A 54,994-nucleotide genomic window follows, 5' to 3' on the forward strand; every position below is an offset into this window, starting at 1 on the left:
AACGGCGTGCAGGTTCTGCAGGCCGCCAACACCGGCATCACCTCGCTGCAGAAGCTCGTCGACAGCGCCAAGTCGATTGCCAACCAGGTGCTGCAGAGCTCGGTCGGCTACTCCACCAAGTCGAACGTGGCGTCTTCGGCGCTGACCGGCGCAACCGCCAGCGATCTGCTGGGCTCGAGCGCGAGCTCGGCGACCGGCACGGTCGTGAACAACGACAACACCTCGAGCGCCTCGGCGATCACCGGCTCGACCAAGCTGTCCGGCACGGCAGGCACCGCGTCGAACAACCTGGCCTCCAGCATCACCTCCGGTGAAACGCTGGTCGTCAACGGCACCACCTTCACCTTCGTCACCGGCACGACCTCGACCGGTACCAGCATCGGCATCGGCGACAGCGTCTCCAACCTGCTGTCGGCCATCTCGACGCAGGCCGGTGTCACCGCCTCGCTCAGCGCGGGCGCGATCACGCTGACGGCTCCGGCCGCAGGGTTGACCGTCTCGGGCAGCTCCGGCACCTTGGCGAAGCTCGGTCTGTCGACAATCGGCGACGGTCTGGCTGGCCAGACGTTGACGATCGCGGCAACCGGCGGAGGTACGGCAACGAACATCACGTTCGGGCTGGGGACAGGACAGGTCAAGTCGCTGAACGATCTGAACACCAAGCTTGCGGCCAACAACCTGCAGGCGGCGCTCGACTCGGCCACCGGCAAGATCACGATCTCGACCACCAACGATGCGGCGTCGTCGACGATCGCGACCCTCGGCGGCTCGGCCACGCAGACCGGCGGCATCTTCAACGGCGCCACCGTGGCGGCTCCCGTTGTCGACTCCACCGCGCAGTCCCAGCGTGCAAGCCTGGTCGCGCAGTACAACAACGTGCTCGCGCAGATCAACACCACCGCGGCTGACGCCTCGTTCAACGGCGTCAACCTGCTCAACGGCGATACGCTGAAGCTGACGTTCAACGAGAACGGCAAGTCGACGCTGTCGATCACCGGTGTCACGTTCAACACGACCGGTCTCGGTCTGTCGAACCTGACCGCGGGGACTGACTTCCTCGACAACAACTCGGCGAACAAGACGATCAACCTCCTGAACACGGCAAGCTCCACGCTGCGCTCGGAGGCGTCGACGCTGGGTTCGAACCTCTCGGTCGTGCAGATCCGTCAGGACTTCAACAAGAACCTGATCAACGTGCTGCAGACCGGCTCGTCGAACCTGACGCTCGCCGACACCAACGAGGAAGCGGCCAACAGCCAGGCGCTGTCGACCCGCCAGTCGATCGCGGTGTCCGCGCTGTCGCTCGCAAACCAGTCGCAGGCCAGCGTGCTGCAGCTTCTCCGCTAAGGTACGGCGTTCTCACACAAACATCGGAAGCGGCGGGGGAAACCCCGCCGCTTTTTTGCGCCTGATCCGGCCGCCCGAACCGTATCATTACGGCTCCTGGACACGGGATGAGGGCATAGGGAAGGGTGGCAACCAGTCGTTAAGCAAGAAATTTAAAGCGCCATTAACCATGTTTTAAAAGTACCTGTACTAAAACCGCCTGGTGAATAACTAGGAAGGTTTCACACACATGTCCGGTATTGTTCTCTCGGCTTCGGTTCGCCAAAACCTGCTGGCGCTGCAAAACACTGCATCGCTGCTGGCCACGACTCAAAACAACCTGGCCACGGGCAACAAGGTCAACACGGCGCTCGACAACCCCACCGAATTCTTCACCGCGCAATCGCTCAACAACCGTGCGAGCGACATTGCGAACCTGCTCGACAGCATTGGTAACGGTGTCCAGGTTCTCCAGGCCGCGAATACCGGTCTTACCTCGCTCCAGAAGCTGGTCGACAGCGCCAAGTCGATCGCGAGCCAGGTCCTCCAGGCCCCGACGGGCTACACCACCAAATCGAGCGTGACCTCCGCGGTCATTCCGGGCGCCACGGCCAACAACCTGCTCGGCAGCTCGTCGAACAAATTCGCGACGGGCACAGTCGTCAACAACGACAATCTCAGCACCGCCGTCGCCATCACCGGCACGACCCGGCTGTCGGGCACCGCGACCTCCACGTCGAACAATCTCGCAACCGGCATCACCACGGGCGACACGCTGACCGTCAACGGTGTGGTGTTCACCTTCGTCGCCGGTTCGGTCTCGGCCGGAACCAACATCGGCGTCGGCGATACGGTCAGCAACCTGCTGGCTGCGATCGACTCGGTGACCGGCGCCAGCGCAACGCCGTCCTCGGTGTCTGGCGGCGCCATAGCCATTGCCACAGGTACGGCGCAGGATCTGACACTCGGGGGCACGGCGCTGGCGAAGCTCGGATTGAATTCCGTCGGCAGCCCAGTTACTCGAAATCCACCGGCGCTGACAGGCCAGACGCTGACCATCGCCTCGACAGGAGGCGGCGTCGCGACGAACATCACATTCGGCACAGGCGCCTCGCAGATCTCGACCCTGGCCCAGCTGAACACCGCGCTCGCGGCCAACAACCTGCAGGCGAGCCTCAGCACCACGGGGCAGCTGACGATCCTGACCACCAACGAGGCGGCATCGTCGACGATCGGCGCGGTCGCCGGCTCCTCCACGACCGTGGGCGCGGCGTTCAACGGCGTCACCGCCTCGGGGCCGGTGGCCGACACCAACTCGCAGACCACCCGTGCAGGCCTGATCGCGCAGTACAACAACGTGCTGGCGCAGATCAACACCACCGCGCAGGACGCGTCCTTCAACGGCATCAACCTGCTCAACGGTGACACGCTGAAGCTCACGTTCAACGAGACCGGCCGGTCGACCTTGAACATCACCGGCGTGACGTTCAACAGCACCGGTCTCGGCCTGTCTTCGCTGGTAGTCGGAACCGACTTCCTCGACAGCAACTCAGCCAACCAGGTGCTGTCGACGTTGAACACCGCATCGACGGCGATCCGCTCCGAAGCCTCGTCGCTCGGTTCGAACCTCTCGATCGTGCAGATTCGTCAGGACTTCAACAAGAACCTGATCAACGTGCTGCAGACCGGTTCGTCGAACCTGACGCTGGCCGACACCAACGAGGAAGCGGCCAACAGCCAGGCGCTGTCGACCCGCCAGTCCATCGCGGTCTCCGCACTCGCGCTGGCCAACCAGTCGCAGGCCAGCGTGCTGCAGCTGCTGCGCTAAGCGATCAGCTTCATCAGGCGTCTCAAGGCGGCGGGCATGGCCCGCCGCTTTTCGTTTTCGATCTCGCTGGCGAGTTGTCCGCAAATCTTGCGCGGTGGTGGAGGAGCGGGTTGCGCGACGAGCTTGCGCCGCCGCATTTGCTGTTCGATATCGTGATGACCTCGTCGCGAATTGGTCCGGGAAACTTTGACGGTCCGCGTTCGTCACACGTTAAGACGTGCTGCAAGCACGGCTTTTTTGCGGTGTTCCGTGACGCGATGATGCCAATTCCGCTAACGCCCGCTAACCATATTTTAAAGGCACTCAACGTACAAAATCCGGGCAGTTTGGTCGTGTCCCCGCGTCAGTCCGGAGTAGTTGATGTCATATGCCGCTCAAGCTTATGCCCGTACGTCGCAGACGACGGCGTCACCACGGGAGATCGAAGCTCAGGCATTGTTGAAGGCCGCGCGGCAGCTGCAGGAAGTGCAAGCGAACTGGAACGGTCCCGACCGCAACATGTACAAGGCGCTGCTGTTCAATCGTCGTCTGTGGACGATTTTCATGAGCGCCATGGAGATGGACGACAATCCCAACCCGATGGACATTCGCCAGAACATCGCCAACATCGGCGTGTTCGTCATGAAGCAGACCATCGAGATGCAGATGGATCCGGATCCGGCGAAGCTGAAGTCGCTGATCGATATCAACTGCCACATCGCAGCCGGCCTGTCGGGCCGCAGCTGAGGCGATCCATCGCCGGGCAGGGCCGCTCGATTGAAGGCCCCTCCATCATGTAAGCCGAGCCGTGCTCGGCATTGCGAATGATCCGCTCGAGTGCGCCGCGGGCTCTCTCTCCGCTCGCACCAAGCCAGCGGAGCGACCGTTGCGCCGGCAAGCCGGCCCGATCCGCCGAGCTCGCAGTCCTCCCAATTGTGAAGAAAGCGCCGTTCCCGGCATTCGACATTCGGCCGCTCGACACGATGACGCCGCCCGGTGGGGGCGGCGTGCAAGCGCAGCGATCGATCTGGTGGACCGATAGGGACTCAGGCCGTGCGGTCGGTGGCCGTGACGCGCGGCACGTCGGCTTTCTGCAGATCCTTCTGCAGGTCGAGCGTGTTGAAGTAGGCCCGTCGCCGCAGCACGGCTTCGTCCGGATATTGAGTCACGACCTGGTCTGTCTTGCGGTTGACGACCTGGAACACCAGGGCGGCCGCAGCGCGATCGTAGTAGGCTTGGCGCGAGACGGACAGGTCGTTGGGGACATTCGTCGGAATGTCGTTTCGCACGGGCACGCCGGGCTCGGCCGCGGTGACGGTCTGGCTCGGAGGAAGGTCCGTTGGAACAGCGCTCACCACCGCCGGGCTCGACGGTTGGACTATCGGGACGGACGCAGGCGCCCCCACCGGTCTCACGCTGAAATCGGAACTCATGGCAGCCTCCTCATGGCCATCGAGTCAATTCCCTACCCATCCCGTTGGCAACTATGCCGATGACCAATCAACGTTATGTTAGGAAATAGGATGAACGGCGCGTTGTGATTCGGCCGGGGGTTTTAAGATTATTCGACCGTAAACGACGCGAGCCGCGCGGCCCGTTCGGGGCGGCGCGGCTCGGCCGGGGATCACCGGGCGCTTGGGAGGCTCAGAGCGTCCGGCTGACGGCGAGCGGGGTCAGATGGCGGGCGCCCGGCGTGGCGCGACGGCCGCCGGCCGTGTAGGTGCTCGGGACATTCCTGCGCTGAACCTCGGCATTGACGCCGCGCACCACCTTTTCCGAAATGGCATGCGCGGTCGCGAGCACCGTCAGGTTCACCTGCAGCATCGCGCGGAAGGTGTCGTGATGACGGTGCAGAGTGCCGAGCAGCTCCGGCGCCGTCTGCTTCATGAAGGCCTGGCTGGCCTTGAGGCGGCCCACCGTGGTGACGTAGTGCCGCGACAGTTCGGTCTTGCGCGGTCCGAACGCCATGCCTTCGCTCAGCTTGCCGGCGCGCACCAGCTCGGTCTCCTGCTCGATGACCGCGATCAGCTCGCTCATGACGCTGACCATCTCGTCGGCGAGCGCGCGTGCCTCCGCGGCGGTCGCGGCTGCGGTGTAGGTCGTCTTCTTCGCCTGGCCCTGTACGGTCATTCATAACTCCCTTTGGCGTGAGCCTTTCGCGGCCCACGCGCTTGTCACGCGAACATCTACGCTTTGCTGTTGCTGCCGGCGTTGCTGTTGCCGGCCTGTTGCAGGATGAGGGTGCGGAAGACATCGTTGGAAATGCCGACGCCGCCCGCCTTGGCGAAATTCTTCGAATATTGCTCGGTCAGCATCGAGCGCCACACGCCGGTGCCGGGCGTGTCGCCGAACGGACCTTCGCCCTTCACGCCGTTGGTCATCTGCGAGAACATGCTGTTGAGGAACATGGCCTCGAAGTCGGTCGCGGTCGCCTTGGCCTTGGCCTGGGCCTTGGGCGAGACCTTGGTCAGGGCTTCCGCGAGATCGAGATCGGTGCGCGGCGTCGTGATCGCCGCGGCCCGGGGCATCGTGAGCGCGACGCGGCCGTTGTAGGAGTCGACGAAGGAGGTGGCCATCACATCACCTCGATGTCGGCTTCGATCGCGCCGGCGGCCTTGATGGCCTGCAGGATGCTGATCAGGTCGCGCGGTCCGATGCCGAGGCCGTTGAGGCCGTCGACGAGCTGCTGCAGCGAGACGCCATCCTTCACCACCGCGAACTTCTTGCCTTCCTCGGTGACGCCGACGCTGGTCCGCGGCGTGACCACGGTGCGGCCGCGCGACAGCGGGTTGGGCTGGCTGACCTGCGGGCTCTCGGAGATCGTCACGGTGAGGTTGCCCTGCGCCACGGCGACGGTGGCGACGCGGACGTCGCGGCCCATCACGATGATGCCGGAGCGCTCGTCGATGACGATCTTGGCGGCAAGATCCGGATCGACCTGCAACTGTTCGATCTCGGTCAGGAAGGCGACGACGTTGCCCTTGAACTCCGGCGGAACGCTCAATTGCACCGTCGAGGGGTCGATCGGCTCGGCGGTCTTGACGCCGAGGAAATCGTTGATGGCCGCCGCGATGCGCTTGGCAGTGGTGAAATCGGCGTTGCGCAGCGCCAGGCGGACGTTGGGCAGCCGGTTCAGCGCGAACTCGATCTCGCGCTCGATGATGGCGCCGTTGGCGATGCGGCCGACCGTCGGCACGCCGCGCACGATCTTGGCCGCTTCGCCCTCGGCCTGGAAGCCGGAGATCGCGAGCGAGCCTTGCGCGACCGCGTAGACGTTGCCGTCGGCGCCGAGCAGGGGGGTGACGAGCAGGGTGCCGCCCTGCAGGTTCTTGGCGTCGCCGAGTGCGGACACCGTCACGTCCATGCGCGTACCCTGGGTGGCGAAGGGCGGCAGGTTGCCGGTCACCATGACGGCCGCGACGTTGCCGGTGCGGATGGTGGCGCCGCGAATGTTGACGCCCATCCGCTCGAGCATCGCCTGGAGCGACTGCTTGGTGAACGGGATGTTGTTCAGCGTATCGCCGGTGCCGTTGAGGCCGACCACGAGGCCGTAGCCGATCAACTGGTTCTGGCGCACGCCTTCGATATTGGCGAGATCCTTGATCCGCGACGTCGCATGCGCGGACATGACGGTAGAGGCCAGCGCCAGCATGGCGGCGCAAGCGGCCTGAAACAGGCGCGTAGATCGGACGCGTCGCATCCTATGCTCCCCTCGAACTCTGCAGGTGATCACGTGGCCACTCCCATGACCGCATGATCGGCGTTAACTATGCGAGGGCCGTGCCAGCGCGATGCTCCGGGCTAACTCATTGATAGATTGTGAAATCGATCGCGCGCCTTGTCACGATCCCGGGCTATTCCGGAGGAACGAAGCTGCCGCCCCGGCAGAATTTGCCGGGCCATTTACGCACCGTTAACCACGACGCGGCCAATCTCCGCACCGACACGCAGAGCTTGCGGGGAGAGACCGATGCGCATCTATGGACCGAACGGCACGACGCTGAATACGTCGACCAGCTCCACGCGTAAGACGTCCTCCGGCGGCTTCAAGCTGCCAGACATCGGCACCACGCAGGACACGCGCGCGACACTCGCGCCGAAGCAGACCGCCAATATCGACGCGCTGCTGGCGTTGCAGGGCATCGAGGAGGATCCGGCCGAGCGGCGCAAGCGCTCGGTCCAGCGCGGCAAACGCGCGCTCGACGTGCTCGACGATCTCAAACTGTCGCTATTGTCCGGCAAGCTCGACACCACGATGGCGCTGCGGCTGCGCGATGCGGCGGCCGAACTGAAGCAGACCTCCGGCGACACGCGGCTCGATGCGATCCTCTCGGAGATCGAACTCCGCGTCGAGGTCGAGCTCGCCAAGGCGGGACAGGGCTGACGCGACTAAGCGGCCTTCGACGACGCTTGCGCGTCGTAGCGCCGCTGTGCGGCCATGACGTCTTTCAGATGCTGCTCGGCCCAGTCGCGCAGGGGATCGACCGCGGCAGCCAGGGTCAGTCCAAGCGACGTGATCGAATATTCAACCGTCACTGGAACGGTTGCGATCGCGCGCCGTCGCACCAGGCCGTCGCGCTCCAGGCTCTTCAACACTTGCGAGAGCATCTTCTGCGAGATGCCTTCAATGGCCCGGCGCAACTGATTGAAGCGCAACGGTTCGTTGCGCAGCAGGATCAGGATCAGCACCGCCCATTTGTCGCCGACGCGATCGAGGATCTGACGGGTGGGGCAGTCGGCCGAATAGACGTTCGCGGCTCTCATCGGTTACTCCGGCGTGACCAGGTGATCTTGAAGTGCTCTCTTAACACCAGCATTCATTCCGCTATCTAGTCACTATCGGATACTGGGACGCCTCGTCCAGAGCCTCGGGTCCGGATCGTGAATCTCGAACAGAGGAGTTTCGAATGAAGATCGCCGTCGCCGGCGCGTCCGGCCGTGCCGGATCCCGCATCACCGCCGAGCTGGCCAGCCGCGGCCATCAGGTCACCGGCATCGCCCGGAACCCGGACAAGATCGAAAAGCACGCCAACGTCACCGCCGTGAAGGGCGACGCCAACGATCGGGCCGAACTGGCGCGGATCTGGAAGGGCCATGACGTGGCGATCAGCTCCATCCATTTCTCCGCCAGCGATGTCGAGACCCTGATCGGGGCGGCCAGGGATTCCGGCGTATCTCGTTACCTCGTGGTCGGCGGCGCCGGCTCGCTGGAGGTCGCACCCGGCGTGCGGCTGGTGACCACGCCGGGCTTCCCGGCCATCTACAAGGCCGAGGCGGAGAAGGGGGCGGCGTTCCTGGATCGGCTTCGCCAGGAGACCGAACTCGACTGGACCTTCCTGTCGCCGTCCGCAATGATCGATTTCGGCGCCCGGACAGGCAAGTTCCGGCTCGGAACGGACCAGTTGCTGGTCGATGCCGAAGGCAAGAGCTTCATCACCTTCGAGGACTTCGCGGTCGCAATGGCCGACGAAATCGAGCGTCCGGCGCACCGGAGGGCCCGTTTCACGGTCGGCTATTAGCCTCCCCGGAGCCGTCCCGCCGGGCAGGGCCGAATTTGCCTGTGCAACCGGCCGACCGGCGGGCGGTCCGTGCCGATGGAAATATTGTCTGTCACATGAGGCCGCTATATAACGCGGCCGCGAACGGGCGTATTCCGTCCGCCGGTGCCGAGACCGGCGCCAGCACGTACAGATGGGCTGACCTTGGAAAAGTTGAAGAACTACAAACCTTCCGAAAAAGAGCCTTTCATGAACGAACGCCAGCGCGAGTACTTTCGCGCCAAGCTGCTGGCATGGAAGGAGGAGATCCTGCGCGAATCGAAGCTCACCCTGCAGGCTCTGCAGGAGGAGAACGTGAACCATCCCGACCTCGCCGATCGCGCGTCGTCGGAGACCGACCGGGCGATCGAGCTTCGCGCCCGCGACCGCCAGCGCAAGCTGATCTCCAAGATCGACGCCGCGCTCCAGCGCATCGAAGACAACACCTACGGCTATTGCGAGGAGACCGGCGAGCCGATTTCGCTGAAGCGGCTCGAAGCCCGTCCGATCGCCACGCTGTCGGTGGAGGCGCAGGAACGCCACGAAAAGCGTGAAAAGGTCTATCGCGACGAGTAGTCGCGGCGCTGACCTGACCGAGCCTGGACTGCGGCCGCCCGCCGGGAGCGGCCGCATCTTCGAGCATTGGCTGGAGTGCCGAGGACGCGCCAGCGGCTTTGGCCGCTGAGGGCCGCACCCACACTTGACGCGACTCGGTCGCGGGGGCCGGACACCGTCCTCCCGCAGATCATCCCGTCCTTTCAGGAACTTTTCGCGCTTTGCGGAATTGTTGGCCGTTCCGATCAGGAACTCTCCGCGGGGGATCATGCGCGAGCTGGACAGACCGGGGACCTTGCTTGGCGGCGTGCTCGTCACGGCGCAGCGTTGCTATGGGGCCCTGACCATCAAAGGCCGCCTGCTGTTGCTGGCCGGCATTCTGTTCCTGCCCTGCGTCGGGCTGATCGCCTATGTCATCGCCTCCATGCAGCAGTCGGCGGACGGCTCGATCCGGCGCGGTCTGTCCTATGCGGCACAGACCATCTCCGGAGCCGTCGACGCCGAGCTGCGGCGCTATATCGCGCTGGCGGAGGTGCTGGCGAAGTCGCCGGACCTCGCTGCCGCCGACCTCACGGATTTCGAAGCGGAGGCGCGCCGGGTCGGGCTGGTGACCGGGGACGGCTGGATCATCGTGTCTGACGCGAGCGGCCGGCTGCTGCTCAACACGCTCGCGCCTCCGGGCAAGCCGCTCGGCGAGCGCACGCCGGAAGGCCGGCGCTCGCAGGAGCGCGCCTTCGCGACCGGACGGCCCTCCATCTCCGACCTGTTCACGGGGCCGAACTCGGGCGAGTGGGTGGCGACCGTCGATGTCCCCGTGTTCAGGGACGGCAAGCCGTTCCGCTGCCTGTCGATCGCCATGCCGGCCGCGAGCTATACGCGGCTGCTGGCGCAGCAGCAGTTGCCGGCCAACTGGCTCGTCGGGATCATCGACAGCCAGGGGCGCTACGTCTCGCGCATCCCGAAGAACGCGACCTCCACCGGCCAGCCGGCATCGGCAGGTTGGCGCGCCCATGCCAGGGTCGAAGGGATCGCCGAATTCCCCTCGATCGAGGGGGACAGCATCATCAACGCCAATGCGCATCCCCAACTGAGCGACTGGACCATCGGCGTCGGCATCAAGCAGGGCGCCTTTGCCGAAGCGGTCTCTTCCACCGTGAAGACCGCGACCATCGCGGCGACGAGCATCTGCGCGCTGGCGCTGTTGCTGGCCGCGGGCATCGCCAGCAGCATTGCGCGCCCGCTCGACAGCATCGCCCGAAAGCGCGCCATCCCCGGCGAGGCCGCGCCCTCCGACCCGCCGGAGGTCCGCGCGCTCAACGCACGGCTGGCCGCGGCGGAGAAGGCGCAGGCCGAAAGCGAGCGCATCATTCAGGATAATTTCCGGATGCTCGCCAAGGCGAGGGACGACGCGTCGCGAACTGCCGAGCAGCTCAAGCTGGCCGCCAAATATGGGCGGCTCGGGACTTTCATCTGGGACGGTCGCTCCGGGACCAGCCAATGGTCCGACGAGATCGAAGAGCTCTATGGCCTCGCGCCCGGCACGTTCCCCGGTACCTATGATGACTGGCTGGCGCTGGTCCATCCCGAGGACCGGGCGCGCGCCGACCGGGACAACAAGCGGGCGCTGATCACCGGCAAGCTCGACTCCGAATGGCGCGTCGCGCTGCCGGATGGCAGCCTGCGCTGGATCGAGGGCCGGGCCCGACTGCTGCGCGGCGAGGACGGTGCCGACCTGATGATCGGCGTGAACATCGACGTGACAGCGGCCAAGGAGGCGGACCGCAAGCGCGATCTGCTGGTCCACGAATTGGCTCACCGCGTCAAGAACAGCCTCGCGGTCGTGCAGTCGCTGGCGCATCAGCTGCTGCCGCGGCACGACGCCAAGGTCCGCGATTTCACCTCGCGCCTGCACGCGCTGGCGACGGTTCACACCAGCCTGGCGGAGAACGACTGGCAGGGCGCCGACCTCGCCGCGCTCGTCGCCGGCCAAGTGGCGCCGTTCGTCAGTGCGCGCGAACAGCTCTCGACCAGCGGGCCCGCGATCCTGGTGCCCGTCGAGCTGACCACCCAGCTCGCGCTGGTCATCCATGAGATGGCCTGCAATGCAAGCAAGTATGGCGCGCTGACCACGCCGGACGGACATGTCGACGTCAGCTGGTCGTTGGGGCCCGACGCGCTGCACGTTCGCTGGCAAGAGACGGGCGGGCCGCCGGCCCATGAGCCCGCAGTGGTCGGCTTCGGCAGCCGGCTGCTCACCCGCACCGTCAGGCATCTGCAGCGCACCTTCTCCGAGAACGGTCTCATCTGCCAGTTCGAGCTGCCCTGGCTGGATGCGCGCGAGCCCGTTGATGTCGCCGCGGCCGGCAGCGTCACCTGAGCATCGGTGCTCGCTGACATCGCCCTGCCACGTCACCCTGCGATGAGGTTTCGCCGGGATACGAGCGGCGGAGCAGGGCTGATGCAGCTGATCAAGAGACTGTTGCGATGAGCGAGGTTCTCGTCACCGGCGGTTCCGGCTTCATCGCGGTCCACACCATCCTGCAACTTCTGGCCGCCCGGCATCGCGTCCGCGCCACCTTGCGCAGCCTCGATCGCGCAAGCGAGGTCCGGGCGATGCTGCGGCGCGGTGGTACGGCCGATGCCGGGGCGGTCGCGTTCCATGCGGCCGACCTGACCAGCGATGACGGCTGGTCCGCCGCGGCGGCCGGCTGCGACTACGTCCTCCACATCGCCTCGCCCTTGCCGGATTACGTGCCGAGCAACGCGGACGAGCTGATCGTGCCGGCGCGCGACGGCACCTTGCGGGTGTTGCGGGCGGCGCGCGAGGCCGGCGTGAAGCGCGTGGTGCTGACCTCGTCGTTTTCCGCCGTCGCCTATGGCCATCCGCCGCGCACGACACCCTTCGACGAGGCCGATTGGAGCGATCTCGCCGGTCCTGACGTGCAGCCTTACCCGAAGTCGAAAACGCTGGCCGAACGCGCCGCGTGGGATTTTGTCACCCGCGAGGGCGCAGGGCTGGAGCTTGTGAGCATCTGCCCCGTCGCGGTGCTTGGTCCGGTGCTGGGCCCGGATTTTTCGCCGTCCATCGCGCTCGTGCAGGCGTTGATGCAGGGCCGGGCGCCGCTCGCGCCGAAAATCCATCTCGGCCTGGTCGACGTTCGCGACGTCGCCGACCTGCATCTGCGCGCGATGACCGCGCCTTCCGCGAGCGGCGAACGGTTCCTGGCCGTGGCCGGACCGCCGCTGTCGGTGATCGAGATTGCCGAGGTGCTGCGGCTGCGGATGGGCGAGGCGGGACGGTGCGCGCCGCGGTTCGAGATGCCGAACTGGCTGGCCCGCATCGTGGCGCTCGGCGTCCCGCAGTTGCGGGACGTCAAGCCGCTGCTGGGCCTCCGCCGTGCCGCCACCAGTGACAAGGCGCGGCGCCTGCTCGGCTGGAATCCGCGACCGAATGATGAGATCATCATCGCGACCGCGGAGAGCCTCTCGAGGCTCGGCCTGGTGCGGCCGTGACGCAGCTCAAGCATCGTCTCAACCGCGGAGGACGCTTCGAACGCTGCGCGAAGCTGCCGCGCCAGAAGATGAATTGGACGGCAAAAGCTAAGTCGTGACAGACTGTTAACGATAGGATCTGAGAGGCCGCTTCGGGCGGCTGGCAGCCGGAGTTGAACGACCATGGGAGCAGACGACGTCCTGGCCGCCGCACAACTGATCGTGGCGGCCCGCCGCGACAGGACGCCATTGGCAGCGCTGCCGGCTCACCTTCAGCCGAAGGATGAAGCGGCCGGTTATGAGATCCAGCATGAGGTTCACTGGCTGCTCGCCGAGCACGTCGGCGATTTCGCCGGCTACAAGATCGGCTGCACCAGCAAGGTGATGCAGGACTATATTGGCATTCCGCATCCCTGTGCCGGTGGCGTGTTTGCCAGCGGTGTTCACGCCTCGGGCGTGGCGCTGCGCGCGGCCGATTTCGTGCGCGTCGGCGTCGAATGCGAGATCGCGGTGCGGCTCGCCAAGGACCTGCTGCCGCTGGATGCTCCGTTCACGATCGCCCATGTCGGCGAGGCGATCGGCAACTGCCATGCAGCCATCGAGATCGTCGATGACCGCTACGTCCAATGGGAGAGCATGGGCGCCCCGACCCTGGTGGCCGATGATTTCTTCGCCGCAGGCTGCGTGCTCGGCCCCGCTGTCCCGCGCGATGCGGCAGGCGACCTCGCCGCCGTGCAGGGCCGTGCCTTCGTGAACGGTGCTCTGGCCGGGCAGGGCACCGGCGCCGATGTGCTCGGCCACCCGCTGCATGCGCTTGCCTGGCTCGCCAATCATCTTGCTGCGCGCGGCGACGGGCTCGAGGCCGGGCAACTGGTGCTGACCGGCAGCTTGGTGAAGACCATTTGGCTCAAGCCCGGCGACCGGGTACGGATGGAGCTGGACGGGCTGGGCGTGGTCGAGGCGGGCTTCGCGGGATAGGGCCCGCGCGCAGCTGCATCTGATGGCTCGCGTTCCGTACCTGATACGCCTATACTTGAGCAGGGAGACTTTCATGAGCGACATGGAAAGCATCTGCCTCGCAAGGTCCGTCGTCGCCGCCGCTGCTCAACGGGCGGAGCGGGAGGGGTTGTCGGTCGAGGATTATGTCATGCGCGTGCTGCTGCGTGAGATGGAGCTCGATCCTCGCGAGCTGGCCATTCTGGCCTACGATGCTGCCGCAGGATCTGACTTCGTATTGGATCGCGAAGATGGCGAGAGCGACGAGGCGTTTGAGGCTCGTCGCGCGGCACTCGGAATGCTGTTCTCCTGAGATATGCGATCGGGAGACTACGTCCGGTGCAATTTCCCATTCAGGGAGAAGCGAGGACCCGGACCATTTGCCCACATTGTTCTGGTCCTCGGCATCGGCAGGTCGGGCAATACAGTCTGTGCCATCGTAGCCTATACGACCACGCGTACCGCTTATGCAGGCGCGCGCCGCTCCGCAAGGCCGCTAACTGAGGCGGCCTTCTCTCCCTTAAGCCGAAACGGCATTCTTGCGGTCAAGATGCTTCATTTCAGGAACGCTAGCTAACTTCAAGTTCACGTCCGGAACTCCCTTGCGTGGCTTGGGAGCCCAATTGACTGCCACCTGAACGTCTTCGTGGACTCTTAGAACATAGTCTAGGCTTTGTTCGTCGGAGCCATACAATATCTCGACTTCGGCTGCGCCCTTTAACAAGGAACTGGGCGCCGGAATAGTCTCTACGGTTGGAAAGCCAATCGTCATTTCTCTGCCGCCCTGTAGAAGCATAGTCTTGTCATTGACTCTCGGAGACTCGTGGGTTCTCCCCGCAACTGAAAAATGGCACCGGTGGAATTTCACGAATATGTCGCTTGCGCTTAGATTTTCCAGCGTGGCCACAACTGTCATGTGGGTCAGTTGAAGTTTAGTGTAGTCGGCGCCGCCGTCAGCGATTCTTAGATTTTTATAATCCAAGCGCCTTTTGATCCGGAACTTTTGGGATATCATGAGGGCATGATACAGGCCGACCATTAGGCTTGCGAAGGTCCCGCAGCCAACTAGCAATACCAAGTAAAGATTTTGGTTGGCCCAATGCGCTGCATAGGCCGTCACGGCACCCACCGTCGCTGAAAGGCCGAGCGCTCCAGCCACCGTCGAACCTGTGCCAGCTAGATCAAGGGCCTTAGTAAACCACTTAAACAGTTTGCCCACGAGTACGCCCCCCTCAGCCCGATTCGCGGGCTAGTTGTGACGGGAAAAACTAGAACATTGACAATCATCAAACTAGGCCACTGACGTTTTCAAAATCGGCCACTGAGCCCGGAAACAGGCCAGCGCCAACAGGTCAATAGGAGCATATGGAGAACATAACGTGCCTCGACCCCATCGCAAATCGAGACGGCTTCTGCGGCGCAATCCTTGGCTTGCGTCGCTAAGCGCCTTAACCCAGTGCAGCGTCCTCTGAAACGAACACGGCCTCCGGCAGGGGAGCTACCGGAGGCCGCGTATACATTACCCGCCGCGCCTAGGTTCGCATTGGGCAATGTGGGAGCTCGTTGCTCGGAAGCGGGGCGGCGGCTGCGAGGTCATCGTCATGACCCGTGTCGCGCTCGGCCAATCCTTTTCCGACCCTCCCGAGTGGGGGAAGGATTTCGTGGTGAATGATCGTCCTCGTTTCGATGGCCGACGGGGGAGGCGTCGGCGGCCCTCTTGTGCGACCGGGCGAGACCCGCCCGGTCCGTGATGTTCGCGTTCGCCTTAGAACGGCAGCAGGATGTCCATGACCTGCTGGCCGTAGCGCGGCTGCTGGACGTCGGTGATCTGGCCGCGGCCGCCATAGGAGATGCGGGCCTGGGCGATCTTGGTCGAGTCGATCGTGTTGTCGCTCTGGATGTCCTCCGGCCGGACGATGCCGGCCACGATCAGCTCGCGGATCTCGTAATTGACCCGGATCTCCTGCTTGCCCTCCACGACCAGATTGCCGTTCGGCAGCACCTGGGTCACGACGGCGGCGACGCTGGTGGTCAAGGATTCCGAGCGCTGGATGGTGCCCTTGCCATCGGAGGACGACGTGCCGTCGGCGGTGAGGATGCGGCCGGGCAGAATGTTCTGGCCGGTGGCGCCGAGCGTCTTCGAGCCGATGAAGTCGGTGATCCCCGAGTCTTCCTTGTTGGTGCGGCTGCGCTGGGTCTCGTTGGCGAAATTGGCCTTGTCGGAGATGCTGACCGTGACAGTCAGGAGGTCGCCGACCTGACGGGCGCGCTGGTCCTTGAAGAAGGCGCGCGAGCCGTTGCGCCACAGCGAGTTCGGCGCGTAGGACACGGTCTCGGGCTTCGGCATCGGCATCTGCACCGGCTTGTAGCCCGGCTGCGTGGTCGGATTGTCGATCTCCGTCAGCTTCGGCCGCTCGCCGATCTGGCTGAGGCGGTCGATGGAGGAGCAGCCGCCCGCGACCGACAGCACCGCGAACGACACCGAGATCAGCGCGACCCGCCGCAGCCCCGAAACGCCCTGACCATCAAACTTGAACTTCGACATGAAACTTACTCGGCTTTCGGAGTGGCGGAGGAGGGAAGGCGGCTGGCGACGGAGACGGGGGCTGCGATCTCGGCCTCGGAGGTCTGCGCCGGTTTGGCGACGGCGATGTCGACCGAGACCTGGCCGCGCCCGGTGACGCGGCCGGTGATGGTGCGCTTGGACTGCAGGTTGAGCACGCTGACGACGTCGCCCTCGGTGCCCGATTCCAGCGCCTTGCCGCGCGTGGTCAGATAGATGCCTGCGGTCTGGTAGATCAGCGTGACGGCCTGGTCGCGCTGCACCAGGTCCGGCTTGGCGAGATCGGTGGTCTTCAGCGCCTGGCCGGCGCGGGCGGGGCGACGCATCTGCATGCCGACCGCGAGCTCGCGCGAGGCCGGCTCCGCGCCGCCAAGCTCGGCGCGCGGCCGCCGCTCCACCTGCAGGTCGCCGGAACGGATCATCTCGTTGCGGTCAATGTTGCGCGTCAGCACGACAGCCTCGACGGTCTCGATCGCGACACCGCTGTAGCGCAGCTTGGTGGGGCTGGCGCCGTTGCCATGAGCGAGCTCGAAGCTGATGTCGAAGCGGCCGCTGCGCGGATCGAAGCGGACGTTGGTCGGCGCCAGCGGGCCGCTGCTCGACGCGTCGAACTTCAGGTCCTGCACCGGCTGGTCGAAGCTGATGCTCAGGTTGGCCGCATCACCAAGTCCGTTGCGGTGATCGAGCGCCTGGGCGACGGCCGTGCTGATCTCCTTGGCGTCGACGGCGCGGGCCAACCGGGTGACCGCGACCTCCTTGATGTCGCGGACCTCGACGCCGATGACCTGGTGCGTACGCAGCGTCGCGATTACCTGCGCGGCCGGCAGCACGCCGGTGGTGCCGAGATCTGGCGCGCGATATACGGCGACGTTGGCGGCGACGCCCGCGTTGTCGATCAGGTCGCCGACGCGGACGATGTCGCCGGTGACATTGACGCTGGGGCGCAGCACGGGCGCCTTGATCTGGTTGTCGGCCTCGCCGGCGAAGGCCTGGAGCGCGGTCGAGGCGAGCAGGGCGGCGGCTAGCAGGATGGGACGGGCGGTGCGGGTCATCATGATGATCTCCCAGGCCTCAGCGGAACAACGCGGTGGTCGACTGCATCATCTGGTCGGCGGCGGAGATGACCTTGGCGTTCATCTCATAGGCGCGCTGGGCGGCGATCAGCTCGCTCATCTCGCTGACGACGTCGACATTGGCCTGCTCCAGGCTGCCCTGGGTGATGCTGCCGAGACCGTCCTGGTTGGCGACGCCGTCCTGCGGCGCGCCGGAGGACGGCGTGTCGGTGAACTGGTTGTTGCCGACCGGCTGCAGGCCGGCCTTGTTGATGAAGCGGGTGACCTGGAGCTGGCCGATGATGTTCGAGGTGGTCGAGCCCGGCAGCGTCACCGAGACCTGGCCCTGCGCGTTGACCGTGATGCCCGAGGCGTTCTGCGGGATCGTGATGGTCGGCTGCACCGGGTTGCCCTGGGCGGTGACGATGCGGCCCTGATTGTCCATCTGGAAGGTGCCGTCGCGGGTGTACTGGAAGGTGCCGTCCGGCATCAGGATCTTGAAGAAGCCTTCGCCCGAGATGGCGAGGTCGAGATCGTTGCCGGTCTGCGACAGCGTGCCCTGCGTCATCGAGCGCGGCGTGCCGACGGTCTTGACGCCGCCGCCGATGTCGATGCCGACGGGCAGGATCGTGCCCTGGTCCGAGGACTGCGCGCCGACCCGGCGCATGTGTTCGTAGATCAGGTCCTGGAACGCCGCGGTCTGCTTCTTGAAGCCGGTCGTGCGCAGGTTGGCGATGTTGTTGGAGATCACCTGGACGTTGAGTTCCTGGGCCGCCATTCCGGTCGCAGCGGTGTGAAGCGCCTGCATCTTATGTCTCCTTCAATCTCTGCGGTCAGGCCGGAACGTCGGCGAGTTTCTCGATCGCGCTCTTGCGCATGTCGCTCTGGACCTGCAGCATGTTGGCGACCTGGGTGTAGGCACGCATCACTTCGACCATCTTGCTCATCTCGCCGACCGCGCTGACGTTCGACTTCTCGATGTAGCCCTGCTGGACGGTCGACTTGGTGTCCTGTTGCGGCGCGGCACCGTCGACGGCGGCGTAGAGGTTGTTGCCCTGCTTCTGGGCCTTCTGCGGATCGGCGAAGTTGACGATGCGCAGCTTGCCGCGGATCGAGTCGGTGCGGTTGACGCCCTCGACCACCGTCACGGTGCCGTCCGGCGAGATGTTGATGTCGTGGTCGGTCGGCTGGAAGACGATCGGGCCGCCGGTGCCGAGCACGGGGTCGCCGGCCGCGGTGACGAGCTGGCCGATATTGTTCATGTGCAGACTGCCGTCGCGGGTGTAGCGCTCGCCGGCAGCGGTCTGCACCGTCAGGAAGCCGCCGCCTGTGATGGCGACGTCGAGCGCGTTGCCGGTGCGCTCCATCGAGCCCTGCGAGAAGTCGCGATAGGTGCCACGATCCTGGACATAGGCCACCTTGCGGGCGGCGCCCGGAAAATTGTCTTCATGCGCGCCGGAGGAGAGATACTCCTCGAACAGCTGCTGATCGGCCTTGAAGCCGTTGGTGTTGACGTTGGCGACGTTGTTGGCAACGACGTCGAGTTGTCGCTCCAGCACCATCTGCCGCGACAATCCGATGAGAAGCGCATTCTCCACCGGTCGATCTCCCCTCTTAACGAATCCCGCATCCGATGCCTCTCCCAAGGCGTCTGAAGCGGGTCTTCTGCGAACCGTTCGGCTCTCCCAAGCCGGCGGGTTCGCAAGAGGTACAGCGAAAGCCGTGCCAACTCTAAAATCTCAAATAAATCAATTCATTAGATTTTGGATGGGGTCGGAAACGCCCGGCAATAACGTCTCGCTAACCATAATTGCCCGGCAAGATTTTCCCACCGTGTTCCCAAAAGAAAGCTTCCGTTAACCATTGTTACCGTAGCGTTCACTCAACGAAGCGCAGATGCGCTGGGAGCGATTGTTTCGCGTCGTAAGCTTTCTGGCGGCATCGGTTCGACTTTCCGAAGGGGATCCGAAGGCCATGGCTGAGAATGAAGGCGGAGCAGCTGAAGGCGAGGAGCAAGCCGCGCCGAAGAGCAAGCTCAAGCTCATCATCATGGTCGTCGGTGTGCTGGCGCTGCTCGGTATCGGCGGTGCGGCCTACTTCCTTTTCTTCAGCCACAAGGCCGACGAGCATCACGCCGAGGCGCCGCCGCCGAAGCCGCCGTCCTTCGTCGAGGTGCCGGACCTTCTGGTCAACCTCGTCGGCAATCCCGGCGACCGCGTCCAATATCTCAAAGTGAAGATCGTGCTCGAGGTGAAGGAGGAGAAGCAGGTCGAGTCGATCAAGCCGACGCTGCCGCGCGTCACCGACATCTTCCAGACCTACCTGCGCGAGCTCCGGCCGAGCGACCTCAACGGCTCGGCGGGCCTGTTCCGGCTGAAGGAGGAGCTCACCAAGCGGGTCAACGTCGCGCTGGCGCCCAACCAGGTCAACGCGGTGTTGTTCAAGGAAATCGTGATTCAGTAAGGCACGGAAAGCGCAACGACCATGGCGGGCAACGATCCAGTCGACCAAGATGCGATAGCCGCGCAATGGGAAGCCTCGCTTGATTCCGAGGATCCCACAGAGGCCGCGGAAGCCGCAGCAGCCAACGAACTCACGGAATCGATGGCCCTGCAATGGGCCGCGATGGTCGAGGACGGCAGCCGCGATTTCGGCGCCACCAAGAACGGCGGCGAGCGGGTGCTGTCGCAGGAGGAGATCGACAATCTCCTCGGCTTCACCGCGGGCGAGGTCAATCTCGACGACCATTCCGGCATTCGCGCCATCATCGATTCGGCGATGGTGTCCTACGAGCGTCTGCCGATGCTCGAAATCGTCTTCGACCGCCTGGTGCGGCTGATGACGACGAGCTTGCGCAATTTCACCTCCGACAACGTCGAAGTCTCGCTCGACCGCATCACCTCGGTGCGATTCGGCGACTATATGAACTCGATTCCGCTGCCGGCGGTGCTCTCCGTGTTCAAGGCGGAGGAGTGGGAGAATTTCGGCCTCGCCACCGTCGATTCCACGCTGATCTATTCGATCATCGACGTGCTGCTCGGCGGCCGCCGCGGCAACACCCAGCTGCGCGTCGAGGGCCGCCCCTACACGACGATCGAGACCAATCTCGTCAAGCGCCTGATCGAGGTGGTGCTGAGCGACGCCGAGCAGGCGTTCCGGCCGCTGTCGCCGGTGCGCTTCACCATCGACCGGCTCGAGACCAATCCGCGCTTCGCCGCGATCAGCCGCCCGGCCAATGCCGCGATCCTCGTGAAACTCCGGATCGACATGGAAGACCGCGGCGGCAATATCGAGCTGCTGCTGCCCTATGCGACGATCGAGCCGATCCGCCCGGTCCTGCTGCAGATGTTCATGGGCGAGAAGTTCGGCCGTGATCCCGTCTGGGAAGGCCACTTCGCGACCGAGATCGCGCAGGCCGAGATCGCCGTCGACGCCGTGCTCTACGAGGCCGACGTGCCGCTGAAGCAATTGATGCGGCTGAAGGTCGGCGACACGCTGCCGCTCGACATTCGTCCCGACGCGCTGGTCGCGGTCCGCTGCGGCAGCACGATGCTGACGGAGGGGCGGATGGGCCGGGTCGGCGACCGCGTCGCGATCCGTGTCACCAAGAATTTGCGCAAGCCCAATACGACGCTTGCGATGTTCGAAGGCTCCGAAGGCCAGAACAAGATGATGGAGGCCCAATGAACCACTCGCTCGGATTGATCATCGAAAGTCTGGTGGCGGTCCTTCTGGTGCTCACCATCGGCTATTGCATGCTGTTGAACTCCAGGCTGAAGCGCCTGAAGGCGGACGAGCATTCGCTGAAGGCCGTCATCGCCGAGCTGATCACCGCGACCGAGATCGCCGAGCGAGCGATCGGCGGCCTCAAGCTCGCGGTGCGCGACGTCAACGACAATCTCGGCAATCAGCTCGCGGCCGCGACGCAGATGTCCGATCAGCTCCGCAAGCAGCTCGCCGAGAGCGACGGCGTCGTGCGCCGGCTGTCGCGCATCGCCAGCGCCGCGCGTCCCATCACTGCTCCTGAGGCAGCGCCCGAGCCGGCGCCGGTGCCGGCGATCACGACCGAGCCGGTCCGCGTCTCCGGCGCCAAGGCGGTTGCCGCCGCGGCCCAGGCATTCTCTGAACGTCGAAGGACTGGTGGCCTTGCCGCATGAATGCGTTCCGTAACATCCGCGTCATTCCCGTCGTCCTGATCGCTGTGGCCTGCCTCGCGGTGCTGAAGGTGGCTGGCCTCGTGATCGATGGCGGCTACGTGTTCGACTACGATCCGAAGAGCTCCAAGCGGTCCTGGGCGCAGGAGAACCTGGGCTACCCCGGCCGCGAGGACAACGACATCATCACCGGCTCGACCCACGGCGCTCCGAAAGAGAAGAAGGAGGAGGCGCCGAAGCCGGCGGCGCCCGACACCAAGCCCGACGGCATCGTCATCAAGCCCGAGGAGAACCAGCAGCAGGTGTCGCCGGCGGAGAAGGCGATCCTCGAGCGGCTGCAGTCGCGCCGCCAGGAGCTCGAGGCGCGCCAGCGCGAGATCGACATTCGCGAGAGCCTGTTGCGGGCCGCCGAGCAGCGCATCCAGTCCAAGACCGAGGAGATGAAGGCGATCGAGGGGCGCATCTCCGGCGCGCAGGCCGCCAAGGCGGAGGCCGACAACGCACGCTTCAAGAGCATCGTCACGATGTACGAGGGCATGAAGCCGAAGGACGCCGCCAAGGTGTTTGACCGGCTCGAGATGTCGGTGCTCATCGAGATCGCCTCGCAGATCGCGCCGCGCAAGATGTCGGACATTCTCGGCTTGATGACGCCGGAAGCCGCCGAGCGGCTGACCGTCGAGCTCGCGCGCCGTGCCGGCGCCGAAAAGCCGGAAGCGAGTGCGGAGCTGCCGAAGATCGAAGGCAAGATCGTGCCGGTGAAGAGCAATTGAAACCGCATGTTTAATGCGCCCTTAAACGCCGGATCCTAGACTTCCGGCGTGGCGGGGCAGGCGTATCCGTCACGTCCTGCGGCTGTCAAACTGGAACTACTGACCATGGCGCGCACGTCATCCATCGGATTGCGGTCCCGGGCCCGCGCGCGTCTGCGCGCCGGGCTGGCCCTGCTGTCGGCGATCGTCATCGGCCTCGTGCTATCGACGGTCGCGGCCGGCGCTGCGCCGGTGCCGGGGGAGGCGAGCCTCTCAGCCCAGAACGGCTACGCCCGGCTGGTGCTGAAATTCACCGAGGATGTCGGCGCCGACGTCACCACGGCCGGCTCCATCCTGCTGATCAGGTTCGACCGCGCCGCCAACGTGCCGATCGATCGCTGGGTCGATGCGGCGCCGGACTACATCTCCTCGGCGCGCGGTGATCCCGACGGGTCGGCGTTGCGCCTGTCGCTGTCGCGCAAGGTGCGCGTCAACACGATGGTCGCGGGCGAGCGCGTCTTCATCGACCTGTTGCCGGACAGCTGGACCGGCCCGCCGCCGCCGCTGCCCGCCGAGGTCGTGCGCGAGCTGGCCGAGCGCGCCCGCGCCGCCGAACGTGCGCTGCGCCTGCAGCGCGCCGAAGCTGAATCCAAGAAGCGGCCGCCGATCCGCGTACGCGCGCTGGTGCAGCCGACCTTCGTGCGCTTCGTGTTCGAGATTCCCGACGGCGTCGGCATCTCCTCGGTGATGAACGATCAGAAGATGTCGCTGTTCTTCTCGGCGCCGCTCAACTTCGATCTCGCCGACGCCAAGATCGTGTCGCCGCCGAACGTCGCCGCGATCAACCAGCGCATCGACGGCAGCAAGACCGTGGTCGAGATCGGCCTGATCGGCGAGGTCGACGTCCGCGCCTTCCGCGAGGAGAAGAACTACAACGTCGACATCGCCTATGTGCAGCCCGACAAGAAGGTGGCCGCGGTCTCCTCTGACACGCTGCCGGGCGCCAAGGCGGCCGCCGCCGAGAAATCCAACGGCGAGAAGCCGAATGGCGACAAGCCGAAGGCGGCAGCGCAGCCCGAGATCGTTCCGCCGACCTCGGAAACCATCGCCAAGGAGATGAAGCCGGAGCCCAAGCCCGCGATCGCGGCTCCGGCGACCGAGCCCGCGCAGCCTGCCGCCGCGGCGGCTCCCGCGAACGCGGAAGCAGCTCCCGAGGCCAAGGCTGAACCGATGAAGGCTGAACCGATGAAGGCCGAACCGGTGAAGGCCGAGCCCGCGAAGTCCGAAGCCGCAAAGGCCGAGCCGGCGAGCATGGAAGCGGCCAAGGTGGAGACGGCGAAGCCCGAAATCGCCAAGCCTCAAGCGACCAGACCCGAAGCCGCCAAGCCCGACGCGGCCAAGCCGGTTGAGAAGGCCGCAAACGGCGCCGCCACGCTGGAGGCGCTGCGCGACAGCGACGGCCTGCGGCTCACCTTCGGCTTCGGCCAGGTGACGCCGGCGGCGCTGTTCCGCCGTGGCGACACCGTGTGGATGGTGTTCGATACCACGAGGCCGCTCGACGTCGAGCCGATCCGAGCCAAGGGCGGTGCCATCGTCGGCGAGGCCAGCCGCATGCCGCTCGACAAGGGCCAGGCGATCCGCATCCGCCTCAACCGGCCGCAGATGCATTCGCTCGGCAGCGACGACGGCGGCCGCAGCTGGACGCTGTCCTTCGCCGACAAGGGCCAGACCGACCAGCAGCCGCTGATGGTGATGCGCAACGTCACCGATCCCGCGCTCGCCAATGTGATGGTGCCGCTCGCGAACCCCGGTGCCGGCATGCTGCACCGGCTGACCGATCCGGATGCCGGCGACACGCTGCTGGTGGTGACCGCGCCGCCGCCGATCCGCGGCTTCATCAAGCGCCAGGACTTCGTCGACCTGTCGCTGCTCGACTCCGTGCACGGCATCGCGGTGCGTCCGAACTCCGACGACATCGCCGTCGAGATCGCGCCCGACAAGGTGATCCTGGGACGGCCCGGCGGCCTCACGCTGTCCTCGATCGGCTTCTCGCCGGAGCGGGCGCCGACCGCCGTCAGGCCGATGTTCGACATCGACGAGTGGCAGCAGAACCAGACCCAGCCGTTCGGGCCGCGCTTCGATCTCCTGATCAAGGCGGCCGCCAATGCCGAGCCCGAACGCCGCGCCCAGGCGCGGCTGGCGCTGGCGCGCTTCTACATGGCGCGCGGGATGTATCCGGAGGCGCGCGGCATCACCAACCTGATGATCTCCGACAGCGACCCGCGGACCGACGAAACCGCCATGCTGATGATCCATGCGGTGGCGAGCATCCTGATGGGCCGGCCGGAGCAGGGGCTGAAGGACCTCGCGACCTCCTCGATCGGCAACAATTTCGACTCGCAGATGTGGAAGGGCCTTGCCTATGCGCGACAGGGCAAGTTCGCCGATGCGCGCGAGAAGCTGAAGAATGTCGAGTTTGCCATCGCGTCGCTGCCGCTCGACCTGCAGCGGATCGTGATCGCGGACGCGATGAAGTCGGCGCTCGAGATCAAGGATTTCGCCGGCGCCGCCAAGCGCCGCGCCGAGCTCGACGTGATCGGCGTGCCCGCGGACATGAAGCCCGACATCGCCGTGCTGCGCGGCCGGCTGGCCGAGGCGATGGCGCAGGAGAAGGATGCGCTCGACGATTATCGCTTCGCGGTGAACTCCAATGACCGCATGGCGGCCGCCGAAGCCAAGCTGCTCGAGATCAAGCTTCTGCAGAAGCGCGGCGAGATCAAGCCGGCCGAAGCGCTGAAGGAGCTGGAGACGCTGCAGGCGATCTGGCGCGGCGATGTCATCGAGGTCCAGGCCCTGCAGATGATGGCGCAGATGTACGAGGAGGCGGGCCGCTACGCGGATTCGCTCGAAGCCGCGCGCCAGGCCACCCGGATGATGCCCAATTCCGAGATGGCGCGGCAGGCGCAGGATGCGTCGCAGCGCTTGTTCTCGCAGCTGTTCCTCGGCGGCAAGGCCGACGAGCTGCCGCCGGTGGATGCGCTCAGCATGTTCTATGGCTACCGCGAGCTGACCCCGATCGGCCGGCGCGGCGACGAGATGATCCGCAAGCTCGCCGACCGCCTGGTCGGCATCGATCTGCTCGATCAGGCCGCCGAGCTGCTGCAGTACCAGGTCGATCACCGGCTGGAAGGCGCCGCGCGCGCCCAGGTGGCCGCGCGCCTCGCCATGGTCTATCTGACCAACCGCAAGCCGGATCGTGCCCTGGAGGCGCTGCGCACCACCCGCATCGCCGATCTCTCGGGCGAGCTGCGCCAGCAACGGCTGCTCCTCGAGGCCCGCGCCAACAGCGACATCGGCCGGCACGATCTCGGGCTCGACATCATCACCAATGTCGGCGGCCGCGAGGCGATCCGGCTGCGCTCCGACATCTACTGGGCGTCGCGGCGCTGGCGCGAGGCGTCCGAGCAGATCGAGCTGTATTACGGTGACCGCTGGCGCGATTTCCGCCCGCTCAATCCGGCCGAGCGCGGCGACATCCTGCGCGCCGTGGTCGGCTACGCCCTGGCGGATGATGCGATCGGTCTTGCCCGCTTCCGTGAAAAATATGCGCCGCTGATGACCGGCGAGGCCGACAAGCTCGCGTTCGACGTCGCCAGCAAGCCGGCCAGCGGCTCGAGCGCCGAGTTCGCCCAGATCGCCAAGATGGCGGCCAGCGTGGATACGCTCGACGGCTTCCTGCGCGACATGCGCGCGCGCTTCCCCGATGCGACCGGCAAGCCGGAAGGCAAGGACGCCGCCAAGCTGGAGTCCGACCAGACGGGCAGCCTGCCGCGGATCAAGGGCGTCAAGCAGGCGATTGCCGGGCGTTGAGGCCACACCACGTAGCGTCGGAGCCTGATCACATGACCAAGCCGACCAAGACCGAAGCCGAATTGATCGCGCTGGCCAAGGACGAGTTGAAGGCGCGCGCCGACTGCCCGGCGGGGATGGCGATTTCGGTGCTGCGCTGGGGCACGAAATGGGAGTTTCGCGCCAAGGCCGATCCCGGCACCGCCACACGCCCCGGTTATCCGGAGAGCGTGGCGATGCTGGTGAAGATCGGCGACGAACTGAGCAGGCAATACGACGTTGCCGGATGAGCTCGGCTCCGCGCCATGCGTCGGCGCCTGATCAGCGGATGGTGACCGGAGCCTGATCAGGCTCCGGTCATTTGCTCGGGATCAAGCCATGCTCTGGCAGGCGCCCGCTACTTCTTCGGCCTGATCGCGTCGGCCGTCGCCTGGATGAAGGCCTGGATCTTTACGACGTCCTCCTCCTTCAGTTTGCCGGTGAAGTCGGGCATGCCGCGGTCGCGGAACGGTCCGTTGAACACGATGTCCTTCAGCTTGATGATCTCCTCGGCCGGCACGTAGCCGAGATTGCGGATGTTGCCGCCGCGGTCGACGCCGGGCACGCCGTGGCAGGTGGCGCAGGCGGCGACATAGAGCGCGGTGCCCTCGGGCACGTCCTTGGGGTCATATTTCACGCCCTGCAGCAGGCCCTCGGTCTGGTACTTCACGAACTCCGGCAGTTTCGCCTTGGCGCCCACCGCGAAGGTGTAGACGGTGCCGGGCGTACGCAGCTCGGTGGCGCGCGCGGCGAGGCCGTAGACGCCGCCCCAGCCGACCGCGATCGAGACATATTGCACGCCGTCGATCATGTAGGTCGAGGGCGCAGCGACCACGCCGGTGCCCGTCGGGGTCTCCCACAGCATCTTGCCGTTGCGGGCGTCATAGGCGACGAAGCGGCCGTCCGCTGTGCCCTGGAACACGAGATTGCCGGCCGTCGTCAGCGTGCCGCCGTTCCACGGCGAGGCGTGCTCGATCCGCCAGACCTCCTTCTGCTGTACCGGATCCCAGGCGAGAAGCCGCCCGAAGGCCGGCGCCTTCGGCGGCGTCGCGTTCAAGGCGAAGCCGAGATTCCACGCGGTGACGCCGCCGAACTTGCCGGGCGTCGGGGCGTTGTTGACGAAGTTCTTCTCCGGCGTGAGGTTCACCGGGATGTTCTGCGCCGGCAGATAGACGAGGCCGGTCTGCGGATTGAACGACATCGGGTGCCAGTTGTGCGCACCATAGGGGCCCGGAATGGAGTCGTAGGGATCATCGCCGCGCGCGGCGGGCACCTCGATCGGACGGCCATTGGCATCATAGCCGGTCGCCCAGTTCACATCGACGAAGTTTTTGGCCGAGATGAACTTGCCGTTGGTGCGGTCGATCACGAAGAAGAAGCCGTTCTTCGGCGCGTGCAGGATCACCTTGCGCGGCGCGCCGTCGATGGCGATGTCGGCCAGGATCATCGGCTGGGTCGAGGTGTAGTCCCAGTGATCGCCGGGCGTCTCCTGATAGTGCCAGATGTATTTGCCGGTGTCGGCATTCAGCGCCACGATGGAGGCGAGGTAGAGGTTGTCGCCGCCGGACGGGCTGCGGATCTTGCGATTCCACGGCGCGCCGTTGCCGGTGCCGAGATAGACCATGTTCAGCTCGGGATCGTAGGTGATCGTATCCCATGGCGTGCCGCCGCCGCCATTGATCCAGTATTTGGTCGACGGGTCCCAGGTCTTCGCCGCCGCGGCCATCGACTCGTCCTCGAACGGCTTCGAGGGATCGCCGGGGATCGTGAACCAGCGCCAGAGCTGGTTGCCGGTCTCGGTGTCATAGGCGGTGATGTAGCCGCGCGCGCCATACTCCGCGCCGCCCTGGCCGATCACCACCTTGCCGTTGAACGCACGAGGCGCGCCGGTGATGGTGTAGGAATGCTCGTGATCGATCAGCGTGTCCTTTTCCCAGACCTTCTGGCCGGTCGCGGCATCGAGCGCGATCAGCCGGCCGTCATAGGCGCCGACGAACACCTTGCCCTTGTAGACGGCGACGCCGCGATTGACGACGTCGCAGCAGCCCTTGTAGCCGAGCTCGCGCTTGACGCCGGGATCGAACGTCCAGATCTTCTTGCCGGTGCGGGCATCGATCGCATGCACGACGCTCCACGACGCCGTCTGGTACATGATGCCGTCGACCACGACGGGCGTCGCCTCGATGCCGCGCTCGGACTCAAGATTGTAGCTCCAGGCGAGTCCGAGATCCTTGACGTTGTCGGTGTTGATCTTGTCGAGCTTGCTGAAGCGCGTCTCGCCGTAGTCGAGGCCGATGGTCGGCCAATCCTTTGACGTCGCGGCATTGGCCTTGATCATCGCGCTGTCGACCGCGGACATCGTCGCCTTGATGCGGTCCGGCGTCAGCTCCTCAGCCTGTCCGCCCGCCGGAATGGCAAGCGTCACGCATAGCGCGATGGCCGCGCCCAGAGCTGCGCGCGCTCCTTGCCGCGGATACTCTCTCACCTTCATGTCGTTCCTCCCTGGATCTCTCTCGGATCCTGCGATCATCGTAGAGTCCGATGAAAGCGAGCGTCAAGAAAGACGAGACGCGACGCTGCGTGGGAAGGCCTGCATCAACTAATTGTTGCCACGTGATGGCCGCGATGTCCGAACCTTCCTCATTCGACACGGAAAAATTCCCGGTTTGATCGGTGTGTTCAATCCCAATAGCGTGTCGCAAATTTCTGGCTTCACGGCTGCCGCGCGAGCGACTACGATTCCATCATTCATCATCTTTCCAAGACCCGCCTTCGTCTCCGGCTCCCCAAGTGCCGGAGACTTTTCTTTTTGTGCGTGCGTCGTGCGGCCGATGCGATGCGATGCGATGCGCGTGTGCGTCGATCTTCGTCGCGCAGCGCCTGATGTGTTGATCCTCACATCTCGACGTCGGAGCCATGCCGTTGGAGGCACGGACGGTGCGCGCTCGCTCTTCCCGCAAGCGGCAGGCCGATCGCATTCGACCAATCTCAGTCTGTCGCGGAATCATCTCGGGCATGACAACGCCGAGACGGATGAGCGCGACACGTCGATCGTCCGGCGCGATCACCCGGCCGCCAGCAGCGCGATGGGAAATCCCCCCGCCGCGAAGACGTGCGCGCGAGCCGGGCGGGGAGGGAGGTCGGACGATCCATCGATCGACGCGGCGGAGCGGGGCTCGCGCCGGCAGCATGAGCAGCCGGTCGCCGGCTCTACCCGCCGTAGCTCTGCACGAGGCTGCCCGCCACCAGCGACCAGCCGTCGACCAGCACGAAGAAGATCAGCTTGAACGGCAGCGACACCACGACCGGCGGCAGCATCATCATGCCCATCGACATCAGCACCGAGGCGACGACGAGGTCGATGACCAGGAACGGCAGGAACAGCAGGAAGCCGATCTCGAAGGCACGCTTGAGCTCCGAGATCATGAAGGCGGGCACCAGGATGCGCAGCGACAGCTCGTCCGGGGTGGCCGGCGGGGGCTCGCCCGAGAGGTCCATGAACAGCTTGAGGTCCTTTTCGCGCACGTTCTTCTGCATGAAGCCGCGCAGCGGCACGGAGGCGCGCTGGAGCGCGTCCTCGACGCCGAGCTGGTTCTCGACCAGCGGTCGCACGCCATCCTCATAGGATTTCTGCAGCACCGGTCCCATCACGAAGGCCGTGAGGAACATCGCCAGCGCGATGATCACCGAGTTGGGCGGCGCCGTCGCTGTGCCCATCGCAGTGCGCAGCAGCGACAGCACGACCACGATGCGCGTGAACGAGGTCATCATGATCAGGATCGACGGCGCGATCGACAGCACCGTGAGCAGGGCAATCAGCTGGACCGCCCGCTCGGTGACGCCGCCGCCGGTGCCGCCGCCGAGATTGATGCTGATATCCTGCGCGGCCGCGCTCCCCGCGAAAGCGCCGGTGCCAATCAGGACAGCAATGAAAAGAACTCTACGCGGGGAGAGCAGCGATCTCACTGCGAGGACTTCGGACGTCCGAGCAGTGAAGCCATCTCGTCCTCCAGGTTCTCGAAGTTGGTCTTGGCGGGAGCGGCAGCACCCGGAGCCGGCTCGCTGCGCGCTTGGCGCAGCACGGCCGGGCCGCCCGTGGGCGGAGCAGCCGGCTCGGCGGACGGACGCCGCAACGCCGCCTCGAGACGTTGCGCCATCTCCGCCAGATTGGCTTCGGCGCTCTGGTCCATCGGCGGCGGAGGCGGAGCGGCGGGCGGCGACGGCATCTGGGCAACGGGCGGCGGCGGAGGTGCTGCCGCCGCCGCGCGTTCCGCGCGCTCGGCGGTCCTTTCGGCGCGCTCTGCCCGTTCGGCCGCGCGCACCGGCGGCAGCCGGGGGCCCTCGGGACGCGGCGCGTCCGCCGGGCGCTGCGGCTCGGCGGGACGCAGCGCGCGCGGCAATGCCGGCTCGCCGCGAGGCGCTCGCTCCGGGCGGGGCTCCAGCCGCGGCTCGTCACCACCGCGTGGCTCTCCTCGCATCTCTCCACGAATGTCCTGGCGGGGCTCCGCGACCCGGCGCGGGGGAAGCGGCGGTTCCTGCGGGAACGGCGGCGGCTCGCGGCGCTCGGCAGCAGCCGGTGCGGCCCGGCGAACCTCATCGATGAATGACGGCCGCAGCGGACGGGCCGGCGGCTCCGGCATCTGCGGCTCCGCCGGCTCGGCGGCCTCGGCCTTCGGCTCGTTGTCGCTCCATGCCGGTGCATCCGGAAGTGGCGCGATGCGCGCGGCGGGCGGTTCGGCGTTGAGGCCGGGCCGTTGCGGCAGCTGCTCGCGCGCCGGCATGGCGCGCACGATGTTCGATTCGACCACGATGTCGGTCGGTCCGCCGATCATCAGAAGATGCTCTATGTTATCACGCCGCACGAGCACGAGACGGCGGCGGCCATCGACGGCGGCGGCATCGATGACGGCGAGCCGGGGCATGCGGCCGCGATTCGGATTGGTGCCGAGGCGATTCCCTGCGAATCGGCGGACCAGCCAGGCAGCCAGGCCGATCAGCGCCAGCACGGCTACAAAAGCAAAAAAGAACGTCAGTGCCTGCATCTCTGTCCCCGGCAAATACCGCGTCCTTTCGAAGTCTCTCGTCTGTCCAACGCATCGCCGGCAGCGAACGGAGCTTCAGAACCGGAACCAACCTGTTAACGCATAACGGCAGGAACTGCCGTGCGGTGTCTTAATAACCCATGAATCGGCCGGGCCAAAACGACTTCTTGGCGAGGCACAGCGTCCCGGATTGAAGCAGCCTCCCGCTCGAAGAGCGGTACTTTCCTAAGAAATCGTCAAAACCCCGGGATTGTCCCGGGGGGCGGCGCACCACTTCTTAACTCCCTGTTAACCATAAGCGCGGCAATTTCTACCTACCGAATCCGTCCGATAGTCGGACACTAACGAGCAGTTGCAATGTCCATCAACGATCTCCCCGTGCTGTCGGCGTTGCGGACCAAGATGCAGTGGCATCAGGAGCGGCAGCGCGTGCTGTCCGAGAACGTGTCCAATTCCGATACGCCGAATTTCAAGCCGCGGGATCTCGTTGAGCCGAAGTTCAACTCGGCCGGCCAGGCGGTCGGAGGCTTTGCGCCGCTGTCGCTGACGCGCACCAGCACGGCGCACATCACGCCGTCGTCGGGCGATGCCGCGACGTTCGACCAGAACCGCAAGGTCGGATTTCAAACGAGGCCGGCGGGCAACGCCGTCAGCCTCGAGGAGGAGATGCTCAAGGTCTCCGCCAACCAGATGGACTATGCCGCCGCGACCTCGCTCTACGGCAAGAGCCTGCGTCTGTTGAAAACTGCAATCGGCAAGGGCTGAGCCGGAGCTAACGGAGACAGACAAGCATGGCAAACGACACCAGCGATTTCCAGCGCTCGATGAGCATCGCAACGTCGGGACTGCGTGCGCAGGCCGGGCGGATGCGCGTCATTTCCGAGAACATCGCCAACGCCGATTCCACCGCCGCCAAGGCGGGCGGCGATCCCTATCGCCGCAAGGTCCCGACCTTCACCTCGGCGCTCGACCGTGCGCTCGACGCCAAGGTGGTGGCGCTCGGCAAGGTGGTGCCCGATCAATCTTCGTTCCGCGTCAAATACGACCCCAGTAACCCGGCCGCGGACGCGTCCGGCAATGTCAAGTACCCCAACGTCAATCCGCTCATCGAAATGACCGACATGCGTGATGCACAGCGGTCCTACGAGGCGAATTTGAACATCATCGGCGCCACGCGCCGCATGATCCAACGCACACTCGACATTCTGAAGACCTAGGACAGGAACGAAAGTCATGGCCTCCCCAATCTCCGCAGCGAATGCCTATGCAAACTCCGCCCGCGTGCTCGATACCGGTGGTACGAGCAACGCCTTCGGCGGACTCGCACGCGTGCGTGACGTCCTCGGCAATGGCGCCGGAGGCGACAAGGGTGGTCCGTCATTCAGCGCGGTGCTGAAGGATGCGATCAGCAGCGTCGTCGAGACCGGGCGAAAGTCCGACAGCCAGGCGGTCGCGATGGCCTCGGGCAAGGCGAACGTGATGGATGTCGTCACCGCGGTCGCCGAGACCGACGTTGCGGTGTCCACGCTGGTCTCGGTGCGTGACCGCGTGATCCAGGCCTATGAAGACGTGATGAAGATGACGATCTAGGCGCTGCTCTGAACGCGCCCGGCCGCCATGCGCGCCCCGGGCCGTTCGGAGAGGTGCCGTCCGCTGCTGCCGGCGCATCGATGCTGCGCGCCATCCGCCGAAACCGACCGACAATGAGGATTGACACGACATGACCGGTGCCGAAACGCTCGATGTGGCGCGCGATGCGATCTGGACCATCGTGCTGGTCTCGTCGCCGCTCATGGTGGTCGGCCTGGTCGTCGGCGTGGTCGTCTCGCTGTTCCAGGCGCTGACGCAGATCCAGGAGCAGACGCTGGTGTTCGTGCCGAAGATCATCGCGATCTTCGTCACGCTGCTGCTGGCCCTGCCGTTCATGGCCGACGCGATGCATCAGCAGATGATGCGGATCTCGTCGCGAATCATCGGCGGATGAGGCAATGTCCGGCGCTGCAGAGCTGGCCTGTGCGAGGTCGCTGCGAGCGGTCGTGAGAGGCGGTGCGGGGGGCGCCGCAGCTTTCGATCGTGCGCAGTCGGCTGTGCGGGCCGGCGCGCAGGCCGCCTGGTCGCAGGCTGTCTCCTCGAAGACCGTCGTGCCGCATCAGCCCGCGGCCGAAAGGGCCGGAACGGCGGACGATGCGCATCGATATCTCCTTTCTTCCGGCGCTCGCTGCCGTGTTCATGCTGGTCTTCGCGCGCGTCGCCGCCATGGTGATGCTGCTGCCGGGCCTGGGGGAGGTCAACATCCCCGTCCGCATCAAGCTCGCCACCGCGCTGCTGCTGACCATGATCGTGATGCCGCTGCACCGTCAGGCCTATCAGATCGACCTGCAGGCGATGGCGCCGCTGCTCGTGATGATGGTGCACGAGATCGTGATCGGCATCGTGCTCGGCGCGACCGCGCGCGTGACGCTGTCGGCGCTGCAGGTCGCCGGCTCCGTGATCGCGCAGCAGATGGGGCTCGGTTTCGTCACCGCGGTGGATCCGACGCAGGGCCAGCAGGGCGTGCTGATCGGCAACTTCCTCACCATGCTCGGCGTGACCATGCTGTTCTCGACCGACAGCCATCATCTGGTGATCGCGGCGCTGAGCGACAGCTACAAGATCTTCGCGCCGGGCGACCTGGTGCCGAGCGGCGACGTCGCCGCGCTGGCCACCAAGGCGTTCACGGCGTCGTTCAAGATCGGCTTGCAATTGTCGGCGCCGTTCCTGGTGTTCGGTCTGGTCTTCAACATCGGGCTCGGCGTGCTGGCGCGGCTGATGCCGCAGATGCAGGTGTATTTCGTCGGCGCGCCGCTTTCGATCCTGATCGGCTTCCTGATCTTCGGATTGGTGCTGGCCGCGATGATGGGGACCTTTCTCGGCTATTTCGAAGGCGTCCTGCGCGAGCTGATGCCGCGGTGAGGGGAGCCTGACCGGTGGCGGACGAGGGCGATACCGAGGACAAAACAGAAGACCCGACGCAAAAACGCCTCGACCAGGCGCTTGAGCGCGGCGACGTCGTCAAGAGCCAGGAGCTCAACACCTGGTTCGTGATTGCGGCCGCGACGCTCGTGATGTCGTCCTTCTCGGGCTCGATCGGCACCGCCGTGCTGGTGCCGATGCGCAACCTGATCGCCAATTCCTGGATGATCCACACCGACGGCGCGGGCCTGCTCGCGCTGGCGCGCAGCCTGTCGTTCGCCGTGATCGCTGCGATCGGCGTGCCGATCCTGATGGTGATGCTGGCGGCCGTGGCCGGCAACATGATGCAGCACCGCCTGGTCTGGTCGGGCGAGCCGCTGAAGCCGACGCTCAGCAAGATCTCGCCACTCGCCGGCGCCAAGCGGCTGTTCGGCAAGCAGGCCGCGGCCAATTTCGCCAAGGGCCTGTTCAAGCTGATCCTGCTCGGCACGGTCATGGTCATGATCCTGTGGCCGGAGCGGCTGCGGCTCGAATCGCTGCTGCACATGGACGTCGCCGAGCTGCTCGGCGTGACGATCTCGCTGACCACGCGCCTGATGGGCTCGGTCGTCGCGCTGCTCGCGCTGGTCGCGATCGGCGACTATCTGTTCCAGTACCGGCAGTGGTACGAGCGCCAGAAAATGTCGCTGCAGGAGATGAAGGAGGAGTTCAAGCAGTCGGAAGGCGATCCGCACGTCAAGGGCCGCATCCGGCAGATCCGCCAGCAGCGCATGAAGAAGCGCATGATGGCCGCGGTTCCCAAGGCCTCCGTGATCATCACCAACCCGACTCACTACTCGGTCGCGCTGTCCTACGAGCGCGGCATGTCGGCGCCGGTCTGCGTCGCCAAGGGCGTCGACAACATCGCCTTCAAGATCCGCGAGATCGCCAAGGCGCACGACATCCCGATCGTCGAGAACGTGCCGCTGGCGCGCGCGCTGTATGCCACCGTCGAGATCGACGAGGAGATCTCGGTGGAACATTATCACGCGGTCGCGGAGATCATCGGCTATGTGATGGGCCTGCGGCGCAACCTCTCGGGGCGCCCGCAATGACAACCGATTCGGACCCGAGACGGGCCGCAAAATACGGATAAATCATGGAATATCGGCTTGACGGGCTTGCGCTTGACCCGTCGATTCAGGCAGTTGGGGGCGGGAGCCGCGTGAACGGGCTGGGGCTCCCAGCCGACAGGTCGCGTCCTCAAGCCATGAGCGCCGAGAAAGACAACGAAGCGTCACCGGACCAGGTGAGCCTGCCGGAGCGGCCGCGCCGCAGCGGCAGCATTCTGCTGATCCTGCTGGTCGCGTTCGGCCTCGTCGCGGTGGCGATCGCGCTGATGACGATCGGCCGCAACCAGGCGCAGCCCTATATTCTCGGCCTGCTGTCGCTGCTCGCGACCGTCGGCCTGTTCAACCTGTTCGCCTTCGCCGCCGGCATCGTCCGCTTCGCCGACAAGGCGACCGACGATCCTGTGATGGGCGCGATCGCCGATCACGCCTTCGACGGCCTCGCTGTGACCGATCCGCGCGGCCATGTTGTCTACGCCAACGCCGCCTACCTCAGCATGACCGGGGCGGCGAGCCCGCAGGAGGCGAGGCCCGTCGAGCGCGTGTTCATCGGCAATCCCGATGTGTCGGAGGCCGTGTTCCGCCTGCTCAAGGCCGCGCGCGAGGGCAAGCGGCAGCAGGAAGAGGTGCGCATCACCGCGGCCGAAGGCGGCCAGGGCCGCTGGCTGCGCATGCGCGTGCGCCCGCTCGGCCAGACCAAGCGCCACGCCCGCTATGCGGTGTGGTCGATCGCCGACATCACGCGGGACCGTGAGCGCCAGGAGGACGTGTTCCAGGAGCTGCAGCACGCGATCGAATATCTCGACCACGCGCCGTGCGGCTTCTTCTCGGTCAATCCTGAAGGCAGCCTGGTCTACGTCAATGCGACGCTCGCCAACTGGCTCGACTACGATCTCGCCGAGATCGGGTCCGGCGGGCTGAAGCTCGCCGACGTCGTGTCCGGTGACGGCGCCTCGCTCCTGACCTCGATCGTCGCTGTGCCCGGCGAGGTCCGCACCGAGGTGTTCGACATCGACCTGAAGATGCGCGGCGGCAAGACCATGCCGGCGCGGCTCTATCACAAGCTCGCCTTTGGCGCCGACGGCAAGCCCGGCGCCTCGCGCACCCTGGTCATCAGCCGCGCCCGCGACGAGCGCTCCGATCCGGAGCGCGCCGCCGAGGTGCGCTTCATGCGCTTCTTCGACCATACGCCGATGGCGATCGCGACCGTCGACCGCGGCGGCGCGGTTGTCCGGGCCAATGCGCGCTACGCCAAGCTGGCGCAGAGCGTCAGCGGCGACGTCGCCGCGGCGAAATCGATCTTCCGCACCGTCAGCCAGCGTGACCGGCATCTGCTGATCGCTGCCATCAACCAGGCGGCGGAAGGTCAGGCGGACATTCCGCCGGTCGAAGTGATGCTGGAGGGCGCGAAGGAGCGCTTCGGCCAGTTCTTCGTCACCGCGGTCGACGAGGACGAGCGCGAGACGGAAGCTGCGATCGTCTATCTGCTCGAGACCACCGAGCGGCGGGCGCTGGAAACCCAGATCAACCAGTCGCAGAAGATGGAGATGGTCGGCCAACTCGCCGGCGGCATCGCCCACGACTTCAACAACGTGCTTTCGGCCATCATGATGGCCAACGATTTCCTGCTGAACGCGCACAAGCCGACCGACCCGTCGTTCCAGGACATCATGCAGATCAAGCAGAACGCGACGCGCGCCGCGACGCTCGTGCGGCAACTGCTCGCGTTCTCGCGCCGCCAGACCTTGCGGCCGCAGGTGCTCGACCTCGGCGACGCGCTGTCGGATCTCACGATGCTGCTGCGCCGCCTGATCGGCGAGAAGGTCAAGCTCGACCTCGTGCACGGCCGCGACCTCTGGCCGGTCAAGGTCGACGTCTCGCAGTTCGAGCAGGTGGTCGTGAACCTCGCGGTCAACGCCCGCGATGCGATGCCGGATGGCGGCAAGCTGTCGGTGCGCACCGCCAACGTCACGTCGGATGAGGCCGCGCAGGGCGGCTACAAGGGCATGCCGGTCGCCGACTACGTCAAGATCGAGATCAGCGACACCGGCACCGGCATTCCCGCCGAGATCCGCGAGAAGATCTTCGAGCCGTTCTTCTCGACCAAGGAAGTGGGCAAGGGCACCGGCCTCGGCCTGTCGACCGTCTACGGCATCATCAAGCAGACCGGCGGCTTCATCTATGTCGACAGCGAGCTCGGCAAGGGAACCTCGTTCCAGATCTTCCTGCCGCGCCACATCGTCGTGCCCGAGGTCCAGCCGGAGCCGCAGGCCACCAACGGCGCGGCGAAGGACGCGGCACCCGCCGCCGAGGCGCCGAAGCCGCGTGCCGACCTGACCGGGCAGGGGACGATCCTGCTGGTGGAGGACGAAGAGGGCTTGAGGGCGCTGAACGCGCGCGGCCTGCGCTCGCGCGGCTACAGCGTCATCGAGGCGTCGAACGGCATCGAGGCCATGGAGGCGCTCGAGGAATGCAACGGCGAGCTCGATCTCGTGGTGTCCGACGTCGTGATGCCGGAGATGGACGGACCGACGCTGCTGAAGGTGATGCGGGAGAAGAATCCCGACATCAAGATCATCTTCGTCTCGGGCTATGCCGAGGATGCGTTCGAGAAGAGCCTGCCGGAAAACCAGCAATTCGCCTTCCTGCCGAAACCCTTCACGCTCAGCCAGCTGGTCGCGGCGGTGAAGGAAACCATGGCTCCGCAATAGGTTACCAGGGTACCCGGACAAGGCGGACGAGCGCGTTCATGCCGCGACCCAGCGCCGCAGCCGCGCGGCCTCGTGCCGCCTTCCCTTTTCGCGGGTTGTGCCCACATTACGGGCATCCCCATTCCGGGGACTGATGGGAAACAATGATGAGCTTCATGCAGCGCAAAAGCGGCCTCCTCAAGGCGATGGCCGTGGCCCTTTCCCTGGCGCTGCCGACGGTGCTCGCCGTCTCGGCGGCCGACGCCCGGATCGGCGGCGGCTCCAGCTCGGGCTCCCGCGGCACGCGCACGTTCTCCGCGCCGCCTCCGACCGCGACCGCGCCGGGATCGGCGTCGCAGTTCAATCGGACCATGTCCCAGCCGGGTCAGCCTGGCATGAACACGGCTGCGCCCGCGCGCGGCGGCCTGTTCGGCGGCCGCTTCGGTGGCATGCTGGGCGGCCTCGCCGCCGGCTTCCTCGGTGCGGGCCTGTTCGGCATGCTGTTCGGCGGCGGCCTGTTCTCTGGTCTCGGCGGCTTCGCCTCGATCATCGGCCTGATCCTGCAGGTCCTGCTGGTGGTGCTGGTGGTCCGGTTCGCGATGTCCTGGTGGCAGCGCCGCAACCAGCCGGCCTATGCAGCCGGCCCGGCGCCGGGCTCCAATGACAGCCAGCAGAGCTTGCGCTCGGGCCTGAGCGGCCTCGGTGGTGGCTTGGGTGGCGGGTTCGGTGGCTTCGGCGGTGGCAGCAATCAGCCGCCGCTGCAGATCCAGCCGGCCGACTACGAGGCGTTCGAGCGGCTGCTCGGCGAGATCCAACAGGCTTGGTCGAACGAGGATGTCGGCCGTCTCCGCCTGCTGTCGACGCCCGAGATGGCCTCGTATTTCGAGCGCGACCTCGAGCAGAACCAGGCGCGCGGCGTTGTCAACAAGGTCACCGGCGTGAAGCTGCTGCAGGGCGATCTCGCCGAGTCCTGGCGCGAGGATGGTGCCGACTACGCCACGGTGGCGATGCGGTTCACGCTCGCCGACAAGACTATCGAGCGCGCCTCGGGCCGCGTGGTCGACGGCTCCGACCAGCCGCAGGAGGTCACGGAGATCTGGACCTTCCTGCGTCACCCCGGCGCCGACTGGCAGGTCTCGGCGATCCAGCAGGTCAGCTGAGCCAAGCGATAGGAACGAACATCGGGCGCCGCGGAGCAATCCGCGGCGCTTTTGTTTTGCGCTGGCGGAGGCGGAATAAACCGGCCTTCGACGGGTTCCATGCTCACGAACGACATCGCGTCCAAGCGATGCGCCGACACCGTCCAACACACATCGTCCAAGAGGGAGGACATCATGACACCGCTCCGCACCATCACGATCGCGAGCGTGCTGCTCGGCGCAGCACCCGGCCTGATCGCGACCGCCTCGGCCCAGAGCGCAGAGATGAGCTTCTTCCTGACCAGCAACGGCCCCGGCAAGGGCGGCGATCTCGGCGGCCTCGCCGGCGCCGACAAGCACTGCCAGACCCTGGCGCAAGCCGCTGGCGCCGGGGCCAAGACCTGGCGCGCCTATCTCTCGACGCAGGCCGCCGATGGCCAGCCCGCGGTCAACGCGCGCGATCGCATCGGCAAGGGTCCGTGGCAGAACGCCAAGGGGGTGGTCGTCGCCAAGGACGTCGCGGACCTGCACGGCGCATCCAACAACCTCACCAAGCAGACGGTGCTGAGCGAAAAGGGCGAGGTCATCAACGGCCGCGGCGACACGCCGAACCGCCACGATGTGCTGACGGGTTCCCAGGCCGACGGAACGGCCTTTGCGGCCGGCGAGGACCGCACCTGCCGCAACTGGACGAGCTCCACGCAAGGCGCTGCGATGGTCGGCCATTCCGATCGCATCGGGCTGCGCGACGACGAGCCGTCGAGATCGTGGAACACCTCGCATCCCTCGCGCGGTCCCGACGGCGGCTGTTCCCAGGCCGATCTGAAGAGCACCGGTGGCGACGGCCTGCTATACTGCTTCGCGGCGAACTGATACCGCGCGTCCGTCTCCCTCGCATCGTATGGGCGCATCACCTCGAGGATGGCCCATGCGTTACGAGTTGTATTACTGGCCGATGATCCAGGGCCGCGGCGAATATGTCCGGCTCGCGCTGGAGGAGGCGGGCGCCTCCTATCGTGATGTGGCGCGCGAGGAGGGCATCGCGGCGATGAGCGCTATGCTGGAGGCGGACAGCGCCACGCCGCCCTTCGCGCCGCCCTTCCTGAAAGCGGGCCGCCGCGTCATCGGCCAGACCGCCAACATCCTGTTCTTCCTCGGCGGCCGCCATGGCCTCGCGCCGAAGGCCGAGGCGGGCCAGCTCTGGGTGCATCAGCTGCAGCTCACGATCACCGACTTCGTCGTCGAGATCCACGATACGCATCATCCGCTCGGCCCGACGCTCTACTACGAGGACCAGCGCGCGCCCGCCAAGAAGCGCACCGCCGAGTTCTGGAATGAACGGGTGCCGAAATTCCTCGGCTATTTCGAGCAGATCCTGGCGAAGAGCGGCGGCGCCTACGTCACCGGCCGCAAGCTGACCTATGTCGACCTGTCGCTGTTCCAGATCATCGCCGGCCTGCGCTACGCGTTCCCCAACCGGATGGCCGCGTTCGAACCTCACATTCCCGGCCTCGTCGCGCTGCACGACCGCGTCGCCGCCAGGCCGAACATCGCAGCCTATCTGCAAAGCGAGCGCCGCATCCCCTTCAACGAGGACGGCATCTTCCGCCACTACAAGGCGCTGGATGCTTAGCACGTATGACGGCGGACGCCGAAGGCGCCGCCGTCATACGAAGTTGGCCTGAGGGTGTGGGGTCGTCAGGCGATGATGTCGACGCGCGTGCCCTGACCGGGCGGCAGAGGCGGGCGCTGCGCCTTGTTCTCGGCAGCGTTTTCGTCGCCGGTCTTGTCCGGCTTGAACGACTGCGTCTGTTGGCTCTGCGCCTGCTGCGTCTGAGGCTTGTTCGTCTCGATCGAGACCGGCGGCGGTGAGGGCGGCGCTGATGACGACGAAACGCTCGAAACGGACATGGTCCAGCTCCTCGCTTGGTGTTGGCCCGAGCGTGGCCATGTCCAGCGAAGGAAGCGTCAACCGGATCGCTCGAATTGTCTGCAACTGTGAGTGGCGGCCGCCAATAGTGAACGGCTTGCTGATGGCTTCGCAGAAACCGGCGGCACCCGGGTCCGCCGCTATTGATCCTTGCTGCGCGTGATCGTGATCGAGGATTCCGTCTTGGTCCGGGTGCAGCGCATGTCCAGCCTGCGGTAGCGGCTGGGGACGTCGTCGCCGCGGAAGATGCCGAGCCGGCGGTAGCAGCGGTTGACGCCGCGCACCATGTCGTCCTTCGGCAGCGTGAACACGATCGCCGCCGCGCTCGCCATCAGCTCGACGAAGGCCGGCGGCGGCTTGCGGTCGGTTTTCCCGAACAGCTGGTTGGAAAAATTCTTCGACGAGCAGCCGAGCGTGATCTCGCGCGCCTTCGGATGCGCGAGATAGACGGTGCCGGCCGCCGTCTGGCCGATCTTGATGCCTTCGATGCCGTTCCTTAGCTCCTTGGCGACGTCGTCGCACCGATCGGCCCGCGCCGCCTGCGGTGCGAGCATCGCGCCGAGCGCAATGAGAATGGCAAAGATGATGTTGCGGCCAAATGAACACCGGCCGTAGGACACACGAGAAGACTGCATTCAAAATACCCCCGCGCCATTGAAGCCTGCGCGCGAAGGTCATGCAAGCGCGATGCGCCGCGGCCGCACAAGATCGTCGGCCAAATTGACCGCGTGTTGACGGACCGCGGTCACGGGGCCGGGCGGCAGCGGCGCGATCGCTCGCTCAGAACCAGCAGCGGCCGGGATGCGACAGCGAAACGCCAGCGGCGCGGCGTTCGCAGTCGTTGCCGTAGGTCTGGAAGTTACAGCCGCACACCGGCATGTAGATCTTGGTGCAGAATGTCGGCTTGCGGCGGCACACGCCCATCATGTCGAACCGGCCACATTGGCCGGCCGGAAACTCGCAATACAGGCCGGCATTGCATGGGATGCCGGCAAAGCCGCCGCACGCGCGCCCGGGACCGACGGCGCCGGCGGGGCTTGGCAGCAGGGTCGTCAAGGCAAGTGCGAATGTGATGATCGCAAAGAGACCTCGTTTCATGACGCCTCCAGAGTGAAAATGAATCGTACAACAATCTCAGGTTACATAATCGATTGAGCTTGCGCAATCGATCTCGCGGTCGGATCGGGAGGCGGGCGGGTGCACTGCCGTTGGTTCGGCACGGCTGTTCTTTCCGCCCTCGACCGAAACTGCTATGATTTTGCAATGAGCAAGCCGCAGGTCAAAGATATGTTGGATCGCGTTCTGACTTGGTCGAGCGACCGGCAGGATGACGCTGCCGCAATTCTTGCGCTGATGGAGGCGCAGGATCAGGCCGGATACTATCTGACCGACGAGCAGATGCGAGAAGTCGAGCGGCGGCGCGACGACGAAGGCGCGTCCAATTTGACGTTGAACGAATTCAACGCGCGCATCGACAGCTTGATCAGTAAATGAAGGTTTTGATCCGCGAAGCTGCCGTCGCCGATCTGGGGGCGATCTTCGCTTGGATCTCTCACGACAGCCCCAAGGCGGCCGCCGCGGTAGTTGGACGTATTCGTGCGCGGATCAATCAACTCGGGCGGCCGGGGCTTGCTCGCATCGGACGGCCCGGCCGGGTCCGCGGAACCAGAGAACTGCTGGAAGGGCCATATATCGTCGTCTATGAAGTCGACGAAGCCGCTCAGCACATCGTGGTGCTTGCGATCGTTCATGGTGCGCGAGATCGCCAAGGCTGATTACGGGTAAGTGCTGCCGCATCCCGAAAGGGGGGTCTTCAGACCAAAGGTGGCATGGTCCCGCCCCGCAACGGCCATGCCGAACCATATGTTGCGCCCCGACGCCAGGGTGATATCAGACCTGTCAAGACCGCTTTGGGCGGCCGCCTTTAGAACCCCTGCGAGATTCGCCATGAATGCGCCCACCGCTTTCCCCGACCAGTCCAAGCCCGTCCCGCCCTACAAGCACACGCCGCTGTTTCCGCTCGGGCCGGACACCACGCCCTACAAGAAGATCACGACCGAGGGTGTGCGGGTCGAGAAGGTGCTGGGACGCGACATGCTGGTGGTCTCGCGCGAGGCGCTGCGGACCTTGTCGGAAGCAGCGTTCGGTGAGATCAACCACTTCCTGCGCCCCGGGCATCTGAAGCAGTTGCGCAGCATCCTCGACGATGCCGAGGCCAGCCCGAACGACAAGTTCGTCGCGCTCGACTTCCTGAAGAACGCCAACATCTCCGCCGGCGGCGTGCTGCCGATGTGCCAGGATACCGGCACCGCGATCATCATGGGCAAGAAGGGCTGCAACGTCATCACCGATGGTGACGACGAGGCCGCGCTCAGCGAAGGCGCCCGCGACGCATACTTGCGCCGTAACCTGCGCTACTCGCAGGTCGCGCCGCTCTCGATGTACGAGGAGAAGAACACCGCCAACAACATGCCGGCGCAGACCGAGATCTACGCCGAAGGCGAGGACGCCTACAAGTTCATGTTCATGGCCAAGGGCGGCGGCTCGGCCAACAAGAGCTTCCTGTTCCAGGCGACGCCCTCGGTACTCACCAAGGACCGGCTGCTGGCGTTCCTGAAGGAGAAGATCCTGACGCTCGGCACCGCCGCGTGCCCGCCTTATCACCTCGCCATCGTGATCGGCGGCACCTCGGCCGAATTGTGCATGAAGACGGTCAAGCTCGCCTCCGCGCGCTATCTCGACGCGCTGCCGACGCAAGGCTCCGCTGATGGCAACGCCTTCCGCGACGTCGAGATGGAGCAGGAAATCCAAAAGATGACGCAGTCGCTCGGCGTCGGCGCGCAGTTCGGCGGCAAGTATTTCTGCCACGACGTCCGCGTCATCCGCATGCCGCGCCACGGCGCAAGCTTGCCGATCGGTCTCGGCGTGTCGTGCTCGGCCGACCGCCAGGTGCTCGGCAAGATCACCAAGGACGGCGTCTATCTCGAGGAGCTCGAGCATCACCCGGCGCAGTATTTGCCGGAGGTCGAGCAGGCGCTCGGCGGCGAGGTCGTGAAGATCGATCTGAACCAGCCGATGAGGGACATCCTCGCGACGCTGTCGAAGAACCCGATCAAGACCCGGCTATCGCTGACCGGCACCATGATCGTCGCCCGCGACGCCGCGCACGCCAAGCTGCGCGAGCGCCTCGACCGTGGCGAGCCGCTGCCGGACTACTTCAAGAACCATCCGGTCTACTACGCCGGTCCGGCCAAGACCCCCGACGGCTACGCCTCCGGCGCCTTCGGTCCGACCACGGCGGGCCGCATGGATTCTTTCGTCGATCAGTTCCAGGCCGCCGGCGGCTCGATGGTGATGGTCGCCAAAGGCAACCGCGCCCCGGCCGTGCGCGAAGCCTGCAAGACGCACGGCGGTTTCTATCTCGGCTCGATCGGCGGCGCCGCGGCGAACCTCGCCGAGCACTGCATCAAGAAGGTCGAGGTCGTCGAATATCCCGAGCTCGGCATGGAAGCCATCTGGCGCATCGAGGTCGTCGACTTCCCGGCCTTCATCATCATCGACGACAAGGGCAACGACTTCTTCAAGGAGCTGAACCTCGGCTGAGGTGAGGCGGGGAGTGGTGTTTGTCGCGGCGGCCGGGAGCGATCCCGGCCGTTGGCGTGAGGAGGTGGGCAAGCTGAGTGCCGCGTGTCGAATGCTCCGACTGGGCGTAGGAGCCGTGATGTTGCGGCCCGAACGGTGCGCTCCCCTCCCCGCAAGGGGGAGGGGAGCGCACCGCCGGTGTGGTGGCGAGCTCGGCTCGAACTCGTGAGTGGCTGAGCTCACTTCGCTGGAAAAAACAGGCAACGCGCCAGGACGCTTTTGATAGTTGAACGCGATGCATCCCGACCGCTTCCTCGGCCTCGACGGCTTCTCGCGCGGTTGGGTCGCCGTGTCGATCGACGGCGATCAACGCGACATCGCGTTCCCCGCTGACATCGCCACCGCCCTCGCATCCGCCTTCACCCGCGCCGCCATCGACATCCCGATCGGCATGACCGACGACGGCACCCGCGCCTGCGATCTGCTCGCGCGCGACAAGCTCGCGCCGCACCGCTCCCGCGTGTTCACCGGTGCGCGGCGTTGGCTGTGGGAGAACTACACCGATCCGGATGAAGCGAACCTCGAAGCCACACGTCGCGGCCAGCCGCGCGCATCGCGGCAGCTCTGGCATCTCGGCCGCAAGATCATGGAGGTCGATGCCTTCGTCCGCGCGCATCGCGACCGCGACATCCGCGAGGCGCACCCGGAGCTGGTGTTCCTCCGCCTCAACGGCGCGCCGCTGCCGTCGAAGAAGACGGAGCAGGGGGCCAGGCTGCGGCGCGACCTGTTGGTTGCCGCGGGCTTCGCGTCCATCGACGACTGGCTGACCCATGCCCGCCGCGGCACCGGCGCCAAGCCCGACGACGTGCTCGACGCCTGCGCGGTGGCGCTCGCTGCCCGCGATGGCGCCGGCTGCGTCCCGGAGGGCGAGCCGCCGCGCGATGCGCATGAGGTGGCGATGCAGATCTGGTTCTGAGTTAGTGGACACTGGCGCGGCCACGCCCTCCGCCGTCATTCCGGGGCGGCGCGCGCAGCGCGGCGAGCCCGGAATCCATCAGGCCGCGCGCACTGCCGCCAAATGGATTCCGGGCTCGTGCCTCGGCCTTCGCTCTTCGAGCTGCGGCGGACGCACGCCCCGGAATGACGGCGGAGGGGTCGTCGCGCCCGTTAGATCAAACCTCACGCGGGCGATGCGCGAGTCTTTTCCGAAAAATAAAAATTACTTGCCAATTTTCGGAAATCATGATTATCTTCCCGCATCCCGTCCCACCGAAGGGGCGTTGCGCGCGATCGTCACGACACGCGGGGCGGGGAGCGGTGGCCGCGATCATGTCGCAGCGTGTCCTCGGATGCGCGGACGAACGGCATGGCGCGGACGTGAAGTCGCAGCGTGCTGACACCCCGATGCTGGTGTCCCCTGCGGCAATGCGCAAGCATTGTCGCGACATGGTGGCCAGAAAGCCGGCGCACCAGGCAGACTGCGTATAAGCGTTACTACCATCGCGCAGGGAAGGCCGGGCGTTGTCCGGCTGCACCTGTGGTACCTGCCGCCTGCATTCTTTCTCGCAGGCGTCAGCCGACGCCTGGCCTTCCCTGCGCCCTTCGCCTTGATCGAGGGGCATGCCGATGCATCACCCGGGCGTTATCCGCCACGGGAATGCGGACGCTTGTCCGGGCTGTTTGAAATGTGAAGCGGAAATGCCGGCGGCACAGAACAGCGTCGTCCCGGGCAAGCTACGAGCGCGCGACAGCGCGATCGTGGCGCCGACCCGGGACCCATACTCCGCGGCGGATGTGAGAAGGCAAAATGCCAATGGCCAGCGTGCCTCGAACCGCTCCCTGGGGGTATGGGTCCCGGCGTTCGCCGGGACGACAACGGTGGGTTGGAGGCCGGCGGCGTCTCGCCGTAGACGAGGTTGCCTAGGGTGAGCAAAGCGGCTGCCCGAAGGGCGGTCGCGTGCCCACCGTCTTTCGGCGCATTCGGAGACAATGATGGGCACGGCGCGCGCGCCATCTCGCCCGATCAGGCAGCTTGGCGCGCCTTTGCCCGCCCTACAAAGCGCGGCTTAGCCGCGCGCGCCGGTGAAGGGGAAGCTGCCCATGAAGCCGATGCCCATTTCGCCGGAGATGGTGTCGCCGGCGACCTTGCCCTTGAAGTCGAGTGTCAGCGGCATCGGGCTCGTGATCGAGACCTTCCAGGAAACGTCGTCGCCATTGACGGTGCCGTCGAAGATCTCGGCGGAATCACCTTCCGCCGCCTGGGTGCCGGTCAGCGTGGAGCCTGAACTCTTCAGGCTCAGGGTCGCGCTGCGCTCGCCCATCGGCGTGTTCAAGGTCAGATTCCAGTTACCGTCCACAGCCATCGATCGTTCTCCTGGCGTTGCCATCCCGGGCCCCGAAGCAGCCTATGAGGGGGCCTTCGGCCGCCCCTATAGCGCATCTTCGCTGATAAGCCCAACGCGGCGATCAGGCCCGCGCCGCCCGCAGGCGGCTGGCGATCACGAAGCGGAAGGCGATGAATTGCAGCGCGAACGCCGCGACCTTGGCGGCGGCGGTGAGTCCCATGTAGATCGCCCACAGCTTGACGTCGCCGGTCATCGCCACGCCGATCGTGCCGAGGCCGAGCGCGAACATCAGCGCCGCCCAGGCATAGCCGGCCACGGTGACGTATTCGGGAATGGTCTCCGCCACCATCGGCGGAACGTAGCGCAGCATCCAGCCGCGCTTGAGCATGATCAGGCCGATCGCAAAATGCCCGATGGCCGGCTTGGCGAACATGAAGCGGGGGTCGTTGGTGAGCAGCGTGACGCTGCCGAGCACCACGACCAGGGCGATGCTGGCATAGGCCATGAAGCCGAGGCTGTGACCCTTGATTCGGGCCCAGACCACCTGGACGATGGCGACGGTGACGGCGCTTGCGGTCGCCAGCACGACGTCGTCGGTGGCGAGGTAGAGAATGAAGAAGACCGCGGCGGAGAGAAAATCTGCGGTCAGCCTCACGAATACGTCTTTCACGCCTGTCTCCCTGGAGAGCAACACTTATCGATCTTGGCCGGACATTGCGGCGGCAGTCTGCGCAGCGATGTCCTTTGTCCTACGATACTCAGGATACCAGCGCGTGAAATAAAGTGCACTGTTGCGGGCAGCGAAGGCAATGGCGAGGCCGGTCCAATAGGGCAGGCCGGGGACATAGAGCGTCATCAGGTTGCCGACGATCATCAACAGCGCCGACGCCGTCCAGGCGCCGGTGATGATGTAATTGGCGCGCAGAAAGCCTGGAATTGCCGCGGTTTCCGGCGGCACCACCTCCAGCGCATATTGCAGCGTGAACGGCCTGCGCAGCACGATCGAGCCGAGCGACAGCGCGAAAATGCCGCAGTCGACCGCAAGCCGCACCGCCGAGGTGCTCATGGCCGGCTCGATGGCGGTGAGGTAGGCGGCTACAGCCGCAAAGATCGCGGCCGAGCCGAGTCCCAGAATCTTGATCGACCGTCCCTTGGCGATGTCCAGCGCGACGATCGCCAGACACAGTCCGGCGCCGACCAGCAGGCTGAGCGTGGCGGAGACCATCATGATCAGCGCGGCGTAGACGCCGTACGGCGCAAGAATCAGGAACAGGGTCATCGACGGCTCCTCCCGAGCCAATCTTTACAGTGACAAGATGACCTTATGGGGTGACGGTGAGGCGGTCAAGCTGAATCTTGACAGTGTCAAAATAACGTGAGGCCCGGTTGAATGGAGGCTCTGTCGATGATCTCAGGCTCCGACCCAATTGCCGTGGAAGCCGTCGGGCACGCGATGACCGAGATGGACCAATGCGACGGGACCGCTGCCGATGTCGGTGGCGTTGAACACGGCGAGGTCGCTGGTGTTGGTCGCAGCTCGCCAGACCACGCTGAGCAGCCAGCCGTCGGCTTCTGGGGCGTCGGCGCTGCGCGGGACGAACACCGGCTCGGACAGGGTGTCGCCGTCCGGCAGCAGATGCGTGGCGCGCCGCGTGCCGGCGCCGTCGACATGCGCAAGGCCGGAGAGGGCGCCGAACAACGGCCCGTCCGGGTTGGCGCAGGCGTACCAGCCATGGCGGCTCGCGAGCCCGGCCCTGCGGTCGTCGATGCGCGGGAATTCGCCGGTGAGATCGTCGAGATAGGTCTGCGTGAAGCGGTCGCTGTTGCCGGCGAGGTCGAAGCTCCAGCGGCACAGCCGCGCAACGGCTTTCGTCGGATCGGTCGGCCGGCCGTCGGGATGCGGAAACAGCGGCGCCTCCTCGAACTGCATCACGTCGGCTGTGATGCGGTCACCGTCGTCCCAGGCATTCATGATGTGGAAGACGTAGCAGGCATCGCCGCGAAACCAGACGATGTCCTTGACGTCGCCGCCGCGCTTCATGACGCCGACATAGGCGCCCTTGTCGGGCTCCCAGGCGTAAGGCGGCCTGCCGGACATCGCGCGCTCGATACTTCCCGTGAGCGGCAGGATCGGAAACAGCACGTGGTTCGCGGTGACGATGAAGTCATGCACCATGCTGGCATAGGGCGCCTCGAAACGGCTGAGGCGCGTCAGCGTTCCGCCGGCATCGACGGTGCCGAAGGTGAGGGCGGGCGTGAGCGGACCGCTCGCGTTGTAGCCGAAGAACAGCAATTCGCCGGTGACCGGATCGGTCTTCGGATGCGCGGTGAAGGCGCCGCGCAGGCGGCCGCCGAAATCCTGATAGCCTTTGGTTGCGAGTGTGCCGGGCTCGATCTCGGTGGGCAGGTGCGCCTCTTCGAGCGCGAGCAGCTTGCCCGCATGGCAAATGATGTTGGTGTTGGCGACGCCGCCGTCGGTCACATCGGCCGGCGCATCGGCGAGCCGGCGGCCGAAGCCGCCGAACAGCGCGCGGCCGGCCTTGCGCTCAGCCTCGAATTTCGGCGTGCGGACCCAGCGGTTGCGATAGGAGGCGCGGCCGTTCTCGAGATGGAAGGCGTGCAGCATGCCGTCGCCGACGAACCAGTGCGCGCCGGGCGAGTCGAATTGCGGGTTCGGGCCGTTGCGATAGAGCGTGCCGTTGAGCTCGCGCGGCAGTTCGCCGGTGATCTTGAGAAACGGCGCGTCGCATTCGAACGGGGTCGGCGCGATGTTGTCGCGCCGCGTATGGCGCTGGGTCGTGCTCTGCAACTGGATGGTCATGGCGCGTCATTTCCCCGGTTCTTGCAGTTATCTTTACGATGTCAAGATAAAGCTACTGACAGGGCCGGGGCAGGTCAAGTCGAATCTTTACGCTGTCAAAATTGTTTGTATAAGGAGATTCATGACCACGAAGATCGATCAGGCGCGGGCGCAGCGCCGCCGCACAGCGACAGAACAGGCCCGGACGCGAACGCGCCGTACGTCGAGCCCGGGCGAGCAGGGCGCGCCCTATCATCATGGCGCGCTGCGCGATGCGCTGCTCGAAGCGGCCGAGCGCGTGCTGGAGCGCGACGGGCTCGCCGGACTGACGTTGCGGGCGGTGGCGCGCGAGGCCGGCGTGTCGCATGCGGCGCCGACGCATCACTTCGGCGATCTCACCGGTCTCGTCAGCGAACTCGCGGCGATCGGCTTCACGCGATTCAACGCGGCCATGAAGGCGGCGGGCGAGCAGCCGGGCACGCCGATCGAGCGCGCGATGGGGCGGGCGCGCGCCTATGTCGCTTACGCCCAGGCCAATCCCGGCATGTACGGGCTGATGTTCCGGACCGAGCGGCTCGATTATTCCCGGCCTTCGCTGCACGAAGCGGCGGAAGCCTCGTTCGCCGGCCTCGCCGGTTCGGTGGCGTCGCGCGGCGAAGGCCACGTGGGCGACGAGGAATTGTCGCTCGAACAATCCGCCGCCATTGCGCGCGCCTGGTCGCTTGTGCACGGCTATACGATGCTGCTGCTCGACGGCCGGCTCGCCGACATCCTGCGCCGCTCGCCGGCGGGCACGACGGCCGAGTCGCTGTTGGAGGCGATGCTGCGTGCCACGGTACCGAAGCTCCCGCCGGGCGCGTAGCTCGGCACAGCGGAAACCGGGGCAGGGGTCATGCGTTGGTGGCGCATGGCACGAACACCCCGCGCTCCCTGGAGCAAGGCCAACCCGCGCAAGCGCGCGCACAAGGCCTCCACCCATCTGACGCCGGCCGAGAAGGCCAAGGCCAAGGCGCGCGCCAAGCGCGCCGGCCGGCGCTATCCGAATCTGGTCGACAACATGCGCGTCGCCGCCAAGAAGGCCGCGAAGACCAAGACCAGCGGTCGCAAGCGCACCGCGAAGTCGAAGACAGCGAAGACGACGCGCGCGGCAGCGTCGTCCAAGAAGCACACCGCGAAGCGGGCGACAAAGCGCAGCACAGGCCGCTCCGGGGCACGCAAGACGAAGCGCAAGACAGCGAGCCGCGCGCGCGAGAAAGATCCGCGCGGCGGACTGACGGCAGCCGGGCGCAAGGCCTTCGCGAAGCGCGACGGCGCGCATCTCAAGCCGGGCGTCACCAAGAAGGCATCCGAAATGACGCCGCAGGAGATGCGCCGCAAGGGCAGCTGGGCGGTGCGGTTCTACGGGCGCGAGAAGTTGCCGCCGCTGGTCGATGCCGACGGACAGCCGACGCGGCTGGCGCTGTCGGCGCATGCCTGGGGCGAGCCGGTGCCGCGGACCGTCGCGGCGGCCCGCCGGATCGCTGCGAAAGGCGAGCGGCTGCTCGCCCGCTATCACCGGCTCAAGGACAAGCGTGCCTGACTCACGAAGGGCTAGCGCTTTGGGAGCGCCAGATCGACGGCGCGGCCGCGGTTGCCTGCGACCTTCACCTTGTCCTTGCCGCAGGTGAAGCCGCGCGCGCTCTCGTCTGCGACCTGCCGCGCCAGTTCGTTGGCGTTGGGATTGGCGGCGGCATCGATATAGGCGACGTGGCACACCGGGCCCGGCGGCAGCCGCGTCACGATCAGCATCGGCTTGTTGGTCGGACCCGCCTTGCCCTGGTCGTCATTGTCAGCGATCTGCCAGCGCTGGATGATCGCGAACGGCTTGCCGTCGGCCATCCGCCATTCGATCGTCGGGCCGGCCGAGTTGAACGGCCCAAAGAAGGTCTCCGCGGCCGGCTCCTTGGCAGCGGCACGGGCGTTGCGACCGACCGAGACGGTCTGGCGCAGATCGTCCTCGTTGACGAGGACGATCAGGCCGTCCTTGCCGGGACAGGTCTGGGTCGAACTGTCCCCCTCGGGCTTGCCGACCGTACGGCAATCCTTCTCCGCCGCGGACGTGTAGGCGCTCGCGATGGTCTCGGCCGCGGCCTGGTTCATCCACACGCTGCAGAACATGACTGCAGCACTGATTCGCAGCGCCGCGCCAAGGGTGAGACATTTGGACATGTGAGGGCCCGTGAAGTCAGGAACTCGTCGAGCAGTCGACGCTGCAAGCTGGGGACGGCGCGCCGCAGCGGTGGGAAACACCTGACAGCGCCGCGATTTTATCCTAGAACGGCCCCCTCGCGAGGTCCATCTCAACTCATCGCTCATGCCCGTCATCCCGCCGTCCAAACCCTATCGCATCGGCCGCTCCAAGACGGGGCTCGGCCTGTTCGCCACCCAGCCGATCAAGAAGGGCACCAAGATCATCCGTTATTTCGGTCCGTTGCTGGACTCGAAAAAGGCGGAAGAAGACGCGATCGAGAACAAATATCTGTTCGAGCTCGACAAGCGCTGGACCATCGACGGCTCGATCCGCGAGAACGTCGCCCGCTACATCAATCACTCCTGCAAGCCGAACGCCGAGTCCGACGTCAAGCCGCGCAAGAAGAAGATATTCATCCGGGCGATCAAGAACATCGCGCCGGGCGACGAGATCAACTACGATTACGGCACGGACTATTTCAAAGCCTATCTGAAGCCGATCGGCTGCAAGTGCGAGGCCTGCGAGAAGAAGCGCGCGAAGAAGAAGGCCGAGGCGCGTGCCGAGCGGGCGCAGGAGAAGGCCAAGGAAAAGGCCAAGGACGCGCGCAAGGCCGAGAAGAAGTCCCGGAAAGAGTCGGAGAAGCTCGCCAAGGACAAGGCCAAGCAGCGGGCGAAGGCCAAGGCCAGCATGGACAAGGCGGCCAAGACCCGCGGCAAAACTCGTGGCAAGACCAAGCGCGCCGCAGGCGGTCTCACCAAGCGTCCCAAGACCAAGTCCAGCACCGCGAAAGCGGCCTGATCCCGCTTGCGGGGTTTGCCGGCCCCTCAGGGCCGTCTGGCAAAAGCCAGCGTCGTCCAGCTCACGCCAGCGGCCTGGTTCGCAACGCCCACCGATGCAGTCTGACGGTTGAGCTCGAGGTCCAGGCCGAGCTGTCGCATCGGCGCAACGACCGTTGCCGCATCGACCTCGAACATTCGGCGGCCCGGCGGGATCGGTCCGTGCCGCAACGTCATGATCAGCGTGCCGCCCGGCGCGACCTGCGTCGCGATGTTGGGAAGCGCGCGTCGCCGCTGCTCCTCGTCGAGATGCATGAGGACGGCCGTCAACATGACGAGATCGAACGGCTCGTCACGGGCGGACAGCGCCGCAAGGTCGGGCAGGCTGTCATCGATCCAGGTGATGGCCGGCGAGGCATGAAGCCGCATCGCGCGAATTCGCAGCGCCTCAGTCGGCTCGACAGCGACCACTCGATGTCCAAGGCCTGCCAACCAGGCAGCGTCGCGCCCGGTCCCCGCGCCGATGTCGAGCACGCGGGCGGGCGTCCTCGGCAGCAGATGAAGCACCGCCGCGTGCACCTGTTGCGGCGGAATGTTTTCGTAGCGCACGAACAACTGATCGGCCTCGGCGGCGTAGCCTTCCGTTCCGCTGACCTGCGGCTGCATCGCTGCGATCTCCTGTCGATGCGCGACTATGCAGGAGATACGCCGGGCACGCATGTCCTCATTTCGGTTCGGAGGCGAGCGCCTGGCCGGTCGATACGGCCGGCCGGCGCTCACCACCGATCGGCCTCAGGCCGCGACCGCGCCGGCGCTGCGGCGCAGGCCCATATACTGCATCTCGGCGAACACGCCGGTGCCGACCGCCTGCGCCGCGATGAAGATCTCGCCCAGCACGTTCGGCGTGACGAGGCCGGAGAACAACAGCGCGATGCTGCCGACCGTCCACGCCGCATTGCCGGCGATCACCAGCATGACCAACGGCTTTGCGACTGTTGCGCGCGTGCCGAGCCAGCCGACGAAGCCTGCATAGACGATCAGGAACAGGCCGGTCTCCCGCAGCAGCGCCTCGGGCAGTTGCATCAGCGCAGCGAGCGGCGATGCATCGAAGGTCAGTGCGAGTCCGGCGACACCGCTGAACACGGCATCGGCGATGAGGGCGCGGCGGAGCAGGGTGGACGAGGTGATCATGTCGGGTCTCCTTCGGTTGGGGCGGTGGACGGTTCAACGGAACCAGGCGAGGAGCTGACGGCGCAGGCGCGCCGGGCGCAGCGAGCGTGCGGCCCGGATCTCGATCTCGGTGACCTGCGCGACGACGAGGCTGCCGGTGACGTGCAGCAGCGGCTCCGCCAGGTTGAGCGAGCGCGCCAGCAGCGAGGTCGCAAGTCCCGCCATCCAGCGGCTGACGGCGCCGAATGGAAAGGTCGTGGACTTGCGCGGTCTGCTCATGGGTCATCTCCTGTGGTGATGACGATGGCCCGGCGGAGGAGGCATTTCGATTACCTCGCACGTCATGGTGGCGCTGACGTCTGCGTGATAGGTCTCCGTCCATGACACAGCTCGCTTCGGCGCGCGCCGACCGCGCCAAACCCGTTCATGTCGGCGAGCATCTGCGGCAGTGGCGGCAGCGCCGGCATCTCAGCCAGCTCGACCTCGCGCTCGATGCGGAGATCTCGGCGCGACATCTGAGCTTCGTGGAGACTGGCCGCGCCGCGCCGTCGCGCGACATGGTCCTCAAGCTGGCGGAGCGATTGGACGTGCCCCTGCGTGAACGCAACGTGCTGCTGGTCGCCGCGGGCTACGCGCCGGCGTTCCAGCAGCGCTCCCTCGACGATCCCGCGCTCAAGGCGGCGCGCGAGGCGATGAACCTTGTGCTCAAGGCGCATGAGCCGAACCCTGCGCTCGCGGTCGATCGTCATTGGAACCTCGTTGCGGCCAACCGCATGATTGCGCCGCTGCTCGCGGGCATTCCGGAGCGGCTGCTCGCGCCGCCGCTCAACGTGCTGCGGGTGGCGCTGCATCCTGACGGGCTCGCCTCACGCACCGCCAATCTCGCCGAGTGGAGCGGACATCTGCTGGAGCGATTGCACCGGCAATGCGAGGCCACCGCCGATGCCGAGTTGCTGAAACTGTATCAGGAGTTGAAATCCTATCCGGTGCCGGCGCGATCCGCGCCGCTCGCCGCCGATAGCGTGGCGATCCCGTTCCAGCTGCGGATGGGCGATGATGTCCTGAGCTTCTTCTCGACGACCATGGTGTTCGGCACGCCCGTCGACATCA

58 protein-coding genes (1 of these 58 cut by a window edge) are annotated in these 54,994 nt (G+C 65.9%); 34 read left to right on the forward strand and 24 right to left on the reverse strand.

Translation table 11 applies throughout. The features are described 5' to 3' along the window. The 3 genes from ACQR1L_RS26790 to flaF all read left to right on the forward strand — a co-directional run. On the forward strand, positions 1-1,347 hold a 1,347-nt coding region (locus ACQR1L_RS26790; RefSeq protein ID WP_434860916.1), incomplete at its 5' end, for a flagellin. A 229-nt stretch (positions 1,348-1,576) separates the two neighbouring features. Next, complete coding sequence (locus ACQR1L_RS26795; protein WP_434860917.1) at positions 1,577-3,154, forward strand: flagellin; 1,578 nt, start codon at positions 1,577-1,579, stop codon at positions 3,152-3,154. 360 nt (positions 3,155-3,514) lie between these two features. Continuing rightward, a complete protein-coding gene (gene flaF / locus ACQR1L_RS26800; protein ID WP_434860918.1) occupies positions 3,515-3,880 on the forward strand; it encodes a flagellar biosynthesis regulator FlaF in 366 nt (121 codons plus the stop codon). 299 nt (positions 3,881-4,179) lie between these two features. Here flaF and ACQR1L_RS26805 read toward each other — a convergent pair whose 3' ends face one another. The 4 genes from ACQR1L_RS26805 to ACQR1L_RS26820 form a co-directional block, all read right to left on the reverse strand. Then, the gene (locus ACQR1L_RS26805; protein WP_434860919.1) at positions 4,180-4,566 is read right to left on the reverse strand and encodes a hypothetical protein; all 387 of its coding nucleotides are present in this window, start codon (positions 4,564-4,566) and stop codon (positions 4,180-4,182) included. 211 nt (positions 4,567-4,777) lie between these two features. Then, positions 4,778-5,263, reverse strand: coding sequence for a hypothetical protein (locus ACQR1L_RS26810; protein WP_434860920.1), 486 nt, complete (start codon positions 5,261-5,263; stop codon positions 4,778-4,780). Positions 5,264-5,319: 56 nt separating this feature from the next. Beyond that, on the reverse strand, positions 5,320-5,709 hold the full coding sequence (gene flgJ / locus ACQR1L_RS26815) for a flagellar assembly peptidoglycan hydrolase FlgJ (protein ID WP_434860921.1): 390 nt from the start codon (positions 5,707-5,709) through the stop codon (positions 5,320-5,322). Further along, positions 5,709-6,833 (reverse strand): flagellar basal body P-ring protein FlgI, encoded by a 1,125-nt coding sequence (locus tag ACQR1L_RS26820; protein ID WP_434860922.1) that lies wholly within the window; start codon positions 6,831-6,833, stop codon positions 5,709-5,711. The genes flgJ and ACQR1L_RS26820 overlap by 1 nt, the downstream gene beginning before the upstream one ends. A gap of 270 nt (positions 6,834-7,103) precedes the next feature. Here ACQR1L_RS26820 and ACQR1L_RS26825 point away from each other — a divergent pair, with 270 nt between their 5' ends. Further along, positions 7,104-7,517 carry a flagellar assembly protein FliX gene (locus tag ACQR1L_RS26825; protein WP_434860923.1) on the forward strand — a complete coding sequence of 138 codons (414 nt, stop codon included), beginning with the start codon at positions 7,104-7,106 and terminating at the stop codon, positions 7,515-7,517. A gap of 5 nt (positions 7,518-7,522) precedes the next feature. On the opposite strand, the gene ACQR1L_RS26830 is transcribed toward ACQR1L_RS26825, so the two are convergent. Beyond that, the gene (locus tag ACQR1L_RS26830) at positions 7,523-7,897 is read right to left on the reverse strand and encodes a winged helix-turn-helix transcriptional regulator (protein ID WP_434860924.1); all 375 of its coding nucleotides are present in this window, start codon (positions 7,895-7,897) and stop codon (positions 7,523-7,525) included. A 143-nt stretch (positions 7,898-8,040) separates the two neighbouring features. Here ACQR1L_RS26830 and ACQR1L_RS26835 point away from each other — a divergent pair, with 143 nt between their 5' ends. From ACQR1L_RS26835 to ACQR1L_RS26860, 6 genes are all read left to right on the forward strand, one after another. Beyond that, on the forward strand, positions 8,041-8,652 hold the full coding sequence (locus ACQR1L_RS26835; RefSeq protein WP_434860925.1) for an NAD(P)-dependent oxidoreductase: 612 nt from the start codon (positions 8,041-8,043) through the stop codon (positions 8,650-8,652). A 228-nt stretch (positions 8,653-8,880) separates the two neighbouring features. Next, positions 8,881-9,246 (forward strand): RNA polymerase-binding protein DksA, encoded by a 366-nt coding sequence (gene dksA / locus ACQR1L_RS26840; protein ID WP_172114412.1) that lies wholly within the window; start codon positions 8,881-8,883, stop codon positions 9,244-9,246. Between the two features lie 247 nt (positions 9,247-9,493). Further along, entirely contained in the window at positions 9,494-11,602 is a 2,109-nt protein-coding gene (locus ACQR1L_RS26845; protein WP_434860926.1) for a sensor histidine kinase, read from the forward strand. A gap of 107 nt (positions 11,603-11,709) precedes the next feature. After that, the gene (locus ACQR1L_RS26850) at positions 11,710-12,738 is read left to right on the forward strand and encodes an SDR family oxidoreductase (RefSeq protein WP_434860927.1); all 1,029 of its coding nucleotides are present in this window, start codon (positions 11,710-11,712) and stop codon (positions 12,736-12,738) included. Positions 12,739-12,900: 162 nt separating this feature from the next. Continuing rightward, complete coding sequence (locus ACQR1L_RS26855; RefSeq protein WP_434860928.1) at positions 12,901-13,695, forward strand: 2-keto-4-pentenoate hydratase; 795 nt, start codon at positions 12,901-12,903, stop codon at positions 13,693-13,695. A gap of 73 nt (positions 13,696-13,768) precedes the next feature. Beyond that, positions 13,769-14,026 carry a hypothetical protein gene (locus ACQR1L_RS26860; RefSeq protein WP_434860929.1) on the forward strand — a complete coding sequence of 86 codons (258 nt, stop codon included), beginning with the start codon at positions 13,769-13,771 and terminating at the stop codon, positions 14,024-14,026. Positions 14,027-14,233: 207 nt separating this feature from the next. Here ACQR1L_RS26860 and ACQR1L_RS26865 read toward each other — a convergent pair whose 3' ends face one another. From ACQR1L_RS26865 to flgF, 5 genes are all read right to left on the reverse strand, one after another. Further along, positions 14,234-14,932, reverse strand: a complete 699-nt coding sequence (locus ACQR1L_RS26865) for a hypothetical protein (RefSeq protein WP_434860930.1) — start codon at positions 14,930-14,932, stop codon at positions 14,234-14,236. A gap of 546 nt (positions 14,933-15,478) precedes the next feature. Continuing rightward, complete coding sequence (flgH, locus tag ACQR1L_RS26870) at positions 15,479-16,258, reverse strand: flagellar basal body L-ring protein FlgH (RefSeq protein ID WP_434860931.1); 780 nt, start codon at positions 16,256-16,258, stop codon at positions 15,479-15,481. Between the two features lie 5 nt (positions 16,259-16,263). Continuing rightward, positions 16,264-17,331, reverse strand: a complete 1,068-nt coding sequence (gene flgA / locus ACQR1L_RS26875; protein ID WP_434860932.1) for a flagellar basal body P-ring formation chaperone FlgA — start codon at positions 17,329-17,331, stop codon at positions 16,264-16,266. Between the two features lie 16 nt (positions 17,332-17,347). Further along, the gene (gene flgG, locus ACQR1L_RS26880; protein WP_434860933.1) at positions 17,348-18,136 is read right to left on the reverse strand and encodes a flagellar basal-body rod protein FlgG; all 789 of its coding nucleotides are present in this window, start codon (positions 18,134-18,136) and stop codon (positions 17,348-17,350) included. Between the two features lie 25 nt (positions 18,137-18,161). Beyond that, positions 18,162-18,926: a flagellar basal-body rod protein FlgF gene (flgF, locus tag ACQR1L_RS26885; protein ID WP_434860934.1), complete on the reverse strand. Its 765-nt coding sequence runs from the start codon at positions 18,924-18,926 to the stop codon at positions 18,162-18,164. Between the two features lie 376 nt (positions 18,927-19,302). Here flgF and fliL point away from each other — a divergent pair, with 376 nt between their 5' ends. From fliL to ACQR1L_RS26915, 6 genes are all read left to right on the forward strand, one after another. Beyond that, positions 19,303-19,791 (forward strand): flagellar basal body-associated protein FliL, encoded by a 489-nt coding sequence (gene fliL / locus ACQR1L_RS26890; RefSeq protein ID WP_434860935.1) that lies wholly within the window; start codon positions 19,303-19,305, stop codon positions 19,789-19,791. 21 nt (positions 19,792-19,812) lie between these two features. After that, a complete protein-coding gene (gene fliM, locus ACQR1L_RS26895; RefSeq protein ID WP_434860936.1) occupies positions 19,813-21,015 on the forward strand; it encodes a flagellar motor switch protein FliM in 1,203 nt (400 codons plus the stop codon). Beyond that, positions 21,012-21,485, forward strand: a complete 474-nt coding sequence (locus tag ACQR1L_RS26900) for a DUF6468 domain-containing protein (RefSeq protein WP_434860937.1) — start codon at positions 21,012-21,014, stop codon at positions 21,483-21,485. Before fliM ends, ACQR1L_RS26900 begins: the two co-directional genes overlap by 4 nt. Further along, positions 21,482-22,252: a MotE family protein gene (locus tag ACQR1L_RS26905; RefSeq protein WP_434860938.1), complete on the forward strand. Its 771-nt coding sequence runs from the start codon at positions 21,482-21,484 to the stop codon at positions 22,250-22,252. Before ACQR1L_RS26900 ends, ACQR1L_RS26905 begins: the two co-directional genes overlap by 4 nt. A gap of 105 nt (positions 22,253-22,357) precedes the next feature. Beyond that, positions 22,358-26,101 carry a tetratricopeptide repeat protein gene (locus tag ACQR1L_RS26910; RefSeq protein WP_434860939.1) on the forward strand — a complete coding sequence of 1,248 codons (3,744 nt, stop codon included), beginning with the start codon at positions 22,358-22,360 and terminating at the stop codon, positions 26,099-26,101. A 32-nt stretch (positions 26,102-26,133) separates the two neighbouring features. Further along, a complete protein-coding gene (locus ACQR1L_RS26915; protein WP_434860940.1) occupies positions 26,134-26,370 on the forward strand; it encodes a hypothetical protein in 237 nt (78 codons plus the stop codon). A 107-nt stretch (positions 26,371-26,477) separates the two neighbouring features. On the opposite strand, the gene ACQR1L_RS26920 is transcribed toward ACQR1L_RS26915, so the two are convergent. The 3 genes from ACQR1L_RS26920 to ACQR1L_RS26930 form a co-directional block, all read right to left on the reverse strand. Continuing rightward, positions 26,478-28,610 (reverse strand): PQQ-dependent dehydrogenase, methanol/ethanol family, encoded by a 2,133-nt coding sequence (locus ACQR1L_RS26920; protein WP_434860941.1) that lies wholly within the window; start codon positions 28,608-28,610, stop codon positions 26,478-26,480. A gap of 719 nt (positions 28,611-29,329) precedes the next feature. After that, positions 29,330-30,085 (reverse strand): flagellar type III secretion system pore protein FliP, encoded by a 756-nt coding sequence (gene fliP, locus ACQR1L_RS26925; protein WP_434860942.1) that lies wholly within the window; start codon positions 30,083-30,085, stop codon positions 29,330-29,332. Further along, positions 30,082-31,161, reverse strand: a complete 1,080-nt coding sequence (locus tag ACQR1L_RS26930; protein ID WP_434860943.1) for a flagellar biosynthetic protein FliO — start codon at positions 31,159-31,161, stop codon at positions 30,082-30,084. Before ACQR1L_RS26930 ends, fliP begins: the two co-directional genes overlap by 4 nt. 357 nt (positions 31,162-31,518) lie before the next feature. On the opposite strand from ACQR1L_RS26930, the gene flgB reads away from it, so the two are divergent. The 10 genes from flgB (at position 31,519) to ACQR1L_RS26980 (ending at position 40,684) form a co-directional block, all read left to right on the forward strand. After that, complete coding sequence (gene flgB / locus ACQR1L_RS26935) at positions 31,519-31,926, forward strand: flagellar basal body rod protein FlgB (protein ID WP_434860944.1); 408 nt, start codon at positions 31,519-31,521, stop codon at positions 31,924-31,926. A gap of 26 nt (positions 31,927-31,952) precedes the next feature. Continuing rightward, positions 31,953-32,378: a flagellar basal body rod protein FlgC gene (gene flgC / locus ACQR1L_RS26940; protein WP_434860945.1), complete on the forward strand. Its 426-nt coding sequence runs from the start codon at positions 31,953-31,955 to the stop codon at positions 32,376-32,378. 16 nt (positions 32,379-32,394) lie between these two features. Continuing rightward, positions 32,395-32,751, forward strand: a complete 357-nt coding sequence (gene fliE / locus ACQR1L_RS26945; protein WP_434860946.1) for a flagellar hook-basal body complex protein FliE — start codon at positions 32,395-32,397, stop codon at positions 32,749-32,751. Between the two features lie 130 nt (positions 32,752-32,881). Then, positions 32,882-33,145 carry a flagellar biosynthesis protein FliQ gene (fliQ, locus tag ACQR1L_RS26950; protein WP_434860947.1) on the forward strand — a complete coding sequence of 88 codons (264 nt, stop codon included), beginning with the start codon at positions 32,882-32,884 and terminating at the stop codon, positions 33,143-33,145. 200 nt (positions 33,146-33,345) lie between these two features. After that, positions 33,346-34,113 (forward strand): flagellar biosynthetic protein FliR, encoded by a 768-nt coding sequence (gene fliR / locus ACQR1L_RS26955; protein WP_434860948.1) that lies wholly within the window; start codon positions 33,346-33,348, stop codon positions 34,111-34,113. Between the two features lie 14 nt (positions 34,114-34,127). Next, positions 34,128-35,207 (forward strand): flagellar biosynthesis protein FlhB, encoded by a 1,080-nt coding sequence (gene flhB / locus ACQR1L_RS26960; protein ID WP_434860949.1) that lies wholly within the window; start codon positions 34,128-34,130, stop codon positions 35,205-35,207. 155 nt (positions 35,208-35,362) lie between these two features. Beyond that, entirely contained in the window at positions 35,363-37,933 is a 2,571-nt protein-coding gene (gene cckA, locus ACQR1L_RS26965; protein ID WP_434860950.1) for a cell cycle histidine kinase CckA, read from the forward strand. A 155-nt stretch (positions 37,934-38,088) separates the two neighbouring features. Further along, positions 38,089-39,072 (forward strand): Tim44 domain-containing protein, encoded by a 984-nt coding sequence (locus ACQR1L_RS26970; protein ID WP_434860951.1) that lies wholly within the window; start codon positions 38,089-38,091, stop codon positions 39,070-39,072. A gap of 174 nt (positions 39,073-39,246) precedes the next feature. Next, positions 39,247-39,924 (forward strand): lectin, encoded by a 678-nt coding sequence (locus ACQR1L_RS26975; protein ID WP_434860952.1) that lies wholly within the window; start codon positions 39,247-39,249, stop codon positions 39,922-39,924. 55 nt (positions 39,925-39,979) lie between these two features. Next, a complete protein-coding gene (locus ACQR1L_RS26980) occupies positions 39,980-40,684 on the forward strand; it encodes a glutathione S-transferase (RefSeq protein WP_434860953.1) in 705 nt (234 codons plus the stop codon). 65 nt (positions 40,685-40,749) lie between these two features. Here the strand turns inward: ACQR1L_RS26980 and ACQR1L_RS26985 are convergent, their stop codons facing one another. The 3 genes from ACQR1L_RS26985 to ACQR1L_RS26995 form a co-directional block, all read right to left on the reverse strand. Beyond that, positions 40,750-40,962, reverse strand: a complete 213-nt coding sequence (locus tag ACQR1L_RS26985; RefSeq protein ID WP_434860954.1) for a hypothetical protein — start codon at positions 40,960-40,962, stop codon at positions 40,750-40,752. Between the two features lie 159 nt (positions 40,963-41,121). Then, a complete protein-coding gene (locus tag ACQR1L_RS26990) occupies positions 41,122-41,535 on the reverse strand; it encodes a hypothetical protein (RefSeq protein WP_434861064.1) in 414 nt (137 codons plus the stop codon). Between the two features lie 226 nt (positions 41,536-41,761). Then, complete coding sequence (locus ACQR1L_RS26995; protein WP_434860955.1) at positions 41,762-42,079, reverse strand: hypothetical protein; 318 nt, start codon at positions 42,077-42,079, stop codon at positions 41,762-41,764. Positions 42,080-42,244: 165 nt separating this feature from the next. Here ACQR1L_RS26995 and ACQR1L_RS27000 point away from each other — a divergent pair, with 165 nt between their 5' ends. From ACQR1L_RS27000 to ACQR1L_RS27015, 4 genes are all read left to right on the forward strand, one after another. Further along, on the forward strand, positions 42,245-42,475 hold the full coding sequence (locus tag ACQR1L_RS27000) for a hypothetical protein (protein WP_434860956.1): 231 nt from the start codon (positions 42,245-42,247) through the stop codon (positions 42,473-42,475). Next, positions 42,472-42,756 (forward strand): type II toxin-antitoxin system RelE/ParE family toxin, encoded by a 285-nt coding sequence (locus ACQR1L_RS27005; RefSeq protein ID WP_434860957.1) that lies wholly within the window; start codon positions 42,472-42,474, stop codon positions 42,754-42,756. Before ACQR1L_RS27000 ends, ACQR1L_RS27005 begins: the two co-directional genes overlap by 4 nt. A 172-nt stretch (positions 42,757-42,928) precedes the next feature. Further along, the gene (locus ACQR1L_RS27010; protein WP_434860958.1) at positions 42,929-44,584 is read left to right on the forward strand and encodes a fumarate hydratase; all 1,656 of its coding nucleotides are present in this window, start codon (positions 42,929-42,931) and stop codon (positions 44,582-44,584) included. 274 nt (positions 44,585-44,858) lie between these two features. After that, the gene (locus ACQR1L_RS27015) at positions 44,859-45,539 is read left to right on the forward strand and encodes a DUF429 domain-containing protein (RefSeq protein ID WP_434861065.1); all 681 of its coding nucleotides are present in this window, start codon (positions 44,859-44,861) and stop codon (positions 45,537-45,539) included. Between the two features lie 1,090 nt (positions 45,540-46,629). Here ACQR1L_RS27015 and ACQR1L_RS27020 read toward each other — a convergent pair. The 4 genes from ACQR1L_RS27020 to ACQR1L_RS27035 form a co-directional block, all read right to left on the reverse strand. After that, positions 46,630-46,926 carry a hypothetical protein gene (locus ACQR1L_RS27020; RefSeq protein ID WP_434860959.1) on the reverse strand — a complete coding sequence of 99 codons (297 nt, stop codon included), beginning with the start codon at positions 46,924-46,926 and terminating at the stop codon, positions 46,630-46,632. 103 nt (positions 46,927-47,029) lie between these two features. Beyond that, complete coding sequence (locus ACQR1L_RS27025; RefSeq protein ID WP_434860960.1) at positions 47,030-47,578, reverse strand: septation protein IspZ; 549 nt, start codon at positions 47,576-47,578, stop codon at positions 47,030-47,032. Positions 47,579-47,602: 24 nt separating this feature from the next. Beyond that, positions 47,603-48,187 carry a hypothetical protein gene (locus ACQR1L_RS27030; RefSeq protein ID WP_434860961.1) on the reverse strand — a complete coding sequence of 195 codons (585 nt, stop codon included), beginning with the start codon at positions 48,185-48,187 and terminating at the stop codon, positions 47,603-47,605. 132 nt (positions 48,188-48,319) lie between these two features. Next, on the reverse strand, positions 48,320-49,729 hold the full coding sequence (locus ACQR1L_RS27035; RefSeq protein WP_434860962.1) for a carotenoid oxygenase family protein: 1,410 nt from the start codon (positions 49,727-49,729) through the stop codon (positions 48,320-48,322). 121 nt (positions 49,730-49,850) lie between these two features. Between ACQR1L_RS27035 and ACQR1L_RS27040 the strand changes: the two genes are divergently transcribed. Both ACQR1L_RS27040 and ACQR1L_RS27045 read left to right on the forward strand, forming a co-directional pair. After that, positions 49,851-50,570 (forward strand): TetR/AcrR family transcriptional regulator, encoded by a 720-nt coding sequence (locus ACQR1L_RS27040; protein WP_434860963.1) that lies wholly within the window; start codon positions 49,851-49,853, stop codon positions 50,568-50,570. 45 nt (positions 50,571-50,615) lie between these two features. Further along, a complete protein-coding gene (locus ACQR1L_RS27045) occupies positions 50,616-51,287 on the forward strand; it encodes a DUF6321 domain-containing protein (protein WP_434860964.1) in 672 nt (223 codons plus the stop codon). Positions 51,288-51,298: 11 nt separating this feature from the next. Here ACQR1L_RS27045 and ACQR1L_RS27050 read toward each other — a convergent pair whose 3' ends face one another. Beyond that, positions 51,299-51,847: a hypothetical protein gene (locus tag ACQR1L_RS27050; RefSeq protein ID WP_434860965.1), complete on the reverse strand. Its 549-nt coding sequence runs from the start codon at positions 51,845-51,847 to the stop codon at positions 51,299-51,301. 214 nt (positions 51,848-52,061) lie between these two features. Between ACQR1L_RS27050 and ACQR1L_RS27055 the strand changes: the two genes are divergently transcribed. Then, entirely contained in the window at positions 52,062-52,736 is a 675-nt protein-coding gene (locus ACQR1L_RS27055) for an SET domain-containing protein (RefSeq protein WP_434860966.1), read from the forward strand. A gap of 26 nt (positions 52,737-52,762) precedes the next feature. On the opposite strand, the gene ACQR1L_RS27060 is transcribed toward ACQR1L_RS27055, so the two are convergent. The 3 genes from ACQR1L_RS27060 to ACQR1L_RS27070 all read right to left on the reverse strand — a co-directional run bounded on the left by ACQR1L_RS27060 (position 52,763) and on the right by ACQR1L_RS27070 (position 54,163). Continuing rightward, entirely contained in the window at positions 52,763-53,380 is a 618-nt protein-coding gene (locus ACQR1L_RS27060; RefSeq protein WP_434860967.1) for a class I SAM-dependent methyltransferase, read from the reverse strand. 126 nt (positions 53,381-53,506) lie between these two features. Further along, the gene (locus tag ACQR1L_RS27065) at positions 53,507-53,905 is read right to left on the reverse strand and encodes a hypothetical protein (RefSeq protein ID WP_434860968.1); all 399 of its coding nucleotides are present in this window, start codon (positions 53,903-53,905) and stop codon (positions 53,507-53,509) included. Positions 53,906-53,938: 33 nt separating this feature from the next. Further along, positions 53,939-54,163, reverse strand: a complete 225-nt coding sequence (locus ACQR1L_RS27070; RefSeq protein ID WP_434860969.1) for a hypothetical protein — start codon at positions 54,161-54,163, stop codon at positions 53,939-53,941. 101 nt (positions 54,164-54,264) lie between these two features. On the opposite strand from ACQR1L_RS27070, the gene ACQR1L_RS27075 reads away from it, so the two are divergent. After that, positions 54,265-54,994, forward strand: the 5' portion of a protein-coding gene (locus ACQR1L_RS27075; protein WP_434860970.1) for a helix-turn-helix domain-containing protein. The gene runs 86 nt beyond the window's last position; the window shows 730 of its 816 coding nt (coding positions 1-730); its start codon is at positions 54,265-54,267; the stop codon falls past the right edge of the window.

Source organism: Bradyrhizobium sp. HKCCYLR20261 (assembly GCF_051168435.1).
In the GTDB taxonomy this organism is placed as follows: Bacteria; Pseudomonadota; Alphaproteobacteria; order Rhizobiales; family Xanthobacteraceae; genus Bradyrhizobium.

Bases quoted from the DNA above. Each gene is read 5' to 3' on its own strand.
- ACQR1L_RS26805 (WP_434860919.1), bottom strand. From the start codon at position 4,566: ATGAGTTCCGATTTCAGCGTGAGACCGGTGGGGGCGCCTGCGTCCGTC.
- ACQR1L_RS27055 (WP_434860966.1), top strand. From the start codon at position 52,062: ATGCCCGTCATCCCGCCGTCCAAACCCTATCGCATCGGCCGCTCCAAG.
- ACQR1L_RS26905 (WP_434860938.1), top strand. From the start codon at position 21,482: ATGAATGCGTTCCGTAACATCCGCGTCATTCCCGTCGTCCTGATCGCT.
- ACQR1L_RS26855 (WP_434860928.1), top strand. From the start codon at position 12,901: ATGGGAGCAGACGACGTCCTGGCCGCCGCACAACTGATCGTGGCGGCC.
- ACQR1L_RS26990 (WP_434861064.1), bottom strand. From the start codon at position 41,535: ATGCTCGCACCGCAGGCGGCGCGGGCCGATCGGTGCGACGACGTCGCC.
- ACQR1L_RS26835 (WP_434860925.1), top strand. From the start codon at position 8,041: ATGAAGATCGCCGTCGCCGGCGCGTCCGGCCGTGCCGGATCCCGCATC.
- cckA (WP_434860950.1), top strand. From the start codon at position 35,363: ATGAGCGCCGAGAAAGACAACGAAGCGTCACCGGACCAGGTGAGCCTG.
- ACQR1L_RS26985 (WP_434860954.1), bottom strand. From the start codon at position 40,962: ATGTCCGTTTCGAGCGTTTCGTCGTCATCAGCGCCGCCCTCACCGCCG.
- ACQR1L_RS26860 (WP_434860929.1), top strand. From the start codon at position 13,769: ATGAGCGACATGGAAAGCATCTGCCTCGCAAGGTCCGTCGTCGCCGCC.
- ACQR1L_RS26970 (WP_434860951.1), top strand. From the start codon at position 38,089: ATGCAGCGCAAAAGCGGCCTCCTCAAGGCGATGGCCGTGGCCCTTTCC.
- ACQR1L_RS26995 (WP_434860955.1), bottom strand. From the start codon at position 42,079: ATGAAACGAGGTCTCTTTGCGATCATCACATTCGCACTTGCCTTGACG.
- ACQR1L_RS27060 (WP_434860967.1), bottom strand. From the start codon at position 53,380: ATGCAGCCGCAGGTCAGCGGAACGGAAGGCTACGCCGCCGAGGCCGAT.
- ACQR1L_RS27030 (WP_434860961.1), bottom strand. From the start codon at position 48,187: ATGACCCTGTTCCTGATTCTTGCGCCGTACGGCGTCTACGCCGCGCTG.
- ACQR1L_RS27010 (WP_434860958.1), top strand. From the start codon at position 42,929: ATGAATGCGCCCACCGCTTTCCCCGACCAGTCCAAGCCCGTCCCGCCC.
- ACQR1L_RS27045 (WP_434860964.1), top strand. From the start codon at position 50,616: ATGGCACGAACACCCCGCGCTCCCTGGAGCAAGGCCAACCCGCGCAAG.
- ACQR1L_RS27000 (WP_434860956.1), top strand. From the start codon at position 42,245: ATGAGCAAGCCGCAGGTCAAAGATATGTTGGATCGCGTTCTGACTTGG.
- ACQR1L_RS26980 (WP_434860953.1), top strand. From the start codon at position 39,980: ATGCGTTACGAGTTGTATTACTGGCCGATGATCCAGGGCCGCGGCGAA.
- ACQR1L_RS26810 (WP_434860920.1), bottom strand. From the start codon at position 5,263: ATGACCGTACAGGGCCAGGCGAAGAAGACGACCTACACCGCAGCCGCG.
- ACQR1L_RS26930 (WP_434860943.1), bottom strand. From the start codon at position 31,161: ATGCAGGCACTGACGTTCTTTTTTGCTTTTGTAGCCGTGCTGGCGCTG.
- ACQR1L_RS27005 (WP_434860957.1), top strand. From the start codon at position 42,472: ATGAAGGTTTTGATCCGCGAAGCTGCCGTCGCCGATCTGGGGGCGATC.
- fliE (WP_434860946.1), top strand. From the start codon at position 32,395: ATGGCCTCCCCAATCTCCGCAGCGAATGCCTATGCAAACTCCGCCCGC.
- flgA (WP_434860932.1), bottom strand. From the start codon at position 17,331: ATGATGACCCGCACCGCCCGTCCCATCCTGCTAGCCGCCGCCCTGCTC.
- fliQ (WP_434860947.1), top strand. From the start codon at position 32,882: ATGACCGGTGCCGAAACGCTCGATGTGGCGCGCGATGCGATCTGGACC.
- ACQR1L_RS27065 (WP_434860968.1), bottom strand. From the start codon at position 53,905: ATGATCACCTCGTCCACCCTGCTCCGCCGCGCCCTCATCGCCGATGCC.
- ACQR1L_RS26845 (WP_434860926.1), top strand. From the start codon at position 9,494: ATGCGCGAGCTGGACAGACCGGGGACCTTGCTTGGCGGCGTGCTCGTC.
- ACQR1L_RS27020 (WP_434860959.1), bottom strand. From the start codon at position 46,926: ATGGCTGTGGACGGTAACTGGAATCTGACCTTGAACACGCCGATGGGC.
- flgH (WP_434860931.1), bottom strand. From the start codon at position 16,258: ATGTCGAAGTTCAAGTTTGATGGTCAGGGCGTTTCGGGGCTGCGGCGG.
- ACQR1L_RS26850 (WP_434860927.1), top strand. From the start codon at position 11,710: ATGAGCGAGGTTCTCGTCACCGGCGGTTCCGGCTTCATCGCGGTCCAC.
- fliM (WP_434860936.1), top strand. From the start codon at position 19,813: ATGGCGGGCAACGATCCAGTCGACCAAGATGCGATAGCCGCGCAATGG.
- flgG (WP_434860933.1), bottom strand. From the start codon at position 18,136: ATGCAGGCGCTTCACACCGCTGCGACCGGAATGGCGGCCCAGGAACTC.
- flgJ (WP_434860921.1), bottom strand. From the start codon at position 5,709: ATGGCCACCTCCTTCGTCGACTCCTACAACGGCCGCGTCGCGCTCACG.
- fliL (WP_434860935.1), top strand. From the start codon at position 19,303: ATGGCTGAGAATGAAGGCGGAGCAGCTGAAGGCGAGGAGCAAGCCGCG.
- ACQR1L_RS26915 (WP_434860940.1), top strand. From the start codon at position 26,134: ATGACCAAGCCGACCAAGACCGAAGCCGAATTGATCGCGCTGGCCAAG.
- ACQR1L_RS26820 (WP_434860922.1), bottom strand. From the start codon at position 6,833: ATGCGACGCGTCCGATCTACGCGCCTGTTTCAGGCCGCTTGCGCCGCC.
- ACQR1L_RS26830 (WP_434860924.1), bottom strand. From the start codon at position 7,897: ATGAGAGCCGCGAACGTCTATTCGGCCGACTGCCCCACCCGTCAGATC.
- ACQR1L_RS26900 (WP_434860937.1), top strand. From the start codon at position 21,012: ATGAACCACTCGCTCGGATTGATCATCGAAAGTCTGGTGGCGGTCCTT.
- ACQR1L_RS26910 (WP_434860939.1), top strand. From the start codon at position 22,358: ATGGCGCGCACGTCATCCATCGGATTGCGGTCCCGGGCCCGCGCGCGT.
- ACQR1L_RS27015 (WP_434861065.1), top strand. From the start codon at position 44,859: ATGCATCCCGACCGCTTCCTCGGCCTCGACGGCTTCTCGCGCGGTTGG.
- ACQR1L_RS27050 (WP_434860965.1), bottom strand. From the start codon at position 51,847: ATGAACCAGGCCGCGGCCGAGACCATCGCGAGCGCCTACACGTCCGCG.
- ACQR1L_RS26975 (WP_434860952.1), top strand. From the start codon at position 39,247: ATGACACCGCTCCGCACCATCACGATCGCGAGCGTGCTGCTCGGCGCA.
- flgB (WP_434860944.1), top strand. From the start codon at position 31,519: ATGTCCATCAACGATCTCCCCGTGCTGTCGGCGTTGCGGACCAAGATG.
- flgC (WP_434860945.1), top strand. From the start codon at position 31,953: ATGGCAAACGACACCAGCGATTTCCAGCGCTCGATGAGCATCGCAACG.
- ACQR1L_RS27040 (WP_434860963.1), top strand. From the start codon at position 49,851: ATGACCACGAAGATCGATCAGGCGCGGGCGCAGCGCCGCCGCACAGCG.
- ACQR1L_RS26795 (WP_434860917.1), top strand. From the start codon at position 1,577: ATGTCCGGTATTGTTCTCTCGGCTTCGGTTCGCCAAAACCTGCTGGCG.
- fliR (WP_434860948.1), top strand. From the start codon at position 33,346: ATGCGCATCGATATCTCCTTTCTTCCGGCGCTCGCTGCCGTGTTCATG.
- dksA (WP_172114412.1), top strand. From the start codon at position 8,881: ATGAACGAACGCCAGCGCGAGTACTTTCGCGCCAAGCTGCTGGCATGG.
- flaF (WP_434860918.1), top strand. From the start codon at position 3,515: ATGTCATATGCCGCTCAAGCTTATGCCCGTACGTCGCAGACGACGGCG.
- ACQR1L_RS26825 (WP_434860923.1), top strand. From the start codon at position 7,104: ATGCGCATCTATGGACCGAACGGCACGACGCTGAATACGTCGACCAGC.
- ACQR1L_RS27035 (WP_434860962.1), bottom strand. From the start codon at position 49,729: ATGACCATCCAGTTGCAGAGCACGACCCAGCGCCATACGCGGCGCGAC.
- ACQR1L_RS26920 (WP_434860941.1), bottom strand. From the start codon at position 28,610: ATGAAGGTGAGAGAGTATCCGCGGCAAGGAGCGCGCGCAGCTCTGGGC.
- ACQR1L_RS27070 (WP_434860969.1), bottom strand. From the start codon at position 54,163: ATGAGCAGACCGCGCAAGTCCACGACCTTTCCATTCGGCGCCGTCAGC.